Here is a 57,671-nt window from a genome sequence, read left to right as displayed (position 1 = left end):
TGAACTCGGTGCGATCGTCCGAGATGTCGACGCTCCACTCGCCCGGGCCCGACGGGTCGGGCGGGACCAGCGTGCCGTCGGCCGTGAGGCTGGCGCTCACGCCGGTGCGCGGGCTGCTGACGACGAGATCGAGCGAGTCGATCACGTCGAGCAGCGCGACGTCCTGCGAACCGTCGGAGCGATAGCCCAGGTCGGGCAGCGGATCCGAGAGCGCGAACGTCATGCTCGCGACGTCGTCCGTCACGGTGGCGTCGGCCTGGCCGTCGCCGTCCGGATCGAGCACGGCGGCGGGATCCTCGACGTCGACCTTGGCGACGCCGGATTCGGTGGTGTCTCCCGCACACGCGAACGTGCACAGGGCTGCGATGGCTAGCGTTGTCTTCTTCATCGGCGCGACCTCCAGAGTCGGTGTTCCCTCTCTTCGGCCCGTGCGCCGAGGACTCAAGTACGGCATCGGGACACTTGCGGCCCGATTCGCGACCCCCGGCCACATCGGGACGTGCGCGCCGGTTGCCCCGCGGGCCCGCGGCAACCATGAGGATCGACGGCACCATCGACCATGCCGCGCTCGCGTTCGATCCCAGGTTCCACAATGGCGTGTGCCGCCGCCGGCCCCGCGATCTCGTCGATCGCCGCTGCGCCGCGGGCTCGCCGACGGGCCCACGCGATGGGCCGATCGATGATCGCCTCCGTCGGGCTCGCGCTCGCGACGACGTCGGCCACGCCTGCGCGCGCAGCGGAGCCGGCGGTCGTCCGTGTGCCCACGTGTGACCCGAGCGATGCACGCGCGCCCATCGATCTCGGCCAGGTCCGCTACCTCGACCCCGCGTGTCGCCGCAGCGGGTGGCTGGGGCTCGACGTCGGCGGCGTGGTGCTGCCGGCGCGCCTGGGCCTGTTCGATCGCACGGTGTGGACGCTGCGCATGGGTCCCGCGTGGGCGATCCGGCTCGCGCCCTGGCTCTCGCTCGGGGGGCGCCACGGGCTGTCGTGGTACGACGCGGGCAACGTGCGCCTGCGCGTGCACGACCACCAGCTCGAGGCCGCGGCGCACCCGCTGGTCGCGAGTGGTCACGCCCGCATGCACGATCGGCTCGCGATCGGCGTCGAGACCCACACCGTGCTGCTCGCTCGCGTGGACGGGCTCGACTTCAAGCTCGGGGGTGTGCGCGACGTCGTCGCCTACGCCGGCTACGGCATCTCGCACCGGCTGTCGCGGCGGTGGTCGCTGGCGTGGCACCTGCAGCTGCGCCACGCGTGGGTGTTCGTCGACACGCAACGGCAGCTGCGCGCCGGCGTCCGCGCGAGCTTCGAGCCGCGGCCCGGACATCGCCTCGCGCTCGAGGCGTTGGCCTACGGCATCCATCGCAACCCGCGGCAGGCCGGCACGCAGATGCCCCGCACGAGCCTGCACGCGCAGATCGCCGGCGAGTACGCGTGGTTGTCGCGTCACGGCGTCGGGCCCACGCTGCGGCTGCGCTACGCGACCGGCTTCCTGGCCGGCGAGGCGCCGATCTACGAGGTCCGCGAAGAGAGCCTGTCGACCAGCTACGTCGATCTCACGATCGGTCTGCGCGCGCGCTGGTAGGCGACGCCGCGCCGGCTCGCGGCGCACCTCGTCGGCACCGACCCAGATCTCGGCGTCAGGCGCCGGGCTCGAACGGGCGACCGTCCGGGGTCGGCCGATGGAGATCGCTGCCGACCTCGTCGACCCAACCACGCGCGACGAGGTCGGCGAGGAAGCGACCTCGCGCACCTTCGCCGGGCACGTTGACCTTGCCGACGGTGCGGTTGACCTGGAAGCGACAGCCCGCCGCGCGAAGGTCCTGCAGCAGCTCGTCACCCTCGTCGCCGCGCAGCCAGTGGTAGCGCTCCACGTGGGCCAGCAGCGGCGTGAGCCCGCAGTCGACCAGCGCGCGCACGACGTCGAACAGCGGTGAGGGCACGTGCTCGCCGGTGTGGGCCTCGAACAACACGTAGCGCTCGGGTCCGAATGCGATCGCCCGGCCACCGCGGATCCGAGCCTCGAGGGTCTCGTCGAGGAAGTGCTCGGCCCCGAGCTCGAGCTCGACGTCGAGTGCGGCCGAGCGCGCCGCGTCGCGCAGGTGGGCGAACGCGCGGGTGAGCGACTCCGGCTCGTTGTCGTACTTGCCGGGATACACGTGCGACGTGCACACGATGGTGCGTGCCCCGGCCTCGCGCAGCAGCGCGAGCATGGCGAGTGACATCTCGAGGTTGCGGCTGCCGTCGTCGACGCCGGGGATCACGTGGCTGTGGCAGTCGCGCTCGCGCAGGCGGATGCCCTCGCTCGGGCGCGGGCGCTTCTTGAACCAATCGAACAAGGTACGAGCTCCTGGAACCTCGCGTAACGTCGTGGCCGGCGACGGGCCAGCCCCCTCGCGCGTGATCTCTATGGATTGCTGACGCTGGCCGCCGCCGTGGCCGCGCGCGCGGCCACGCCGGCACCGCCCTGCGCAGCCAGGCCCAGCGCCTGCGCGCCGAGCAGGAACGGCAGGATCTGCTGCATGTAGCGGCTCGCGGTCGAGAGGCCGGTGGGCGCGACGATGATGCGGTCGCCCGGACGCAGGCGGATCTGCTCGTCGACCAGCAGCGCCTCCTCGAGCTCGATGCGATAGACCACGGGCTTGGCGAAGCCGCCACGGATGACGGCGAGCTCGCGACGCGCCCGCGCAGCGGTGGGGCCACCGGCCTGGGCCAGCGCCTCGGCCAGCGTGAGGCCCGAGGGCGACATCGCGACCACGCGCGGCTGCATGACCTCGCCGAGCACGAAGACCTTGCGATCGCTGTTGTCCGGCACGAAGACCACATCGCCGGCGCGCATGAAGACGTTGCGGCTGGTGTCGCCGCGGCGGAGCAGATCGCCGAGGTCGATCGGCAGCAGCTGGCCCTGGCGCACCACGGTCGCGGTCTCGAGATCGGCCTGCTCGGCGGCACCTCCGGCCAGGGTCAGCGCCTCGAGCAGCGTGGTGTCGCCGTCGACGGCGAAGGTGCCGGGCTGTCGCACCTGTCCCAGCACGTGGAACTTCTGCGACTCGTAGCGGAGGATCTCGACCGTGACCTGCGGCTCGACCACGTAGCGCGCGACGGCTTCGCGCAGCGCGGTCTCGAACTCGGTGAGCGTCAGGCCCGCCGCCGCGATCGCGCCGACCACCGGTAGGTGGACGTGGCCATCCTTGCGGATCGTGGTGCCCGAGGTCTGACCGAGCTCGACACGGTGCGAGCTGAGCTCGGGGTGGTTCATCACGAAGATGTCGAGCACGTCGTTGTTGCCCAGGCGGTACTCGTCGCGCTCGGCCGCAAAGTCGTAGCTGACCTGCTGCACGTCCATGCCGCCGTTGGCGTCGGCGATGAAGGCGTCGAGATCGCGCAACAGCACGCCGTCCTTCTCGGTCATGCGGTGGAAGCGGAACTGATCCGCCGCGCACCCACTGGTGCCGATTGCGGACGCCAGCAGCACGCCGAGCGTGCGGACCAGGCCGCCGCGACGACGGGTTTGGGGGTTGCACATCGGTCCGCCACCGCACTTGCTGCCCTCGACGCGGGTCATTACGTCTGCGGAGGCCCCTCTCGAACTCTGAGCATCGAATCGCATGCCGACTCCGCCAGATACGTGTCCTCCCCCGCAGGGTCCCGCAAGGGGCTCGAACCGATCCATGAGCGCTTTCTCGATGCGCGCACTCGAATGGCTGCGACCGTCGCGGTGGCCGAGCGCGCCGAACCATCGTCGCGTGCTGCGTGATCTCGCGGATGCCTCGTTGATCGCCGTCAGCCTCGCGGCGGCCTACGTGGTGCGCTTCGAGTCGTTCGCCGTCGATCGCTGGCTGTCCGGTTGGTCGACGATGGTGGTGCCGATGGTGGCGCTGCGCCTCGGCACTGCGCGGCTGCTCGGGGTCCACCTGGCGAGCTGGCGGCTGTTCGGCGTCCGAGAGGCCGAGCGGCTGGCGCTGTCGGTGGGTGCCGCGTCGCTCATCATGTTGATGGCCCGCCTGATGTGGCCCGCTCTGGGGGTGCCGCTCGGCGTGCTCGGACTCGAGGGCCTCTTCACGATGGGCGCCAGCTGGGGCGTGCGCACCCTCGTCCGCGCGCTCGACGAGGCCGAGTCGCGCGCACAGATCCACGCCGCTACGGCCACGCGGAAGCGGGCGCTGCTGGTCGGGGCCGATCGCGACGGGCAGCTGGCCGCCGAGGCGCTGCGGGCCAGCCCCGCGGCGGCGCTCGAGGTGGTCGGCTTCCTCGACGACGCACCAGCGCGCACCGGTCAGCGCATCGCCGGCGTGCCGGTGCTCGGGCGCATCGACGAGGCCGCCGCGGTCGCGCGGCGAACCGGCGCCGAGCTGCTGGTGTTGACCATGCCGTCGGCCACGCGCGCGCAACGTCGCGAGGTCGTCGAGCGCTGCCGCGACACCGGACTCGCGCTGCGCACCGTGCCGGCCTACTGGGAGCTGGTCGACGGCGCGGTCGAGGTCGCGGCGGTGCGATCGATCCGCATCGAGGATCTCCTGGGCCGCGAGGTCGTGGGCAAGAACCCCGCCGCGCTGGCCGCAGCGCTGGCCGCCTACCGCGGGCGCCGCATCCTCGTGACCGGTGCGGGTGGCTCGATCGGTTCGGAGCTGTGCCGACAGCTGGCCAAGCTCGAGCCGGCCGCGCTGGTCTTGCTCGAGTACTCCGAGAACAACCTCTTCGACATCGAGGCCGAGCTGCGGCCCCAGCTCGGTGGCCGCGCGGTGCCGGCACTGGTCGACATCCGTGACGCCGAGGCGGTGGGCCGAATCTTCGCCAAGCACCAGCCCGAGGTGGTCTTCCACGCGGCCGCCTACAAGCACGTGCCGATGATGGAGCTGCATCCCTGCGATGCAGTGGCCAACAACGTCGGCGGCACGCGCACCATCGTCGAGGCCGCGCAACACCACGGGGTGGGGCGCTTCGTGATGGTCTCGACCGACAAGGCGGTCAACCCCACCAACGTGATGGGCGCGACCAAGCGGGCCGGCGAGATGATCGTGCAGTCGCGGGCCCGCACCGGCGCCACCAAGATGTGCTGCGTGCGCTTCGGCAACGTGCTCGGCTCACGGGGCTCGGTGCTGCACACGTTCCAGAAGCAGATCGAGCGCGGTGGGCCGGTCACGGTCACGCACCCCGACATCACGCGCTACTTCATGACCATCCCGGAGGCGGTGCGGCTGGTGCTGCAGGCCGGCGCCGCGGGCGGGCAGGGCGAGGTGTTCCTGCTCGACATGGGCGAGCCCGTGCGCATCGCCGACATGGCCGCGCACATGATCCGCCTGGCCGGTCGTCGCGAGGACGAGGTCGCGATCGAGTTCTGCGGGCTTCGTCCGGGCGAGAAGCTGCACGAGGAGCTGGCCCACAACGGCGAGGACGTGGTGCCGAGCGGCATGGACGGCATCAACGTGGTCGCGCCCGAGCTGCTCGACGCGCCGACCATCCTACCGTGGGTCGCGCGGCTCGAACGTGCCGCGCGCCAGCGCGACGTCGGGGCGGTGCGGCAGCTGTTGGCGCTCGGCACCGGCTACCGCCGCGAGGCCGCGCCCCAGGTCGAGCTCGACGGCGAGGGCATCCCCGAGATCGCGAAGGCCAGCTGATGCGCATCCTCTACCTCCACCAGTACTTCGTGCCGCCCGACGCCAGCGGTGGCACGCGCTCCTACGAGCAGGCCCGTCGATTGGTCGCCCGCGGCCACGAGGTCACGATGGTCACGTCGAACGCGATGATGCCGGCCCGCTGGCGCGGCCTCGATCGCGTGACCCATACCGAGCTCGACGGCATCCGACTGGTCGTGCTCCCGGTCGCGTACGAGAACCGCATGGACTACCGCGCCCGTATGGCCGCGTTCGCGCGCTTCGCCGCCGGCGCGACGCAGGTCGCGATGCGACACCGCAGCGACGTGGTGTTCGCGACCAGCACGCCGCTGACCATCGCGTTGCCGGGACTGGTGGCGAGCTTCGGCCGCCGCGTGCCGATGGTGTTCGAGGTCCGCGATCTGTGGCCCGAGCTGCCGATCGCGATGGGCGCGCTCTCGCATCCGCTCGCCAAGCTCGCAGCGCGCGGGCTCGAGTGGGCCGCCTACCACGGTGCCGCCCATGTGGTGGCGTTGTCGCCGGCGATCGCCGACGGCGTCGCGCAGCGCGGCATTCCTCGCGATCGCATCACGGTGATCCCGAACGCCTGCGACCTCGCGGCGTTCTCGGCGGCCGAGGCCGCGGCGCCGGCGATCCGCACGCGCTACCTCGGCGACTTCGACCCCGCGCGACCGCTGGTCTTGTACGGCGGGACCTTCGGCGCCATCAACGACGTCGCGTGGATGGCCGACGTCGCCGCGGCCGCCGCTGCGCGCGGCTCCGATCTCCAGTTCGCGATGGTCGGCGACGGCGCCGGCCGCGACGCGTTGCTGCAGCGCGCGCGGGCCCATGGTGTGCTCGATCGGAGCCTGCGGGTGCTGCCGCCGGTGCCCAAGCGCGAGATGCCGGGACTGCTCGGCTGCGCGACCGTGGCGAGCTCACTGTTCTTGCCGCTGCCCGAGATGCGGGCCAACAGCGCCAACAAGTTCTTCGACGCGTTGGCGGCCGCGCGCCCGTTGGCGATCAACTACGAGGGCTGGCACGCCGAGCTGGTGACGCGCAGTGAGGCCGGCATCGCGATGCCGTACCACGACGCGGCCGCCGCCGCCGGCATGCTCGACGCGTTCGCCCACGATGGCCCTCGCCTGGCGCGGGCACGACACGCCAGCGCTGCGCTCGCGCGCGCGTCGTTCGATCGCGACATGCTGGCGACCACCCTCGAAGAGGTGTTGCTGCGCGCTGCGGCCGGCTCGCCGCTGCCGTCGCGTGCACCGGTACGTAGCGCGCGAGCGGCGACGAACCCAGCACCCGGCATGGCGGCCGTGCACACGGTGCCGTCCGGGTAGGCGCGCGCGATCACTTCGGCGGCGCGGCTGCGGGGCGCTGTGCGGCTCGTCGCAGCACCGCGAGCACCGCGTCGGCCCCCGTGACCGCGTCGCTCATCGAGAGCTCGGTCGCGAGGCCGTCGTCGAGCAACGTGCCGCGGACGGCGTGGCGGTGGGTGTGACCGTCCATCACGAGGCCGAGCGTCAGGCTCAGCACGGTGCCGACCCTTGGCGCCGGCTCGCTGCCGGTGACGTCCGGTTGCTCGAGCATGTGCGCGCGCTCGAGCGCGTGGCGTAGCTCGGTGCGCTCGGCCGCCGTGAGCGTGCGCCGCTCGACGACCGGCGGCTCGGCCTGGGCGCCCTTGGCGGTCTGCTCCCAGTGCAGCTCGTCGTCGATCACGAGCGCGACGATGCGGGTGGTTCGCGCGTCCTTGCTGCGCTCCTGCTCGGTGCGCTCGATGCGGAGCTCGAAGCTCGCGCCGCTGTGACCGATGTCGGTCGGACACTGGGTGACGCAGCGCTGCGCGACGCACCGCGGCGAGACCCCGCACGCCGGCGGCGCGGACGGCAGCGGTGGCGGCGGACACTTGATGGTGCGGCATGCGGCCGCGACCTGGTGGCGACTGGCCCAAGCGTCGTAGCCGGTCGACACCGCGCGCAGCGATCGCGGGTCGCGGCAGCAGCCGCCGCGATCGAGCACGGTGTTGCCGCGACAGCCGGCGTCGTTGGTGCACGCGAGCGGATCCGGGGCGTCGTCGTTGACGAACAGCCCGTGGGCGTCGAGGTGACCGTCGGGGACCACCGCGGGCTTGGTCGGGGCGGTCACGGCGGGGTCGGGTACGTCCGACGGCGTCGCAGCTGGCGTGGGCGTCGCGGTCGCGGTGGTGGCTGCGGCCGGCGTCGCAGGCGGGTCGCGGTCACAGCCGAGCAGGAGCAGGGCGAGCACGGGCACGATCGCGGGGCGCATGCGGGGCGAGGATGACACCGCGGTGCGCAGGCGTGGAGCCCAAAACGTGGGGACGGGGCGAGCTCGATCAACCAGCCTTCGGACAGCGCAGCTCTCGACGCACCGGCTTGCCGTCACGCTCGAGCTCGAGCACCACGTGGGCATCCGAGCGCACCTCGTCGAGCAGCGCCGTATCGGGGGGGTTGCCGATGGGCTTGCCGTTCATGCGCAGCACGAGGTCTGCCGGCTGCAGCCCCATTGCGTGCGCGGTGCTGCCCTCGCGCACCGACTCGATGCGCCAGTGGGTGACGCCGGCGTGGGACTCGGGCGTGACGGACAGCTGCGCGGCGACCAGCAGCGGGTTGCCGAGCAGTGCCTCGAAGTCGGCGCGTGGCATCGTGCAGACCGAGCCGTCGCAGGTGATGTCGGCGGCTTCCTGCGGCGCCGCGATCGCTCGCGCGGCGGCGGCGGCCTCGACGGTGCCGTCGGCGATCACCTCGATCTGCTTCTCGACCTCGGCGTTGGTCTTCTCCGCCGCCTGCTCGAGCTCGTTGCCGGCCTGGGCGAGGTCGCGCTCCTGCACCGCGGCGGCGGCCTGCTCGAGGTCGAGCTGGGCGCCCTCGGTGCAACCCACGAGACCGACGAGCAGGCATGCCACCGCGCGGACGCGCAGGGCGGCGCGAACCGGTCGGGGCTCGGCGCACGCACGGGCGACCTCGACGTGATGTAGGGCGAGCACGTCGCCCTACACTTCAAGCCGTGTGCCACAGCGCGGGCCCAACGATCGCGACGCGGGGTCGCGCTGCGTGCGAGCGCAGGGCCGCGATGGGCCCTGGCGCACGTGACAGCGCGGATCCATCGATGGCGTTCGCGGAGCCTCGACGGGCGTCGCCGAGCCTCGACGGCCATCGCGGAGAATAGACGGTCGGATGCGCTACGATCACGGCGCTCGGATCTCGCGCGACGGTGTTCCACGTGCGCGGCGGTTCGGGGTTCCCCGCGTGCATCGCCGCGTCGTTCGACCTAAGCTCTCTCCACATGGACGCGCGGATGGGCAACGTCGCACGGGGGGTGCTGACGATGGTGGTGTTGTCGCTGGGGTGCGGACGCGAGAGTCCGCCGGCCAGTGACGGGGACAGTAGCTCGGCCGGGGTCGGCATCGATCCCTCGCTCGGCGAGGGTCCGCGCCTCGACATGGGCGTGGGCACGGCTGCGACGATGGTGACGGTCGCCGAGGGCGGCAGCGACGGCTGCACGCAGGTGCAGGTCTCGGTCGATCCCGTGATCCCGACGATCGTGCTGCTGGTCGATCAATCGAGCAGCATGACCGAGGACTTCAGCGGACAGCAGCGCTGGAACGCGCTGTACGACACGCTCATGGGCGCGAACGGCACGGTGATGGCGCTGCAGTCGAACGTTCGCTTCGGGCTCGCGCTCTACTCGAGCGAGGACGGCAACGACGGACCGACTTGCCCCATGCTCACCGAGGTACCTCCGGCGCTCGACAACTACGACGCGATCGATGCCGTCTACGGCCCGGCCTCGCCGATCGACGAGACCCCGACCGGTGAGTCGCACGCGCTGGTGGCGGCCGAGCTGTTGGCGTTCAACGAGCCCGGGCCGAAGGCGATCGTCGTCGCGACCGACGGCGAGCCCGACACCTGCGCCGAGCCCAACCCGCAGAATGGCCAGCCCGAGGTGATCACCAGCGTGCAGAACGCGTTCGGCGACGGTATCGAGACCTTCGTGATCAGCGTCGGCACCGAGGTCGGTCAGCAGCACCTGCAGCAGGTCGCCAACGCAGGCGTCGGCAAGCCGGTCGACGATCCCAGCCCGGCGCCGTTCTACGTGGCGCTCGACGCCGGCGATCTCGTCGATGCGTTCCACGAGATCATCGGCGGCTTCATCAGCTGCGAGCTGTCGATCGACGGCATCGTCGATCTCGCGCAGGAGTGCGAGGGCACGGTGCTGCTGGACGGCGTCGAGCTGTCGTGCCCGGTCGACTGGCACCTGCTCGACGAGTCGACGCTCGAGCTGCTCGGTGACGCCTGCACGCAGTGGAAGGACGGCGAGCACCATGCACTCGACGCCTCGTGGCCGTGCGGTGCTGTGATGATCCCCTGAGCTCGCGCGAGCCAGCGCCCGAGCGCGCTACGGATCGGCCGGCACCAACACGACGGTGCTGGTCCCCAGCGCGACGATGTCGAACAGGCAGTCGCCGACCACGTGGGCGAGCGCGACGCCCTGCGGTGCCTCGGACAGCACGATCGGCGTGGGCGCGCCGATCTTGCCGTTCTGCTGCGGGTAGACCTGGATCCGCTGGAAGCCCACGTCGGAGACCACGAGGTCGGCGTCGCCGTCGCGGTCGACATCGCCGATCGCAACGCCCATGTCGCGCAGGTTGGTCGTGCCCAGCACGCTGCCTACGGCGAGCGTCTGCGCGAAGGTGTCGTAGACCACGGCCGTCACGGTGCCGCGTCCGGCGAGCGCGACGTCGGGCACGCCGTCATCGTCGAGATCGCCCAGCTCGAGGCGGTACGCACCCGGGGTCACCGTGGTGACGGTGCTGAAGTCGGGCACGAAGGTGTCGTCGGGCGGCGCGAACGACAGCGTGCCGTCGGCGAGGATCACCACCAGTCCGGGCGCTGCGAGGTCCGGATCCACCAGTGGGCGCATGTCGACCACGCTGGCGGTGCCAGGGATCTGGAAGTCCGCGGCGCCGCCGACCCACGCGCCGTCCTGGTCCTCCAACACGGTGACCCACGCGCCGTCGCTGGCGTCGTCGAACTCGCCGGCGACGAGCAACTCGGGCGCACCGTCGCCTTGGAGATCGACGATGCGCACGGTCTCGGCGCCGAGGCCGACGTCGATCGGCTCGGTGGTCGTCGCCAACGCACCCGCGCCGTTGCCATAGAAGATCCACACCTGCGGGTCGAACCCACCGATCGCGAGATCGGCCAGGCCGTCGGCGTTGAGGTCACCCGCGTCGATCGACCACATGCCCGTGCCCGCGCTCTCGGTCAGCACGGTCGCGGGATCGAGCCCGGTGCTGCTGCCGGGGTAGACCCACACGCCGTCGTCGCCGTCGATGGTCGCGATGTCGGCGTGGCCGTCGTCGTCGAAGTCGGCGATCGCGGCGCGACCGAGCGGGTCGCCACCGGCGTTCTCGGGCTGCGCGGGGCCCCAGCACTGCTCGCCCGGCACCGAGATCTGGTCGCCGCAGTGCGCGTCGCCCATCGCTGCGCACGCACCCTCGCCGCCGGTGCTGCCGGAATCGGCACCCGTGTCGCTGCCCCCGCTGCTGCCGCTGCCGCTGCCGTCGGATGGGCCGGTGGCGCCCTCGGAGGAGCCGCTACCGTCGTCGGAGCTGGCGGTGCCGTCGACGCTCGACGACACGCCCGTCGATGGCTCCCCGGTCAGCGAGGCCGACGCGGTGGTTTCGCCCTCGTCGCCACCCTCGTCGTCGGCGTTGTCGGCCTCGGAGAAACACCCCGCCGACAGCGAGACCACGATCGCCCAGGCCCTGTGCGCCACGGTCCAGGGGGACGTGCACGTGCGCGAGTGGTTGCGCCGACGCGTCGCCGCGGGCCCGTGCGCAACGTCATCGAACTCCCCGGTGGTGCGCGTTCTCGCCATCGTCGTCGGCGACTCCAGCACGAGTGTACACTGCCCGTCACGATGCCGAAGCTGCACGCGAAACCACCGACGTGCGCCGCCGTGCTCGGCGCGTGTCTCTTGCTCGCGAGCGCGTGCGGCGGTTCGGCGTCGCCGCAGGGCGAGGACGAGGGCTCGAGCGCCGGCGAAGACGCCAGCGGCACCGAGGCCGGCACCAGCACGGCGGGCGGCGGCCCGGGTGGCAGCGAGGCCGCGGCCTCCGACGACGGCACCGACGACGGCGGCTCCGACAGCACCGGTGGTGCCATGGTGCCGCAGCCGACCATGTTGCCGACGCCGACCGGGGTGTGCCCGACGATGCTCGACGGCGACGTCGAGTTCGCGCCCGCCGGCATCGCGCCGCGGACGGTGCGGCTGTGGATCTCCGACGCCGCGCAGGACCAGGCCGGTCCGCTGGTGCTGTACTGGCACGGCACCGGCAGCCAGCCGCTCGAGGCCACCTACGGCCTCGGCAACGCGTACGTCGAGCAGGTCGTCGCGCAGGGCGGCATCGTCGCGGCGCCGACCCACGATCCCGCGGCCGGGCAGTTCCCATGGTTCCTGGTGCTCGGCAGCCAGGAGGACGACCTGATCCTCGCCGATGAGATCGTCGCGTGCGCGATCGAGCAGACCGCGGTCGACGTCTCGCGCATCCACACCATCGGGATGAGTGCGGGCGGCCTGCAGTCGGCGCAGATGAGCTGGCGTCGTTCGGGCTACATCGCGAGCGCGGTGACCTACTCGGGCGGCTTCGTCGGCAGCGCGCCGGCCGACCAGGACCCCAGCAATCCGCTGGCGGCGATGATCTTCCACGGCGGCGAGAGCGACGTGGTGATCATCAGCTTCCAACAGGCCAGCGAGAACTACCTCGCCGCGCTGACACAGGCTGGTCGCTTCGGCTTCGTCTGCGACCATGGCATGGGCCACTCGATCCCGCAGGGCGACGCGCAGGCGAGCGTGTGGACGTTCTTCCGCGATCACCCGTGGGGCACCAAGCCCTCGCCGTATGCCGGCGGCCTGCCGGACGGCTTCCCCGAGTACTGCGCGTTGTGACCGGCGCGTGCCGGGCGGTGCTGCGCGACGGCATCACATCCCGCGCGCGCATTCGCGAGCTGCGCTCGTCCGAGACGGCGCGCGAACGCGGCATGACGGACGATATCGCTGCCGCGCGAGCTTGATCACGGCGCGCCCGCGATGGGTGCGGTACGGCAGGAGCATGAGCAACGCTGCCCTGCGTGCGCCGCGATCCGCGATGCACCGCTACCACATCAGCTTCCCCGCCGTCGATCCGCACCAGCTGGATCAGGACGAGGCCTACTTCACGCTGACCGATGCGTCGGGTCGAGAACGTCGCGTGCGCTTCCACGACTACGACGCGCTGTACGAGCTGCCGGGGCTCTACGAACAGCTCTTCTACGACCGCTTGAAGTGCACCTCGCCGCAGCGGGTGGTGGCGATCCTCCGCCACGCCCTGCAATCGGAGCCGTGGCGGTTCAGCGAGCTGCGCGTGCTCGATCTCGGTGCCGGCAACGGCATGGTCGGCGAGGAGCTCCAGCACCAGGGCGTCGCGCGCATCGTCGGCTGCGACATCCTGCCGGCCGCCCGCCTCGCGGCGCTGCGCGATCGACCGGGCGTGTACGACGAGTACTACGACCTCGACCTCACCGCCGCGACCGCTCTGCAGCGCCGCGAGCTCGAGAGCTGGAACTTCAACTGCCTGGTGTCGGTGGCCGCGCTCGGCTTCGGTGACATCCCGGTGCAGGCGTTCCGCGAGGCCTACAACCTGGTCGAGGACGGTGGCTGGGTCGCCTTCAACATCAAGCAGAGCTTCTTCGACGATCGCGACACCAGCGGCTTCTCGGTGTTCATCAAGCAGCTGATCTTCTCCGGCCACCTCGAGCTTCACCACGTCGAGCGCTACCGTCATCGCCTGTCGATCGACGGCCGGCCGCTCTACTACTTCGGCATCGCGGGTCGCAAGCGCAGCGCGATCCCACCGGGCTAGTACCTCGAGGTACTAGGGGCAGCGTGGGGCGTCGAACTCGACCTCGGCGCCGCCGGAGAACAGCTCGAGATCGGTGAGGCGGCCGGACACGATCGTGTCATCGATCGCCGTGATCTCGAAGTTGCCGATGAGGCTGCCACCACCGAAGCTGCAGTCGCTGCTGCCGGGCGAGGTCTCGACGAAGCCACCGCGGTGGTCGGCGAGCGACCCGGTGGCACCGACGAACTGCTCGGCCAGCGGCAGGCGGAACCCGACCGACCACCCGCCGCAGGTCGGCAGCCCGCCGTACGGGTCCGCGCACGACTGCGGGAAGTTGCCCGACTGGATCTCGAGCGTGTCGGGGGCATCGAGGGCGTCGAGCTCGCCGCTCTCGCCACCGCTGCCGATCGACGTGTTCGCGCCGGTGTCCGAGCCACCCGTGCTCGGCAGATCACCGACGAGGATCGCCATGTCGTCCTGCATCCCGGGCATGTTGGTGTCGCCGCTGCTGGAGCTGGCGACGGTGGCGTCCGATGAGCTCGAACCCGGACGATCGTCCGTCGTCGTCACCGCCGTGGTGCTGCCGTCGTAGGCGCCGAGGTCGACCTGCACGCCGCAGGCTGCGAGCCCGCCCAGCAGCGACGCACCGAGCCCGAACCCGCGCGACATCCCCGTCATCATGCCTGAAGCCACCCGCTGTACCATGGCCGCCCGCCGGGGGGTTTCGTGGCGGGGGCCGCTAGGAGTCGCGGCCATGACGGCGTTCTGACCCATCACAATCGCTGTGTCGAGGTACTAGTCGTGCAGCGCGCCGGTGACCTCGAACCACGTCTCGAAGTTGCGGCCACAGGGGCTGCAGCGCGCGAGCACGCGGCGCAGGCGGCGGGGAACGCCGCGGTCGTCGTCGACCAGTGCGGCGCCGTGCTCGACGACGTGCACGTGGCCGCCGCAGCGCGGACACGGCGTCCGCACCACGCGGGGTTCGATCACCGCCGCAGAGTCGACCGCGATCGCGCTGTCGGGGGCACCGCCCTCGCGGGCCCGCAGCGCGCGCTGGTCGGCGGCCGCAGCCAGGCTCGGCGCCCGCAGCTGTCGGTGACGCGCCACGCCGAGCGCGACGATCCGTGCGAGCACCGCGAGCACGGCGAAGGCGAGCAGCGCGAGCACGGGATCCACGGGTGACGCTCGGACGTTGGAGCAGCGGTGGGGCGACGCGGCGAGCGACGGCTCACCCGCGCGCACCACCCACGGGGGGCGCAGATGTCGATGCCGGTGCGGCCGTGGGCATGTCGCCGTCGATCGCGAAGGCCTCGTAGCGCTCGACCACGTGCATGGCCCCGCCGGGGAAGTCGACCACCTGCTCGCGCACGTGCGGGACCCCGACGGCGTCGAGCTCGAGCACTGCGGACCCGACCCGCTGTCCGTCGACCGCGATCTCGAACCCGAGTGCGTCGTCGGAATCGTCGCGTGCGCGCGCGTGGGCGGTGGTCGTCACCCACTCGTCGACACCGCCGTCGGCGTGGTCGGGCGGGCGCGCCGACCACAGCCGCGCGATGTTGTGCAGCACGCCCATGCGCGTGAGCCCGAGGAGCACCGCGGGGCCCAGCTCCGGCGCGCACGGCAGCTCGAAGCGGCCCTTGCCCGCGGTGCCGCGCATCGTCGTGCCGTCGCACTCGAAGTGCACCTCGCCGACGGCGCCCGCGAAGGTGCCACCGGCGGCCAGCAGGATGCGACCGCTGCGATCGAGGGACAGCACGCCGCGCAGCGTGGTGTCACCGGCGGCGCCGGCTCCGTCGATGCTGGCGCTGATCTCGAACTCGACGTGCACCGCGGTCGCGTCGAGCAGCCGTGCTTCGAGGGCCTGCATGCGCGCGGCCGGGTCGAGCTGCGTCGGCGCGTTCGGCAGGGGCGCGACCACCTCGGTCGCAGCCGGGGGCGTGGGGGTGGTCGCGGCCTGGGGGCGGCACGCGCATGCACAGACGACGACCCATGCGCAACGGCTCGCGGCGCTTCGCAGGCAGGTGCGCATCGTCCCGCCCGCGATGGTCGAGCCGGCGGTGGCGGCTGTCAATCCGCCAAGCGCGTCGTGAATTCGGTGATACTGCGGCTCGCCCGTCGATGCCGCCGTCGCTCGCCATGTTGCTCGCGTTCGCCGTTGCGGGGCCCGCCGTGGCCACGGCGTCGACGCCGACGACGTCATCATCCTCGACGCCGTCGCAGCCACCCCCCGCAGCATCCGCGAGCGCGCCGTCGCAGCTGCCCCCGCCGCCATCCGCGAGCGCGCCGTCGCAGCTGCCCCCGCCACCAACCGCGAGCGTGCCGTCGCAGCTGCCCGCGGCACCACCGGCGACGCCCTCGTCACCGGCGACGACCTCGTCGCAGCTGCCCCCGCCACCGCCGGTCACCGGCCCGACCGCGGCACCCTCGTCGGCGATGCCGCCGGCGGCCGTGCCCACGACCCCGAGCGCGCCGCTCGGCGCGGCGACCGACGGCACCCTCGAGGCGCCCACCACCGCCGATGAGCCCGCGATCGAGATCGTGCCCGATCTCGGCACCGCACCCGTGCCGCCGCCCGTGGTGCTGCCGCTGCCGGCGACGCCACCGGTGGTCGACGCCGAGCAGGACCCGGGCGACGCCGAGCGATTGCGGGCCTATCTCGAGTCGTTGCTCGAGCCCAGCTCTTCGCAGCCCGAGGTCGCCAGCGCCGATCGGCCCTGGTTCGCCGTCAAGGTGCTCATCGGCCTCCTGCTGCTGCTGGTGCTCGCGTACCTCGGTGGGCACCCGGTCGTGCATCGGCTGGAGCGACGGCTCGGGGTCTCACGCGTGGTCGCGGCCGGCTTCCCGTTCCTCGCGCTGGGCCTGCTGTCGCATCGCTGGGAGGTGCTCACCGACGATGTGCTCGGGCACCTGCGTCCGATCCTCCACCTCGCCCTGGGATGGATCGGCCTCGTCATCGGCATGCGCATCGAGCTGTCGAAGCTCGCCGGGCTGCCGCGTGGCACCGTCACCATCATCGGCGTCGGCACCGGCATCCCGCTGGGCATGATCGTCGCCGGCTGCACCGCGGTGCTGATGATCGCACGGCTGCTCGCCGGCCAGCCGATGCTCGACGTGCTGATCGTCCGCGACGCGCTGTTGCTCGGCGCCGCCGGTGCGATCGCGGCCGATACCGAGACCCTGCGCTACGGCGCGCGCCGGGCCACCCGCGAGGCCCGCCGCGCGCTGGTGTTGCTGGCCAACCTCGACGAACTCGCGGCCCTGGTCGGGCTCGCGTTCCTGAACGCCTACTTCCGGCCCAGCGGTGCGAGCGTGACGTGGCAGCTGCCCCACACCGCATGGTTGTTCGTGACGTTCGGACTGGGCCTGGTGGTCGGCGTGGTGATCTACGCGATCCTGCGGCTGCCGGCGTCGCGCACCGAGTCGGTCGCGTTGCTGCTGGGTTCGGTGGCGTTCGCAGCCGGCATCGCCAGCGAGCTGTACCTCTCGCCACTGGTGGTGTGCTTCATCGTCGGCATGCTGCTCACGAATTTCCCGGGCGACTACAAGGCGCGCCTCGTCGACAATCTCGCGCGGCTCGAGATGCCGATCTACTTGGTGTTCCTGATCGTCGCCGGCGCGATGTGGCGGCCGACCACGCTCGGGTGGCTCGCGATGGTCGTGCTGCTGGTCGCGCGCTACGTCGGTCGCTGGCTCGGCGGGCGCGTGGTGTGGCGCAAGGTCGACGCCGAGCTGCCGGCCGACGCACGGCGCTCGTTGGTGTTCGCGCCGATGGGCACGTTGCCGATCGCGGTGGCCGTGAATGCGGCGCTGCTCTACCCCGACGGTGAGCTGCCGACGATCCTCACGGCGACGATCGGTGGCGCCATCCTCTGCGAGATTGCGCTGTCGCTGCTGTGGCGCAGTGACGAGCCGATCGGCGCGCAGGCCGGGCAGGCCCACCCGCGCGTGGAGGAAAGCGCGTGAGGGCGAGGGTGAGCATCCGGCGGAGCATCTGGGCCTGCGACGTGCGGTTCGCCGCCACGCCGCCGGTGGCGACGGGCGCGGGGCCATCGCCGCCCCGCGGGCGCGCGCGTGGGGGGCGTGAACCATGCGGATCTTGATCCTCTTTGCGGTCGTGGGCCTCATGGTCGCGGCGCGCAGCTTCGAGGTCACCGGCTTGTCGATCGGTTCGACGACGGCGCTCACGATCGGCTTCCTGCTGCTGGTGGCGTACCTGACGGGCTGGCTGGCCAAGGAGCTGCATCTGCCGAAGCTCACCGGCTACCTGCTCGCGGGTGTCATCGCGGGCGACTCCGTGATGGCGCTGGTGCCGGCGTCGTCGAGCGGTGACCTCAAGATCTTCACCGGCGTCGCGGTGTCGCTGATCGCGTTGACGGCCGGCACCGAGCTCGAGATGCGCAAGATGCGACCGCTGCTGCGGACCATCGGCCTGCTGTCGCTCATCGCCGGACTCGGCACCATCTTGGTGCTCGCCGCCGCGGTGCTCGTGCTGCGGCCGTGGCTGCCGTTCATGGCCGAGCTCGACACCACCGGCGCGATCGCGATGGCGGCGGTGCTCGGCGTGGTGCTGTCGGCGAACTCACCGGCGGTGGTGGTGGCGCTGCGCACCGAGATGAACGCCGACGGTCCGCTGTGCCGCACCGTGCTCGGCACGGTCGTGATGGGGGACCTGGTCGTCATCCTCGCGTTCGCCGGCGTCGGTGCCGTGGCTGCGCCGTACCTCGGCAGCGCGTCGGAACAGGGCGCGATCATGCACCTGATGTGGCACATCGGTGGTTCGCTGGTGGTCGGTGCCGCGATCGCCGTGGTGCTGTGGTCGTACTTCCGCTTCGTGGGTCAGGGCTCACCGCTGTTCGTCGTCGTGATCGCGTTCGTGGTCGCCGAGGTGGGCCAGCGGATCGGCCTCGATCCACTCTTGGTCTCGCTGTCGGCGGGCATCCTGCTGCGCAACCTCACCGGCTTCGGCGATGCGCTGCACGAGGCGATCGAGGGCTCCTCGCTGCCGGTGTACCTGGTGTTCTTCGCGGCCGCCGGCGCCTCGATCCACATCGACGTGTTGCGCCTGGTCGGGCTGCCGGCGCTGGCGCTCGCGGCCGTGCGGGCCGGCTCGTACCTGCTGACCTCGCGCGCCGCGGCCACGCTCGCGGGCGCCGAGTCGGCGGTGCGCCGCTACGTCGGCGTGGGCCTGCTGCCGCAGGCGGGCCTGGCCCTCGCGCTCGGACTCGTGATGGTGAAGGCGTTCCCGGCGGTGGGGGAGGGCGCGGGCACGCTGGTGCTCGGGGTCGTCGCGCTCAACGAGCTCGTGATGCCGGTGGCGTACCGTCGTGCGCTCGCACGCTCGGGCGAAGCGGGGCGCGCGGCGCCCGACGTGAGCGCGGCGTACCCGATCGTGCCGCCGTCGTCGTCGCTCGAGTCGATGTCGGGGCCGGTGAGCCTGGACCACGCATCGGCCTCGAACGCCGCGCTCGCCCACGCGGCCCTGGCCAGCGCGGCCACGCCCGTCCCGGCCGCCGCCGCGGCACCAGCCGAGCTCGTGCGCACCGGCGACACGCAGCCACCGGGGTGGTGAGCCCGCATGGGCGAACGATCCGCGCGTGCATTCGCGGCGACGCTGTGGCAGCTTCGCGGACGCCATGCGCCTGTTGTTCATGATCGCGGGGTTCGCCCTCGCGTGGATGATGTTCCGCCTGTGGATGCGACGCGGCCGCGTGCGCCCGCGAGAGGCGCGCGAGTTGGTGCGCGCCGGGGCCTTGCTGGTCGACGTGCGCTCACCGCAGGAGTTCGCGCAGGGCCACATCGAAGGGGCCCAGAACATGCCGCTGCCGCGCCTGTCCCAGGACCTCGAGGCCAACGGCGCGCGCGGACGTCCGATCGTGGTCTACTGCCGCAGCGGCATGCGCAGTCGTCTGGCGGCCCAGCGGTTGCGGCAGGCCGGCTTCGCGCAGGTGCACGATCTCGGGCCCGCCACTGCGTGGCCCGGCTGACCGAATCGCGCCCACGCCTCGCCGATCCCGTCGTGCGCGCGTGCGCGTGGTCGCTGCGGTATTGCCGGATGGCGGCCGTCCCGCCCTCGTCGCGTGCGGGTTGTAACGTTGACCGTTCGGCGACCGGGGCGTAGCTTCCCGGCCGTGCCGACCCCGGCCGAGTACGACCGCTCTGGACCGAGTCTGCGCCTGGTTGCAGGCTCGATCGCAGCGCTGGCGATCGTGCTCGGCGTGCTGGCGTACTGGCGCTACACCGTGTCCGAGCGCCACTTCGCCACCGCGCTCGCGCAGATGGACGCGGTCGCCCCGACCCTCGACACCGAGGGCTGCGTCACCGAGGTGCTCACGTGGCACCGCACCTGCGAGGCCAACAAGCCCCTGTGCGACGACGGCGTGCCGCGCGTGATGACGCACTGCCTGATGGGCGCCGACCGGGCCGAGTACTGCAAGGGCCTCGATCTGAGCTCGGCCAAGGCGCAGTGGGTGTTCGAGAAGTGCCGCGTGCGCGGCAACGAGTGTACGAACCGCAAGTCGTGTGCGTGCGCAGATGCCTACCGCGCCATCGACAGCTTCTGCCGCCACGAACAGAAGGGAGTCGCGCTGTGAAACCGCTGCGTCTCGCGCTCGCCACCGCGATTGCGACCTGGATCCTCCTGCTCATCGGTGGGCTCGTGAACCCGATGGGCGCGTCGATGGCGTGCCCGGACTGGTACTTCATCCCGACCTGCAACGGCGAGCTGTTGCCCGAGATGAAGGGCGGCGTGCTGTACGAGCACGGCCACCGTCTGTGGGCCTCGTGGGTCGGCATCCTCACGCTCGCGCTGGCGATCGTCACGTGGAAGAGCAAGCACGCCGACGCCACCGCCAAGCGCTACGCCGTGGTCGCCTTGCTGCTGGTCTGCGTGCAGGGGGCGCTCGGCGGCATCACCGTCAAGCTCAACCTCTCGAGCGCGGTGTCGACGCTGCACCTGTCGACCGCGATGGCGTTCTTCCTGCTGCTCATCGCGCTGGTGGTGCGGTTGCTGCCAGGCGATCGTGCGGTCGGTTCGAAGCCGAGCGAGCGCGGCCTGGTGCTCGCCGCGACCGTCGCCGTGTTCGCGCAGATCATGCTGGGTGGGCTCGTGCGCCACCTCGGTGCCGGCCTCATCTGTGGCGATGACATCATCGGATGCGGCCCGGGCGGTTGGACCAAGCAGCCGCTCGCGCACCTGCACATGACCCATCGCTTCGTGGCCTACGCCCTGGTGCCGCTGGTGCTGCTCGCCGCCCGCCACGCCGGACGCCAAGCCGCCGCCGTCGGTAACATCGCGGCCGCTCGGATCGCCAGGTGGCCAGCCGTGCTCATCGCCGTGCAGATCGGACTCGGCCTCGCGACCATCGCGAGCGGACGCAGTGCGGCGATCGTCACGTTCCACACCGGCGTGGGGGCACTGGTGCTGGCGAGCCTGTGGACCTGCTGGCTGCTGCTCGGTCGCACCGCGGCGCGCAGCGAGTCGGGGAGGGGTCGATGAGCGGCTCGCGGGATCCCCTGCGCGCGCTGTGGGCCCTCACCAAGCCCAGCGTCACACGCATGTGCGTGCTGACGACCCTCGGCGGGTTGATGCTCGCGCCCGGGCGCGTCTCGTGGGTGACCGGCGCGTGCGCGCTGTTCGGCACCGCGGCCGCGGTCGGTGGCGCCAACGCGTTCAACATGTGGTGGGAGCGCGACGCCGACGCGAAGATGTCGCGCACCCGCCGACGACCGCTGCCGGCACGCGTGCTGCCGCCCACGATCGCGCTGCGCTTCGCGTGGCTGCTCTCGGTGGTGGCGATCGCGGTGCTGTGGCTCGGTACCAACCTGCTGACGGCGCTGCTCGCCGCGGGGGCGATCGCGTCGTACGTGCTGGTCTACACCCCGCTCAAGTACCGCACGCCGGCTGCGCTGGTCATCGGGGCCATCCCTGGCGCCGCGCCGCCGCTGTTGGGCTGGACCGCGGTCACCAACTCGATCGACGCGCCCGCGCTGGTGCTCACCGCGATCCTCTTCCTGTGGCAGCTGCCCCACTTCATCGCGATCGCGCTGTACCGCGCCGACGACTACGCCAAGGCCGGCATCCGCGTGGTGCCGGTGGTGCGCGGCCCTGCGATTGCGAAGATCCAGGCGGTCGCGTGGAGCATGGTGTTGGTGCCGGTCTCGCTGCTGCTGGTGCCGATGGGCATCGCCGGTGACCACTACTTGCTGGCCGCGTTCGTGCTGGGCTCGGCGTTCCTCGGTTGGGCCTTCTCCGGGCTCGACGATCGCGCGGGTGTCCGCTGGGCCCGCGGCTACTTCTTCGCCTCGCTGGTGTACCTGCCAGCCCTCGTCATCGCGCTCGTCCTCGACGTGCGCGTCTAAGGGCCGCGCTCGGCCCGAACCGGGAACCGCCATGTCCACGACCCCGCCCGACTACCCCGCGCCGCCCCGGTTGGAGTGGCTGCGCAAGTACATCTGGGTGATCGGCGGCGTGATGGCGATCGTCACCATCACGGTCCTGCGCCCGCGCCTGCGCCACGTGCCCGACCCGCCGGCCAAGATGTTCCAGCTGCCGGCTGGCCTCGAGCTGGTCGACGAGCACGGCAAGCCGTTCTCGGTCGAGCGCATGCAGGGCAAGGTCTGGGTGGCCGGCTTCGTCTTCACCAGCTGCCCCAGCACCTGCCCGGCGGTGACCCGCGCGATGGCCGACCTGCGCGAACGCTTCGATCGCATGCAGGTCGACGTGGAGATGATCTCGTTCAGCGTCGACCCGGTGCGCGACACCCCCGCGGTGCTGCGCGAGTACGCCGAGCGCGTCGGCGTCTCGACCGAGCACTGGCACTTCGTCACCGGCGACCCCGCGACCGTGCGGGCGCTGGTGCGCGACGGCTTCAAGCTCGGCATCGGAGATCGCGAGCCCAAGGGCGACGCGGGCATGTATGACATCGCGCACTCGACCAAGCTCGCGCTGGTCGACGGCGACGGGGCCGTGCGGGGCTTCTATGACATCGAGCCCGACGCCGGACTCGACGAGATCTTCCACCGCTCGCAGCACGTCATCGCCGAGGCCATCGCGCTGCAGAAGGGGCGCACGTGAGGGCCGGGGGCATGGCGTCGTTGTTGGTGGCGTTGGCCGCCTGCGGCGAGTCGGCCCCCCGCTTCACGGCGCCCATGACCCTGGGTGGGGTCGAGGTCCCGGCCGCGGTGCTCGACGCCGGCGCACGGGTGTACGAGATGCGCTGCGCGAGCTGCCACGGCCCCGACGGCTCCGGCAACGGCAGCGCCGGCCGGGCGCTGAAGGTCCCGCCGCGTGACTTTCGCACGGCCGAGTTCCGCTACTCGTCGACGCCGGCGGGCGAGCTGCCGAGCGACGACGACCTCATGGCCACGGTCCGCGACGGCCGCATCGACAACGGCATGCCCGCGTGGAACACCCTCACGCCCGACGACCTGCACGCCGTCGTGCAGTACATCAAGACCTTCTCACCCCGGTGGGCGCAGGCGCCCTCGAGCGCGCCGTGACCGGGCAGCCGAGCCATGGGCGGGCCCCATCGGATGCCCATCGGATGCCGATCCGATGGTGGTCACGCAAGCCCTGCGAGGGTGTCGGATTCCCGGCGGTGTGGCGGTCGTCGATCTTCGAGCGTCCACCGTGTGGGAACCGTTGCGGGCGCGTGGCGCAATTGCTAGGGTCCGCGCCGGTGACGGCGGGTCCAACGCCCCGGTCGAAGCGCTCGCGAGCTGCTCGCTCGCGTGCGCAGCTCCGTGGCGTCGTCCCACTCCGATGTCTCCCCCCTCGATCGACACGCGGTCGATCGACTCCTACCGCTTCATCTGCGGCGACTCTTTGCCTACTCGCATGCACGTGCGAAGGGCAGCGAAGGTGAACTGACGTGCCGGCCACTTTTCCCCGTTGGACGAACAACGTTCCGATCGTCATCGGCCTCGTCGCACCGCTCATCGGTGCGGGGCTGATCTTCGCGGTCTGGTACTGGTTCTCGCCCTGGTACACCGACGTCGGCTATCGACCGGAGCAACCGATCCCGTACAGCCACAAGCTGCACGCCGGTGAGCTCGGCATCGACTGCCGCTATTGCCACAACACCGTCGAGAAGGCCGCCCACGCCGCGATCCCGCCGACGTCGACGTGCCTCAACTGCCACGACCTCGTGAAGACCGACAGCCCCCGGCTGGCGCTCCTGCGCGAGGCCGACGCGAACAAGATGCCGGTGCCGTGGATCCGCGTGCACCAGCTGCCGGACTACGCGTACTTCAACCACTCGCCGCACGTCGCGGCCGGCGTGGGCTGTGCGAGCTGCCACGGTCGCGTCGATCAGATGACGGTGGTCGAGATGGACAAGCCGCTGTCGATGGGCTGGTGCCTCGACTGTCACCGCGATCCGAAGCCGAACCTGCGGCCGCTCGATCAGGTCACCAACATGGCCTGGGACGCGAGCGAGACGCCCTACGATCCCGACCGCGACGCCAACCGCAAGCGCAAGGTCAATCCCCCCACGCACTGCTCGGGGTGTCACCGATGAGCACCGAAAAATTCTACGGAGCCACGTACTGGCGTTCGCTCGCGCAGCGCGAGCTCAGCCATGACCAGGCCGCCGACGGCTGGACGGAGTTCGATCCGACCCTCGCCGCCGAAGCGGCGCGCGGCCGCGGGCTACCCGTCGTCGGCGCCAAGCCGGTCCACGAGGACAACCCCGAGGAGATCACCCTCGAGCAGATGGTGCCGAACGACGGCGTCTCGCGCCGTCGCTTCTTCAGCGTCGTCGGGGCCTCGGCGGCGCTCGCCGGCGTCACCGGCTGCGTGCGCAAGCCGGTCGAGAACATCCTGACGTTCAACGATCGGCCCGAGGATCTCATCCCCGGCAAGCCGATGTTCTACGCCAGCGCGATCCAGCTCGGCGCCACGGTCGAAGGCATCGTGGTCGAGAGCCAGGACGGTCGCCCGACGAAGATCGAGGGCAACCCGAAGCACGGTGGGTCGCAGGGGGCGACCAGCGTGTGGACGCAGGCCGCGGTGCTCGACATCTATGATCCCGAGCGCACCCGCACCTCGCTCGACCGCACCACCGCCGGCACCGAGACCCCTGTCGATCTGCAGACGGCTCGCAACGCGCTCGGCAAGCTGCTCGAGGGCGCAGCGAAGTCCGGCGGCGAGGGCCTCGGTCTGGTGATGCGCTACCCGAGCTCGCCGACCCAGCGACACCAGCTCGAGCAGTTCGCCCAGCGGTTCCCGAAGGGCCGCGTGTTCGTCAGCGACGAGCTGGTGCCGTGGTCGGCGTTCGCGGCCGCCGAGCTGGTCGCCGGCGCGGGCGCGCGGGCCTGGCACACGCTGGCCAAGACCAGCATCGTGTTCGCGGCCGACAGCGACTTCCTCGGCGTCGACACCGACAGCGTTCGGCACGCACGCGAGTGGTCCAAGACCCGCCGCGTGGTCGGCCCGACCGACTTCATGTCGCGGCTGTACGTGGTCGAGCCGTCGCTGTCGGGCACCGGCGTGATGGCCGATCAGCGCCTGCGCGTGAAGGGCAGCCAGGTCGGCGAGGTCCTGCTCGCGCTGGCCCACGCGCTGTCGAAGTCGCCGGAGTTCAAGCTCCCGCCGGGCGCCAACCTCGATGGCCTGCCGCAGCCCAAGCTCGACGCGGCCCAGCAGCAGTTCGTCGACACGCTCGCCAAGGACCTCGGCTCGGCCGAGAACCGCGGCAAGAGTGCGGTGCTGGTCGGTCCGCGCCAGCCGGCGTGGGTGCACGTCATCGCGTTGCTCATCGACGTCGGCCTCGGCAACCAGCGCGTCGGCACCGTCACGCCCGAGCAGGTGCGGCCGGATCAGCCGACGCCGGGGAGCGGCAGCCTGCGCTGGCGCATCGACGGCTCCGCGCCGAAGACCGAGGATCTCGCTGCGCTCGCCGCTGCGCTCGGCAACGGCGGCATCAAGACGCTGCTGTGCCTCGAGGTCAACCCGGCCTACGAGGGCACCGGTGATCTCGGGCTCGCGAAGCTGCTGCCCAAGGCCACGATCGTGCACATGGGCCAGTACCGCGACGAGACCGCGCAGCTGGCCGCGTGGCACATCCCGACCTCGCACTTCCTCGAGGCCTGGGGCGACGTGGAGACCGTCGACGGCACGCTCAGCATCCAGCAGCCGCTCATCGATCCGCTGCACGACACCTACAGCACGACCGAGCTGCTCGGGTTCATCGCCACCGGCAAGATGATCGACGGCTACAGCCTGCTCAAGGGCTACTGGGGCGGCGCTGCAGGGGCGCAGTTCTCCGACCGCATCTGGCGGCAGTGGGTGCACGACGGCCTCGTCAGCGGCATCCCGCGCGAGCCCGGCATGCCCTCGCAGGAGGGCTGGGGCGCGGCCCTGGCCGCCGTCGGCCAGCGCGCGCCCGCCATCGGCGGACTCGAGATCGACTTCCATGTCGATCCGAAGGTGCTCGACGGTCGCATGGCCGGGAACGGCTGGCTGCAGGAGCTGCCCCACCCGATCTCGAAGCTCACGTGGGACAACGCGGTGTACCTGAGCGACGCGACCGCCAAGGAGCTCGGCGTCGGCAATCAAGACCGCGTCACGCTCACCGTCGACGGGCGCACGATCGAGGCGGCGCTGTGGATCCTGCCGGGGCAGGCCGACAACACCCTCTCGCTCAGCCTCGGCTACGGCCGTGTCGGTCACGCGGTCGCGCAGGGTGCTGGCTTCGACGCCAACCCGCTGCGCTCGGGCAAGGCGCCGTGGTTCGCCGCGGTCAACCTCGCCAAGGCCGGCGGCATGTACACCCTGGCCTCGACGCAGGACTACGGCACGATGAAGCCGCCGCCGAATCCGCTCGGCATCGACTTCCCCGAGCGTCCGATCGTGCTCGAGCACACCCGCACGCAGTTCCAGGCCGAGCCGAACTTCGTCGAGGCGGCCAACATGATGGAGCGCTCGCGGCTGCAGCACCTGTGGGACCCGCCGAAGTTCACCGGCAAGCAGCAGTGGGGCATGTCGATCGACCTCAACACCTGCACGGGCTGCAACGCCTGTGTGGTGGCGTGCCAGGCCGAGAACAACATCCCGGTGGTCGGCAAGGACATGGTGCTGCGCGCCCGCGAGATGCACTGGATGCGCATCGATCGCTACTTCCGCGGCGACGCCGACAACCCGACCGCGGTGGTGCAGCCGATGACCTGCCAGCACTGCGAGGCAGCGCCCTGCGAGACGGTGTGCCCGGTCGCCGCGACCACGCACTCGCCCGAGGGCCTCAACGACATGGCCTACAACCGCTGCATCGGCACCCGCTACTGCGGCAACAACTGCCCGTACAAGGTGCGGCGCTTCAACTACCTCGCGTTCAACCTCGATGTCCGCCCGGGTTCGATGTGGACCAACGACCCGGACGGCGCGTGGCTGCGACAGCTGCAGAAAAACCCCGATGTCTCGATCCGCTTCCGCGGCGTGATGGAGAAATGCACCTACTGCGTGCAGCGCATCAACGAGGCCAAGATCGAGGCCCACGTCGCCGGCCGCGACCTGGTCGAGGACGGTCGCATCCTGACCGCCTGCCAGCAGGTGTGCCCGACCGAGGCCATCGTCTTCGGTGACATCCGCGACCCCGACAGCAAGGTCAGCAAGGCCAAGCGATCGCCGCGCGACTACCAGGTGTTGCGCGACCTCAACAACCACCCGCGCACGAGCTACCTCGCGCGCATCCGCAATCCCCACCCGGACGCCGAGCCCAAGGCCGCGGCGCCCGCGGGCGCGCACCACGAGGGGGGACACGGGACATGAGCCACTACGTCCAAAGCCAACACGAGCACGATCAGGACCCGCTCGAAGGTCGCACCGCGCTCATCCAGGGCGGGCCGTCGTTCCACGAGGTGACCGAGATGGTCGCCGCGCCGATCGACAACCCGAACAAGGCCTGGTGGATCTTCTTCATGTTCTCGCTCGGCCTGCTCGGGGTGTTCGGCATCTCGATTGCGTGGCTGCTGTGGGAAGGCGTCGGCATCTGGGGTCACAACAACCCCGTGATGTGGGCGTGGCCTATCGTCACCTTCGTGTTCTGGGTCGGCATCGGCCACGCAGGCACGCTGATCTCCGCGATCCTCTTCCTGTTCCGACAGAAGTGGCGCACGTCGATCAACCGGTACGCCGAGGCGATGACGATCTTCGCCGTCATCTGCGCGCTGATGTTCCCGACCATCCACGTCGGTCGCGTGTGGCTGCTCTACTGGGCGCTGCCGCTGCCGAACCAGATGGAGATGTGGCCGAACTTCCGCAGCCCGCTGCTGTGGGACGTGTTCGCGGTCTCCACCTACTTCACGGTCTCGCTGCTGTTCTGGTACGTGGGCCTCATCCCCGACCTCGCGACCATGCGCGACCGCGCCAAGACCCGCATCCGGCAGGTCGTGTACGGCATCTTCGCGCTGGGCTGGCGCGGCTCCCATCGCCACTGGGTGAACTACGAGTCGGCCTACCTGCTGCTGGCCGCGATGGCCACGCCGCTGGTGCTCTCGGTGCACTCCATCGTGTCGTTCGACTTCGCGGTCAGCCAGCTGCCGGGCTGGCACACCACGATCTTCCCGCCGTACTTCGTCGCGGGCGCCATCTTCTCCGGATTCGGCATGGTGCTGACCCTGCTCGTGCCGCTGCGCAAGTGGTTCAAGCTCGAGCAGATCATCACCATCAAGCACCTCGAGAACATGGCGAAGATCATCCTGCTGACGGGCTGCATCGTCGGCTACGCCTACGGGCTGGAGTTCTTCATCGCGTGGTACTCGGGCAACCCGCTCGAGACCTTCGCGTTCGTGAATCGCGCGTTCGGCGATTACTCCTGGGCCTACTGGATCATGATGAGCTGCAACGTCATCACGCCGCAGGTCATCTGGTTCAAGAAGATCCGTCGCAGTCCGCTGGCGCTGTTCATCCTGTCGATCTTCGTGAACATCGGCATGTGGTTCGAGCGCTTCGTCATCGTGGTGACCTCGCTGCACCACGACTTCCTGCCCTCGTCGTGGGACTACTTCACCCCGACGGTTTGGGACTGGAGCACGTTCGTCGGTAGCTTCGGCCTGTTCTTCACGCTGTTCTGCCTGTTCGCGCGCTACATGCCGGCGATCGCCATCGCGGAGGTCAAGGGCGTGATGCCGCAGGCCAGCCCGCACTACGCCGGCCACCACCGGGCCAAGCCCGCCGACGCCGTGTCGGCGCGCCCGGCCGGTTCACACGGCCGCAGCGGCGTGATGGACTCCGTCCACGACGACGACGACGACGACGACAGCGGCGCCAGCAAGTCGGCGAAGGTCGTCGTCGGCGGCGGACTCGGTGCGGTTGCGCCGGCCCGCGACGGCGAGGGCATCGCCGACGTACCGACCAAGGTCGAGCCAGCCCCGGTCGCGGCGACGCCGGAACCGAAGCCAGAACCGAAGCCAGAACCGAAGCCGGAAGCCAAGGTCACCGTCCCCGACGTCCCGACCGTCGAGCCCGTCAAGGCCGAGGCGCCGAAGATCGACGTCCCCGAGGTGCCCAAGGTCGAGCCCGCCAAGGCCGAGGCCCCCGCGCCCGCCGTCGCGCCCACGGCCACGACCGCCAAGCCCGACGAGGCGAAGGCCGACGCCGACAAGCCGCAGGAGAAGGTCGACACCGACTTCCTCTTCGCGCCGCCCAAGCCCAAAGACGGTGACGCCGGCGGCGATGCCGGGAGCAAGGAGTAAGTCATGGCGAAGCGACCCAAGACCTATGGCTTGCTCGCCGAGTACGAGAACTCGGCCGACCTCTACCACGCGTGCGAGAAGGTCCGTGACGCCGGCTATGCCGCGTGGGACGCCCACACGCCGTTCCCCGTGCACGGCCTCGAGAAGGCCATGGGCGTGCGGCCCTCGATCATCCCGTGGATCGTCTGCGTCATGGGCTTCACCGGGGCCGGTCTCGGCTTCCTGCTGCAGTACTGGACCAGCACGATCGCGTACCCGCTCATCATCGCGGCCAAGCCGTACAACAGCTACCCGGCGTTCGTGCCCGTGACCTTCGAGCTCGGCATCTTGCTGGGTTCGTTCGGTGCGGTGTTCGGCATGTTCGGCCTCAACCGGCTGCCGCAGCTCTACCACTCGCTGTTCAACTCGAGCCGCTTCGGGCGGTTCTCGGACGATCGCTTCTTCATCTCCATCGAAGCCCGCGACCCCAAGTACGACGCCGAGCGCACGCGCAAGCTGCTCGAGTCGACCGGTGCGACCGCGGTCGAGGAAGTCGAGGACTGACGCATGACCACCAAGCGACGAGTCTCGCGACTGCAGTCCGGATCGGCCCTGGCGATGACGCTGGGTCTCGCCCTCGCGGCGACGGCGGGCTGCCGTGGCACCCGCTCGGAGGACCCCCCGGTTCACCTGCAGCAGAACATGGACTTCCAGGAGCGCGGCGAGCCCCAGGAGTACAGTGCCTTCTTCGCCGACGGCCGCGTCATGCGGACGCCGCCGGCGGGCACCGTGGCGGTCGGCTTCCTGAAGGACGACGACCACCTCTACCGCGGCCGCAACCTCGACGGCACGCTGTCGGACGCGCTGCCGCCGTCGATGAAGCTCGACGACAAGCTGCTGGCCCGCGGCGAGCAGCGCTACAACATCTACTGCGCGCCCTGCCACGGCGAGACCGGCCACGGTGATGGTCAGGCCACGCGCCGCGGTGGTGGCTTCGCGGTGGCGCCGGCCAACCTCCACCTCGCGCGGCTGCAGCCCGAGCCGCTCGGCTACTTCTTCCACGTCGCCAGCAACGGCAAGGGCAAGATGCGCCCGTACAAGGGTCAGATCTCGGTCGAGGACCGCTGGGCGATCGCCGCCTGGGTCCGCACGCTGCAGGTCAGCCATCGCGCCAAGGCCAGCGACATCCCGGCCGGTGCGGCCGCGGGCGCCGCAGCAGCGCCCACCGGCGCCGCAGCAGCGCCCACCGGCGCCGCAGAACAGAAGGGAGCGACCCCATGAGCGCCCACGATCGACACGGTCCGCTCGTTCGCCACGAGCAGGTCCACATCTCCGAGGACTCGCCGTGGCGCCGCCTGCCCGGGATCTTCGCCGTGGTCGGCGTCGCCGGCCTCGCGCTCGGCTTCGTCATGTCGGGCAAGGATCCGGCGAAGTTCTACTCGTCGTACCTGACCGCGGTCATGTGGGGCCTGTCGCTGGGCCTCGGCGGCCTGTGGTTCGTGCTCGTGCAGCACGCCGCACGCGCTGGTTGGTCGATCGCGGTGCGCCGCATCGCCGAGTGCATGATGCTCGCGCTGCCGGCGATGGCGCTGTTGCTGCTGCCCGTGGTCTTCACGGGCGCGCACGAGCTCTACCACTGGACGCACACCGAGCACCCCGATCCGGTGCTCGCCGCCAAGGCCTCGTACCTGAACGAGGGCGCCTTCCGCATGCGGACGGTGGTCTACATCGCGCTGTGGTCGCTGCTCGCGGTGGGCTTCTGGCGGTGGTCGACCAAGCAGGACACCGCGGCAGACCCGGCCCCCTACGGCCACAAGATGCGCTTCTGGGCGCCCATCGGCCTGCTGGTGTTCGGCGTCACGCTGACCTTCGGTGCCTTCGACTGGCTGATGTCGCTGGACCCGCACTGGTTCTCGACCATCTTCGGCATCTACTACTTCGCCGGCTGCGTCACGATCACGGCGTCGACGATCGCGCTGACGGTCATCCTTCTGCATCGCGCGGGCTACCTGCGCGGCGTGGTCACGGCCGAGCACTTCCACGACCTCGGCAAGCTCATGTTCGCCTTCTCGGTGTTCTGGGGCTACATCGGCTTCAGCCAGTTCTTCCTGATCTGGTACGCGAGCATCCCCGAGGAGACCGAGTGGTACTCGTACCGCGGCCACGGTGACTGGCTGACGCTGAGCCTGATCCTCGTGTTCGTGCGCTTCGTGTTGCCGTTCGTCGGCATCATGTCGCGCAAGATCAAGCGCAACCCCCGGACGCTCGCGTTCTGGTGCGTCTGGATCATCGTCGCCGAGTTCGTCGACATGTACTGGCTGGTCCAGCCCGCGCTGGCCCATCAGTCGAAGCACTCGACCGAGCACATCCGACCCGACCTGTTCGACATCTCCACGCTGGCGGGGGTCGCTGGGGTCTTCCTGGCGGTGTTCACCTGGGCGCTGACGCACAAGGCGTTGGTGCCGCTCAAGGATCCGCGGCTCGAGGAGTCGCTGAACCACGAGAACTTCTGACGCGAGGCTTTGGACTCCCATGTCGGACACACACGATCACGACCACGAGCACCACGATCACGGCGGCGGTCACGAAATCGACCGCATGCCGAACTCGCGGCTGTTCAACCTGCTGTTCGGGCTCTCCGCGTTGACGCTGCTGGCCGGTGTCGGCGTGGTGCAGCTCTTCAACATGCAGGTGCGCGCGCTCGAGGACCATCGCGGGGCCGAGCCGGGCTTCCGCATCGCCGAGTACAACGCGCAGATGCAGCGCGAGAAGAACGGCTTCGGCAAGGTCGAGGTCCGCGAGCTCGACGACGCCAATACCGTCTCCACGCGCTACTACATGCCGCTGGCGAACGCGCGCCGCATGGTGCTCGACGACCCGAAGCAGCTCGAGGCCTCGAAGGCGAAGCCGCCGGGCTGGAAGACCGCCGACGATCAGGCGCCGCAGGTGGTGCCCGCGGCGCCGCCCGAGGGCGTGAAGCCGGGCGGCCCCGCGCCCCGCGGCGCGGTGCCGACCGACGGTGCGAAGCCGGCCGAGGGTGCCAAGCCCGAGGACGGTGCGAAGCCGGCCGACGGTGCCAAGCCCGAGGACGGCGCCAAGCCCGAGGACGGTGCCAAGCCCGAGGACGGCGCCAAGCCCAAGGGCGACGCGCAGCCTGTGCCCGAGAAGCCCGCGCGGCCGGCCAAGCCGCGCAAGCCCGCCGACGCCCCCGCCGAGCCCGCCGCACCGGCCGAGCCCGCGCCCGCGCCCGGCGGCATGAACTGAGCTCGCCGCGCTCGAAGCACGCCCACCGATGACCATCCCCGTCATGCTCCGCTCGCGACTCGCCGCCGCCGCCCTGGCCGCGGCGACCAGCGGCGTGGTCGCGGCGCCGGCGTGGGCGGACGATGGTGGCCCGGCCTTCGCCAACGAGAAGCCGCTGTCGCCCGAGATGCGTGCGATCGACGTCGACGAGCATCGCGGCGAGCGGCTCGATCCGGAGCTGCGCTTCCGCGATCCGAGCGGCGCGACCGTGCGCCTGGGCGACCTGTTCGACGGCCGCCGGCCGGTGCTCCTCACCATCAATTACTTCCGTTGCCGCGTGGTCTGCAGCGTCCAGCTCGCGGGCCTCGCCGACGCGCTCGCCGAGCTCGACTGGACCCCCGGCGACGAGCACTTCCGGGTCGTCGCGATCAGCCTCGATCCCGACGAGTCCGAGCAGGACGCCGCGCACAAGCGCGAGCAGATCCTCGATCAGCTCGGTCGCGGCCCGGACGTCGACTGGCAGTTCCTGCGCGGCGATGCCTTGTCGATCCAGGCACTGACCGCCCAGCTCGGCATCTCCTACGCCTACGACGCCGAGCAGGACCAGTTCGCGCACCCCGCGGTCGCGATGTTCCTGATGCCGGACGGCACCATCGGACAGTACCTGTACGGCCTCACCTACCAGAGTCGCGACATCAAGTTCGCGCTGATGGAGTCGGGGCAGGGCAAGATCGGCTCGCCCATGGAGAAGCTCTACCTGAGCTGCTTCACGTACGATCACACCATCGGTCGCTACGGGCCATGGGCCTTCGGGTTCATGCGCATCGGCGCGATTGTCACGTTCTCGATCCTCGCGACCACGCTCGCGATCTTCTGGCGGAGGGAGCGACGCAAGCGTCGCGTCCCGACGCAGCACGACGAACACCGCGCGGAGGCGGTATCGTGATGTTCAGCATGTTCCTCGCCCCCGAAACCAAGGAAGCCGCCACCGCCGCCGCCAACGCGGCTGCCACGGCTGCCCCTGCTGCCGTCCAAAAGCTGCCGCCGCTGGAGACCGCGCACAACTGGGCGCTGCCGACCGAGGCGTCCACGTTCGCGGCCGGTACGGACAACCTGTACCTCTTCATCGTCGCGCTCGACGTGTTCTTCTTCGCGCTCGTCATCGGCGCGATGGTCTACTTCATGTGGAAGTACCGCCGTCGCAGCGAGGATCAGAAGACCAGCTCGATCACGCACAACGGCAAGATCGAGTTCCTCTGGAGCGCGATCCCGGCGGTGCTGCTGGTGGTCATCTTCGCGTGGGCCGAGATCGACTACCTCAAGCAGTCGACGCCGCCCACCGACGCCATCAACGTGCGCGTGGTCGGGCGACAGTGGTTCTGGACCGTCGACTACCCCGACAGCCCCGGCGCCACCCTGACCTCGAGCGTCGACGAGCCGCAGCTGACGCTGCTGGTGCCCAAGGGCCGTCCGGTGCGCCTGACGATGACCTCCGAGGACGTGCTGCACTCCTTCTACATCCCCGCCTTCCGCGTGAAGAAGGACGTCGTCCCGGGCCGCTACACCACGTTGTGGTTCGAGGCCACCCGCGTCGGCGACTTCAACATCTTCTGCGCCGAGTACTGTGGCGACCGCCACTCGTCGATGACGGGCGTCGTGCGGGTGCTCGAGCCCGAGATGTTCGAGGCCGCGCTGAAGGATGCCTCGAAGCTCGAGGCCAACCCCGGCGAGGGCCCGGTGCAGTTCGGTCAGCGCATCTACAACCGCCGCGGTTGCAACGCCTGCCACACCCTCGACGGCAACGCCGCGACGGGTCCGACGTGGAAGGCGATGTACGGCCGCGAGGAGACCCTCACCAACGGTGAGAAGGTCAAGGTCGACGACGACTACATCAAGGAGTCGATCCTCCGTCCGCAGGCGAAGATCGTCGCGGGCTTCACCGGCGCGAACATGCCGAGCTACCAGGGGCAGCTCGACGAGAAGCAGATCGCCGCCCTCATCGAGTTCATCAAGGCGCAGAAGTAGCGCGCGAAAGAGCACCGCCATGGCAAGCGCACAACACTCCGAGCACGCCCGCGAGCCCTCGTTCTACGAGGCGCACAAGGGTTGGAAGTCCTGGTTCATCACGCTCGACCACAAGCGTCTGGGCATGATGTACCTGGTCGGGACGATGATCTTCTTCCTCGTCGGCGGCATCGCGGCGCTGACGCTGCGCACCGAGCTGCTGACGCCCGAGCAAGACCTCGTCAGCGCGACCACGTTCAACAAGCTGTTCACCGTGCACGGCGCGGTGATGGTGTTCCTGGTCATCATCCCCTCGGTGCCCGGCGCGCTGGGCAACTTCTTGCTGCCGCTGATGCTGGGCGCCAAGGACGTCGCGTTCCCGCGGCTGAACCTGTTGTCGTTCTGGATCTACAGCCTCGGCGCCTGCTTCTTCCTCTACACGCTCTTCGCGGGCGGCCTCGACACCGGCTGGACCTTCTACACGCCGTACTCGACGACCACCGGCACGGCGATGGTGTCCGCCACCGCGGGCGCCTTCATCCTCGGCTTCTCGTCGATTCTGACCGGCGTGAACTTCCTGGTGACGGTGCACAAGATGCGGGCGCCGGGCATGACCTGGAACCGGCTGCCGCTGTTCGTGTGGGCCATCTACTCGACCGCGGTCATCCAGATCCTCGCGACCCCGGTGCTCGCCATCACGCTGCTGCTGCTGATCGTCGAGCGCACGCTCAACATCGGCATCTTCGACCCGGCGATGGGCGGCGACCCGGTGCTGTACCAGCACTTCTTCTGGTTCTACAGCCATCCGGCGGTCTACATCATGATCCTGCCGGGCTTCGGCATCGTCAGCGAGCTGATCGCGGTCCACTCCCGCAAGCACATCTTCGGCTACAAGGCCATCGCGCTGTCGTCGGTCGCGATCGCGATCATCTCGTTCCTGGTGTGGGGCCACCACATGTTCGTGTCGGGCCAGTCCGAGCTCGCCGGCGTGGTGTTCTCGTTCCTGACCTTCGCGGTCGCAGTGCCGACCGCCATCAAGGTGTTCTCGTGGGTGGCGACGCTCTACAAGGGCAGCATCGCGTTCAACGCCGCGATGATCTACGCGCTCGCGTTCCTGTTCACGTTCACCATCGGCGGCCTGACCGGCATCTTCCTCGGCGCGCTGTCGGTCGACGTGCACTTGCACGACACCTACTTCGTGGTGGCGCACTTCCACTACGTCATGATGGGCGGCACGATCATCGCGTTCATCGGTGGCATCCACCACTGGTGGGGCAAGATGACCGGCCGGATGTACAACGAGGCGCACGCCCGCTGGGGCGCGCTGCTGGTGTTCATCGGCTTCAACATGACGTTCTTCAACCAGTTCATCATCGGCCAGCAGGGCATGCCGCGCCGCTACGCGACCTACGTGCCGCAGTTCCAGCAGCAGCACGTCATGTCGACGATCGGCGCGTACATCCTCGGGCTCGGCCTGCTGTGGACGGCCATCTACCTGCTGCGCTCGCTCAAGACCGGCGCGCAGGCCCCGGACAACCCGTGGGGCGGTGCCTCGCTCGAGTGGCTCACCCAGAGCCCGCCGATCGAGCACAACTTCCACGGCCAGCCGCGGGCCGACACCGACCCGTACAACTTCCCGCAGATCGACCGCTCGGGCGGCATGGACGCGCACTAGCGCTCCGGAGGCACTCATGAGCACTTCGCATGCACACGGGCCCAAGCCGCCCCACGCGTTCTTCCAGCACCACTACAACACGGTCGAGCAGCAGGCTGGTGCCGCCAAGCTCGGCATGTGGGCGTTCCTCGCGACCGAGATCCTGATGTTCAGTGGGCTGTTCCTGGCCTACTTCATCGTGCGCGGGTTCTATCCGGAGATGGTGCTCGGCAGCCACGAGCTGCTGTCGAAGACCATGGGTGGCATCAACACGGTCGTGCTGCTCTTCTCGAGCTTCACGATGGCGATGGCGGTGCGGTCGGCCCAGGTCGGCAACACCAAGGCGATCGTCAACTACCTGTACATGACCATCGCGTGCGCGCTGATCTTCATGGTGGTCAAGTACTTCGAGTACACCGGCAAGTTCGCGCACGGCATCTTCCCCGGCAAGTACTTCGACTACGAGCGCGCGGCCGCCTACGCCGCCGAGCACGGCCACGAGCTGGTCGGGCTGCCGCACATCTTCTTCGGGGTCTACTTCACGATGACGGGCCTGCACGGCGTGCACGTGCTCGCCGGCGTGATCGTGCTGGTGTGGATCCTCCAGCGGGCAAAGAAGGGCCACTTCGGGCCGCAGTACTTCACCCCCGTCGAGAACGTGGGGCTGTACTGGCACATCGTCGACCTGGTGTGGATCTTCCTGTTCCCACTGCTCTACCTCGTGAAGTGATCGCGACAGGACCAAGGCCATGAGCACGAAGACCTTTCTCAACGGCAAGCCCATCGACGACGTCGTCGAGGTCCACGAGCACGTCTCGCCGCAGATGACCTACGTGAAGGTCCTGTTGGGGCTGTTCGCCCTGACCGGTCTCACCTACGCGGTCTCGTTCGCCGACCTCGGGTCGGCGAGCCTGTATGTCGCGATGGCGGTGGCGTTCGCGAAGGCGACGCTGGTGTGCATGTTCTTCATGCACCTCAAGTACGACGATCGCTTCCACGTGTTCGTGTTCCTGAGCACGGTGATCTTCGTCGGCATCTTCTTCTTGTTCACGCTGTTCGACCTCAACAGTCGCCAGCGGCTCAACGAGGAGCAGGGCACGTTCTTCCGCATCCAGCAGGGCGACAAGTGGAGCGACTCCCAGCGCACCAATCACGACGCCTACGAGGCCAAGCGCGCCGCAGAGGCGAAGGCGGCAGCGGAGGGCAAGGCCGCGCCGGAGGGCAAGGCCGCGGACGCGGGCAAGGCGCCCGCACAGCACTGATGCGTTTCGGCGCGGCTGTCATTCGTTACAGCTGCGCGTGAAACTGCCACCAAGGGGTGCCTTCGCGCCCGCGTAGACGACGGCTGGGGGCTGCAGCCCCACCGGCGTCTCGTCGGGCCTTCGTCCGCACGGGCCGCGCGGTGCGGGGGTGTCGGGCCTATGGCAAGCTTCCCCTCGGGAAGCCTTTCGACCGTGCAACTCGTGCAGCTGCGTACCGGCGTGGAACGGACCGAAGCGCCGCCGACTCCGGTGGTGCCGGCCGCCGTGCTGGCGCACGGCTGCACGACGCTGCCCCTGGTCGACCGCATCGATCGCCGGATCGGCTACCTCCGGGTGTCGCTGACCGACCGCTGCAATTATCGCTGCACGTACTGCATGCCGGACCGGCCGGGCGACTACGGCCCGCGTGCCGAGCTGCTCACGCTCGAGGAGGTCGCGGCGGTCGTCGCTGCGTTCGCGGCCGCGGGGGTCGAGCGGGTCCGCCTGACCGGCGGCGAGCCGTTGCTGCGTCGGGGCCTGGTGGAGCTGGTCGCAAACCTGTCGCGGCTGTCGGGGCCCCAGGGCGCTCTGAAGGTGGTGCTCACCACCAACGGCGAGCACCTCGCGTCGCTCGCGGGCCCGCTCGCGCAGGCGGGGCTGCACGCGATCACCGTCAGCGTCGATTCGCTGATCGAGTCGCGCTTCGCCGCAATCACGCGCCGCGGTCGCCTGCCGCGGGTGATCGCGGGCATCGATGCCGCGCTCGCGTCGGGCTTGCCGGTCAAGCTCAACACCGTCGCCGTCCGCGGCTTCAACGACGACGAGCTCGGCGAGCTCGCAATGTGGGCGTGGCGCCGCGGCGCAACCCCGCGCTTCATCGAGCTGATGCCGATGGCCTCGGGTGAGCTGTTCGTGCCCGGCGAGCTGATGCCCGCCCACGACATCCGCGAGGCCATCGCGGCCGCGATCGGGTCGCCGCTGCGCCCGAGCGACGCGCCCAGCATCCGCGGGCTCGGGCCCGCGCGCTACCACGCGGTCGAGCGGGGCGAGTTCGCCGGGGCCGTGCTCGGCACCATCGGCGCGATGACCGAGAACTTCTGCGCCAGCTGCAATCGACTGCGGCTGAGCGCGAGCGGGGCCCTGCACGGGTGCCTCGCCCACGACGACGCCGGCGATCTGCGCTCGGCGCTGCGACACTCGAACGACCCGCAGGCGCTGCACGACGTCGTGCAGCGCGTGATCGGAACCAAGCGCGACGGGCATGGGTTCCATGCCGATGGCTCCGGCGGGCCGCGCAAGAGCATGATGAGCATCGGAGGTTGACCATGGCGCTCGGCATCGGAACCAAAATCGGCATCGGCGTGGTCCTCGCGGGCGCGCTGGGCTACCTGGTGTTCTCGGACACCGGCGAGGGCGTGCTCGAGTACCTCTACGTCGACAAGCTCATGGCGGCGCCGGAGAAGTACGAGAACCGTACGATCAAGGTGCACGGCATCGTGGTCGCGGGCTCGATCCAGCGCAAGAAGGGCACCACCGGCGATCTCAAGTTCGTGATCGAACACGACGGCGCCAAGCTGCCGGTCCACTACACCAACATCCCGCCCGACACCTTCCAAGAAGAGGGTGAGGTGGTGGTGACGGGCAAGCTGGTCGACGACGTGTTCGAGTCCGACGAGATGTCGGCCAAGTGTCCCTCGAAGTACGAGGAAGAAGAGGGCAAGGCCGCGCTCGGGGCCCAAGCCAACAAGACCGGCGCGCCGCCCCAGCGACGCGCACCGGAAGGGGAGTAGCCCACCATGCCCATCTCGACCCTCGGCACCATCGCGTGCCTGGTGTTGTTCCTGCTGGCGGTCGCGACCGTGGTGCTCGCGGTCAGCGGTGCCTCGCGTCGCTCCGAGCGCCTCGTCGAAGGCGCGGTGCAGGGCATCCACGGCATCTTCGGCGTGGCCTTGTTCGCGTCGATGCTGCTCGAGTATGCCTTCCTCGCCGGCGACACCAGCATCCAGTACGTGCAGCACAACAGCCACCCGGCGATGCCGCTGCTCTACAAGATCACGGCGTTCTGGGGCTCGCTCGATGGCAGCCTGCTGTTCTGGGTGCTGCTGCTGAGCCTGTTCGCGTCGATGGCGGTGCGGGCCAATCGCCTGCGCCATCGCACGCTCATCCCCCACGCGGTGGCGATCCTCGCCACCATCCTGGCGTTCTTCGCCGCGCTGTTGGTGTTCATGAAGAACCCCTTCGATGCGTGGTTGCTGGCCGAGCAGGCGCCGGTCGAGGGCAAGGGGCTGAACCCGCTGCTGCAGAATCCGTACATGGTCTGCCACCCGCCGAGCCTGTACCTCGGCATGGTCTCGCTGGCGGTGCCGTACGCGTTCGGCATGGCCGCGCTCATCACCGGGCAGGTCGACGAGGCCTGGCAGCGCAGCGTGCGACGATGGACGCTGTTCTCGTGGCTGTTCCTCAGCGTCGGGCTGGTGCTCGGCGGCCTGTGGGCCTACGAGGAGCTGGGCTGGGGCGGCTACTGGGCCTGGGATCCGGTCGAGAACGCGGGCCTGCTGCCGTGGTTCACGTGCACCGCGTTCCTGCACTCGATCATGGTCCAAGAGCGCCGCGGCATGCTCAAGACGTGGAACCTGCTGCTGGTGATCGTCACGTTCTTCCTGACCATCTTCGGCACGTTCCTGACCCGCAGCGGCGTGGTCCAGAGCGTCCACGCCTTCGGTGAGGACCCGGCGCTCGCGTGGACCTTCGGCGGCTTCATGCTGGTGATCCTGGTGGGCTCGTTCGGCCTGCTGTTCCGCCGGCGCGCGCTGCTGCGCTCGCGTCACGAGCTCGAGAGCGTGCTCAGCCGCGAGTTCGCGTTCCTGGTCAACAACTGGATGTTCCTGGTGTGCGCGCTGTTCGTGGCGGGCGCGACCATGTACCCGACGTTCACGCAGTGGTCGGGTCAGCTGGCCGAGAAGTACGAGTGGTACCGCGAGATGATGTTCTCGCTGCACGTCTACGACCGCGCGGTATGGGACGAGTTCCTGCTGCGCGGCGGTGGGCCGCTGCCGTGGAACCGCGTCACCATCGGTCCGGCGTTCTTCAACCACTACATGGCGCCGCTCGGGCTGGGTCTGCTGTTCCTGACCGGCTTCGGGCCGCTGGTGGCGTGGCGCAAGACCACCGGCGCGTCGCTGGTGGAGCAGTTCCGTGGGCCGCTGGCGGCCGGTGTGGTCGCCACGCTGGTGGCCGCGTTCGCGATCCCGCTGGTGCGCAGCGAAGGTGGCTTCGAGATCCTCTCGCCCGAGGGCCTGGCCTGCTTCGGCCTGTGTGGTTTCACCGGCTGGACCATCATCCAAGAGTTCTACCGTGGGGTCGCCGTGCGTCGCCGCGCGCGGCCGCAGGGCGTCGTCGATGCACTGATCGGCCTCGTGACGCGCGCGCGCCGGCGCTACGGCGGCTACATCGTGCACCTGGGCGTGGTGCTGATGTTCCTCGGCTGGGCCGGCAACTCCTACAAGCTCGAGCGCAAGCTCGGCATCTACCCCGGCGACACCATCGCGCTCGGCGACTACGAGATCGAGTATGTCGGCGCGCGGGCGACCGCCGACTGGCAGAAGGAGATGCTCACGGTCGAGATGGTCGTGCGCAAGGGCGACGGCCAGGCCGGGGTGCTGACGCCGGCGAAGTGGTGGTACTTCCAGCTGCCCGATCAGCCCACCACCGAGGTCTCTCGGCTGATGCGGCCGGGCGGCGACGTCTATGCGTCCATCGCCGACGTCGACATGACCAGCGGCTGGGCGCGCGTGAACCTCTACTACAACCCGTTGGTGAACTGGGTGTGGCTGGGCTTCGCGGTGATGCTCGCGGGCGGCATCGTGTGCATCGGCTCCAAGCGCGAGGAAGCCGAAGGCAGTGGCTGACGTGGGCACGACGACGCAGGGTCAGGTGTCACCGGCACCGGGGCCGTCACCGCGGATGCGTGCGGGCATGCTGTGGGCGGGCGGGCTGGCGGCCGGTGGCGTGGTGATGTTCTTGTTCCTGCGCGTCGCCGCGAACGCTCGGCTCGACGGCGCCACCACCTCGCTCGTGCTCACCGCCTTCGCGCTGGTGCTGTGCCTGTACTCGCTCTACCGGCTGGTGCAGGCGCTGGCGAAGCCGAGCCTCGAGCTCGCGGTGGAGGTCGAGGGCGAGCTCGGGCTCGCCTCCGATCGGGCGCTGCGCGAGGAGAAGCGACGCCTGTTGCGGGCGATCAACGAGCTGCGCTTCGACCACGAGATGGGCAAGCTCTCCCAGGCCGACTACGAGCGCGTGCGCGACACGTACACGCTGCAGGCGGTCGAGGTCATGCGCCAGCTCGAGGGCGAGCCGGCGCTGCATCCCGCCCTCGCGGAGCAGCTCGGCGTCGCGGCCAAGCGCGTCGCGCAATCGGAGATCTCGACCGTGCAGGTGGCGCGCGACGAGCTCGAGGCTGCGGCAGCGGACCCGGCCGCCCTGCCCACGCCCGCCGTCGCGACCGCGCCGGCGGCGGAGGCGTCGCCGGCGATCGCGGACACGCCCGAGCCCGAGCCCGCTGCGGACGAGGCGGTCGCCGGGGTCGACGCGCGCGCGTGTGCGGCCTGCGAGGGTCGCAACGACGTCGACGCCAAGTTCTGCAAGCACTGCGGCAAGGAGCTGGCGGCATGACGCGGCGCAGCATCTCGATCTTCGTACGCGCGGCGTTCGTCGCCGCGCTCTTCGGCAGCACGCCGTCCCACGCTGGCCCCGCGATCGATCCGCGGGCGATGTCGGGCATCCCGCGCGCCGATCCGCAGCTGTCGGCGGGCAGCGTGACCGTGCGCGTGCTCGACGGTGGCTTCGATGCCCCGGCGACCGACACCGAGGTGACCCTCGATCTCACCGGACCCGACGGCAGCAAGGCCACGCGCACCGCCACCACCGACGCGCAGGGGCGCGCGAGCTTCGACGATCTGCAGGCGTTCGTCGGTGGCAGCGCGATCGCAAAGGCGACCCGGGGCGGCACCGCGTTGGTCTCGCAATCGATGGAGCTGCTGGCCGAGGCCGGCACGCGCGTGATGCTGGTGGGCGAGGGCGCCGCCAAGGCCGGCGCCGGCGGTGCCCAGGGCGGCGCGCCGCCACGCCACGGCGAGGCCGGTGGGCCCGAGGTGCCGATGCCCGGCACTGCGTTCCCGCTCGAGGGCACACCCGCGGGTGAGCTGGTGGTCGGCACCTTCGACCTCGACGCCCGCAAGCCGCTGGGCAACGTCGAGGTCACCCTCGAGATCACGCTCTCCGACGGCAAGGTCACCACGCGCAAGGCGACCAGCGACGAGCGCGGCAAGGCTTCGTTCTCGAAGCTGCTGCCGCCCGACCTCGCGGCCGACGCGAAGCTGAGCGTGCGCGCGTCGATCCCCGGTGCGCAGGGGGAGCAGCGCTCGGCGAGCTTCGCGATGGATCCGAAGGTCGGCATGGCAGTCGTGCTCGCCAAGGGCCAGTTCAAGGCCGCCGCTGCGGAGGCGGGGCCGCAGGGCCCCGCCCAGCTGCCCGGTCCGCGCGTGGTCCCGACGCTGCCGCAGGGCACCGTGCGGGTGCGCTTGGTCGACGGCCACGACGCGCCGGTACCGAACCAAGCGGTCGTCGTCATCAAGAAGGACCAGACCGGCAGCGACGTGCGCTACGACGGCAAGACCGGCCGCGATGGCGTGGCCGAGATCGCGGTCGACGTGCAGTCCGACGCGTTCTATCTGGCCGAGGCGCGCTACCAGGGCGGGCCTTACCAGAGCGACTTCTTCCAGGTCGACAAGAAGGGCGGCGTCGCCGTCGACATGCGCGTGTGGGCGGTGACCTCGGACGCCAGCCGCGTGCGCTCGGTGGTGCAGTTCGATGTCGACGGCCTCGAGAACGACCTCGCCCGCGTGGTCCAGCTGCAGGACGTGATGGTCATGGGCGACGAGGCCTACTGGCCCGCCGGCGGCATGAAGATCACGCCTGCCGAGGGTGCGAAGTCCCTCACGGTGCTGCCGATCTCGCGCGACACCCTCGCGCACGACGAGAAGGCGCCGTTCGTCTCGTTGGTCGGGCCGATCCCGCCGGGCCAGCTGACACGACTGGCAATCGCGTACGTGATCGATCACGACGGCACCGCGCGCATCGAGTTCGAGACCCCGCTGGACTCGCTCGAGACCAGCGTGCTCGTCGGGCCCGCGCAGACCCTGCAGGCCACCGGCGCGCAGAAGTCGGAGCACGCCTCGCCGATCCCCGAGAAGACGGTGTGGACGATGGGCCCGCGTCCGCCCGGTGCCAAGCTCGAGTTCGCGGTCGGCGGGCTGCCGGTGCGCAGTCCCATCTACCGCCGGATCGGCCTGTTCGGCGCGATCGCGCTGGTGTTGGCCGCGGTGGTCGCGGTGCTCGGTCGTCGCCGCATCGACGGCGCCACGCGCCTGCGGGTGCAGCGGGACGAGCTGCTGGCGCTGCTCGAGACGGTGCCAGCGAGCGAGACTGCACGACGCGGGCGGATCATCGCGAGCCTCGATCGCGTGTATCGCCAGCTCGACGCGCTCGCGTCCCACGCGGCGAGCAGCGGGCGCGAAGGCCCACGCGAGGGATAGCGTCACGTGGCGATCGCTCCGCTCATCCTGCGCGAGCTCGGCAAGCGCTTCGGTCGCCTCGCGGTCCTGCGGGCGATCGATCTGCGCGTCGAGCCGGGCGAGGTGGTCGCGCTGCTGGGCGCCAACGGCTGCGGCAAGACCACGCTGTTGTCGATCGCCTCGGGGCTGGCGGCGCCGTCGTCGGGTCTGCGGGCCTACGGCACCGAGGCGGTCACGGAGCTCGATCGCGACGCTCGCATGCGGCTGGCGTTCGTGGCCCACACCACCCAGCTGTACGCGCGGCTGAGCGCACGCGAGAACCTCGAGCTGCCCGCGTCGCTGCGGGGTGAGCCGCTGACCAAGGCCGCCGGCGATGCGCTGCTCGAGCGCGTCGGGCTGGCCGCGGCGGCCGAGCGCGCCGCGGGGACCTTCTCGCGCGGCATGCAGCAGCGGCTCGCGATCGCCCGCGCGTTGCTGTCGCGACCCGAGCTGCTGCTGCTCGACGAGCCCTTCACCGCGCTCGACTTCGCCGGCCGTGGCGTGCTCACCGAGGTGCTCGCCAGCGAGCGCGCCCGTGGGGCCGCGATCTTGCTCAGCTCCCACGACCTCGACGCGGTCGCCGACGTCAGCGACCGCGCGGTGCTGCTGGCCGACGGCCACATCCGTGCCCACGCCGCGCGGGCGGTCGGTGAGTCGCGCGACGACTTCGCCGCCCGCGTCCGCGGGCTCGGCAGCGGCGGTCGCAACGAGCCGGTCGCACGGGGGCACGTCGATGCCTGATCGACGCGCCGTCGGTGATGCGCTCGCGCTCGACGACGCCGGCGCGGGCCCCGAGCACGCGGCGCCGCATGCGGGCGGCCGTGCTACAAATCCCGTCGTGGTGCCCCGCCAAGCCTGGCTGCTGGCCAAGAACGACCTGCGCCAGGAGCTGCGGGATCTCGAGCTGGTGCTCACCGCGGGCTTCTTCACGGTGGTGGTGCTGGTGATGTTCGCGCTGGCGTTCGCGGCCCTGCCGGCGAGTGCCCACGTGCTCGCGGTGCCGGGCATGCTGTGGCTGGCGATCGCGTTCGTCGGCGCGCTCACGCTGACGCGCATCTTCGATCGCGAGCGCGAGGCCGACACCCTGCGTGCGGTGCTGACGTGGCCGGTCGAGCGGGTCTCGATCTACTTCGGCAAGCTGCTGGTGTCGTGGCTGGTGGTGGCGGGCTGCGGCGTGCTGCTGATGCCCGCGCTTGCGCTGCTGTTCCCCGCCGCCGGCGTGTTCCTCGAGCGGCCGCTCGAGTCGGCGGCCCTGCTGGCGCTGGGCGTGCTGGCCTACTGCGCGGTCGGGACCCTGTTCGCCGCCGGGCTCGCGACCGCCAGCGGCAAGAACGTGCTGCTCAGCGTCATCCTCTACCCGCTGACCTCGCCGGCGCTGATCTTCGCCTTGGTGGCCACGCGCGCGCTGCTCGAGGGCCACGCGCAGTTCACCACCTACCTCGGACAGCTGGCCGCGAGCGACGTGGTCGTGATGCTGATCGGCAGCTGGCTGTTCGAGCCGGTGCTGGTCGGCAGCCAGCGACCGCTGACGGACTCGAACGGCGCGCGCGCACGTGCGCGAAGGGAGCGACCATGACCACCACGACCTCCACGCCCGGCCCGGTGTCACGCCTGCTGCCCACGCTGCTGTTTGCGGTCGCAGCCGTGGTCACGCCCTACAGCGTGCAGCGGGTGTTCCTGCACACGCCGATCGAGAAGCAGATGGGCACGGTGCAGAAGATCTTCTACTTCCACGTGCCGCTGGCGTGGATCATGATGCTGCTGGCGCTGACGTGCGGCATCGCGGCGGCGATCCAGCTGCGCCGACGCTCGCGCACCGCCGAGGCGCTGTCGATCGCCGCCGGCGAGCTGGTGCTGATGACCGGCCTGGGCGTGCTCATCACCGGGCCGATCTGGGGCCACGCGACGTGGGGACGCGCGTGGACCTGGGATGCGCGGCAGATCTCGACCGGCCTGCTGTGGCTGGTGTTCGCGGCGTTCGTGTTGCTGCGCCGCTATGGCGCGGCGGGCTCGGATCGCCTGGCCGCCGCGCTCGCGGTGTTCGGCGCCGTCGACGTGCCGATCATCTACTACGCGGTGAAGATCTGGAAGACGCAGCACCCCACCACCGACGTGGTCGGTTCGCTGCCGCCGCAGATGTGGGCGTCGCTGTGGCCAGCCTTCGGGGCCCTGTCCGCGGTGTCGCTGGCGTTGTTGCTGGTGCGACTGCGGCAGGAGCAGACCGCGGCCGCGCTCGACGACGCGTGGATTGCCTATGACGAACACGGCAGCGCCGATGCGCGCGCCGAAGGAGCCTGACGACCATGACGATCCTCATCGCGCAGCAGATGGCCCCGGCCGACGACGGCTACGAGCCGGTCAGTGGTCTCGATCAGCAGACCGTGCAGTGCGTGCGCGCCTGCGAGGCCCAGGCCGCGGCCAAGACTGCGTCCGACTACGAGCACGTGGTGTGGGCGTACGGCGTCATCTGGGCGCTGTTCGCCGGCTTCGGTGTTCTGCTGTGGCGGCGCGCGCAGGCCCAGCGGGCCGATCTCGCCGAGCTGCAGCGACGACTCGCCCGCACCAAGGACGCTTGAGGCCGTCATGACGCTCGCGCACTTCGTGTACATCCCCGGCGTGCTGCTGGTCGGCATCGTGCTCGGGTGGGTCATGGGCGGTCGCGCGGTGCAGACCGCCCGGGCCGACCGCGAGGCCAGGGATCGCGCGCGCGCGGCCCGACGCGCGGCCGAGCGCGAGCAGCCCCGCGACGGCTGACGCTCCGCGCCCCCAAGCCACGCGGGCGCCGTGGTATGACCGCGGCATGTTCGACCTGCGGATCACCGACGAGCAGACCGCGTACATCGACACCGCCCGCAAGTTCGCCGCCGAGCACATCATCCCGGTGGCGGGGCACCACGACGAGCTCGGCGAGATGCCGCTGCCGGTGTTCCGCGCGGCGTTCGACACCGGCCTGGTGAACGTCGAGATCCCCGAGGCCTACGGCGGCCTCGGCCTGCACACGCTCGAGGGGTGCCTCATCGCCGAAGAGCTCGCGTATGGCTGCGCCGGCGTGGCCACCAGCATCATGTGCAATCACCTCGGCGCGCTGCCGCTGCTCATCGCCGGCACCGAGGCGCAGAAGCAGCATTGGCTGGGCGCGCTCACCGGCGAGTTCCAGTTCGTCAGCTACTGCTGCAGCGAGCCCGAGGCCGGCTCCGACGTGGCGGCCATGCGTACACGCCTGACCGCCAAGGGTGACCGCTGGCTGCTGTCGGGCCAGAAGCGCTGGATCACCAACGGCGGCTACGCCAAGTTCTTCACCGGCTTCGCGACCATCGATCCCGCGGCGCGCCACAAGGGCATCACCGCGTTCGTGATCCCGCGCGATCTGCCGGGGGTCTCGATCGGGCGCAAGGAGAACAAGCTCGGGCAGCGCTGCTCCAACACGGTCGACGTGATCTTCGAGGACGTCGAGCTCGGGCCCGAGCACCTGCTGGGCCAGCCCGGCGGCGGCTTCGCGGTCGCGATGGAGACCTTCGACAAGTCGCGCCCGATGATCGCAGCGCAGTGCGCCGGCATCATCCGTCGGGCGATGGACGAGTCGATCGCCTACGCGCGCGAGCGCAAGACCTTCGGCGTTCCGATCGCGCAGCACCAGGCGATCCAGTTCATGATCGCGGAGATGGCGATGTCCTACGAGACGGTGCGCCTGCTCTACATGAAGGCGGCGTGGGAGGTCGATCAGGGCATCCGCCGCACCAACACCTCGTCGATCGCCAAGTCCATGGGCGCCGATCTGGCGATGAAGTGCACCACCGACGCGGTGCAGGTCTTCGGCGGCTACGGCTACACCAAGGAGTACCCGGTCGAGAAGCTCATGCGCGACGCCAAGCTCATGCAGATCTACGAGGGCACCTCGCAGGTCCAGCGCATGGTCATCGCGAAGAACCTGTTGATGCGGCAGGGCTGACGTGCGCGCGAACCTGCCGATCGGTGTGTTCGACTCGGGGGTCGGCGGGCTCACGGTGCTGCGCGCCCTGAAGGCCGCGTTGCCCCACGAGTCGTTCCTCTACCTCGGCGACACCGCGCGGCTGCCCTACGGCAGCAAGAGCCCCGACACGGTCGCTCGCTATGCGTTGCAGGCCGCGGCGGTGCTGGTCGAGCGCGGCATCAAGCTGTTGGTGGTCGCGTGCAACACCGCGACCGCGATGGCGCTGCCGCAGCTGCAGGCCGCGCTGCCGAAGTTCGGCGTCGCCGGGGTCATCGGCGTGGTCGAGCCCGGCGCGCAGGCGGCCTGTGCCGCCAGCAAGACCCGCCGCATCGCGGTGATCGGCACCGAGGGCACCATCCGTGGCGGTGCCTATACCCGGGCCATCACGGCGATCGATCCCCACGTCGAGGTGGTCGGCCGGGCCTGTCCGCTGTTCGTCGCGCTCGCCGAGGAGGGCTGGGTGCAGGGGCCGATTCCCACCGCGGTCGCCCACGCCTATCTCGACACGTTGGTGACCCACGTCGACACGCTGGTGCTGGGCTGCACCCACTTCCCGGTGCTGGCGGAGGCCATCGCGGAGGTGGTGGGGCCCGGCGTCCGCATCGTCGATTCGGCCGCGACCACGGCGGTCGCGGTCGCGTCCCGGCTGCAGCAACGCGATCTGTTGGCCCCCGCCGACGCGCCCGCAACCACCACCATGCTGGCGACCGACGGTCGCGAGCGCTTCGCACGGGTCGGGGCCGGGTTCCTCGGTGTGCCGCTGTTGCCGGACGCGGTGGAGATCATCGACCTCTGATGCCCGCGCGAGGTCCCCGTCTGTGCCGCCGCGCCGGGCGCTGACGGTGATACGATGGCGCGGCCTTGATGAAACGAGCCGTCGCCGCCCTGCTCGCGGGAGCCATCGCGATGCCGTTGTCCGCATCGCCGGTCCGCGCCGCGCAACGTGTGTCGGCCCTGGCCGAGCCCACCGCCGAAGACCTCTACGAGCGCGGCAAGAAGGCCTACCGCCTCACGCGGTACGCCGAGGCCATCAAGCTGTGGGAGCAGTCGTACGAGCTGTCGAGCAACCGCTTGCTGCTCTACAACATCGCGCTGGCGTGGCGCGAGCAGTACTCGGTGAGCCGCAACATCACGGATCTCGAAGAGGCCATCCGCCGGCTCGACGCCTTCCTCAAGGAGGCCCAGAGCGACGACGAGCTGGCCGACGCGCAGGCCCGCATGAAGGAGTTCGAGTCCGCCTACGCCGATGCCAAGGCCCAGCAGGACGACGCGGCCAAGCGCGCGGCGGTCGAGCAGGCCCGGCGCGACGCCGAGGAGAAGAAGGCCCGCAAGCTTCGTCTGGCCGGCGTGGTGACGATGGGGGCCGGCGGCGCGCTGCTGGTCACGGGCACGGCGATGGGGGCGGTGTTCGCCTTCAAGAGCGCGCAGATCGGCACCGATCTCGAGAGCGAGAAGGACACCGTCACCACGCTGCTGCCGGCCGGCGCGAGCGTGACCGCCAAGACCTGCTTCAACAAGCCCAACGCCGCCCACGCGCTCGAGCACAACCGGCTGGTCGCGAAGAATGGCGGCGTCGAGAACGACGCCTCTCGGGCCGAGCTCGCCGCGTTGCCGGCCGACTGCACCGGCAGCAGCGATCTCATCAACGCGCTGGCCAACATCGGTCAGCTGCGCATCAACGGCGATCGCGCCAACACCCTCACGACCGTCAGCTTCGCGGTGTTCGGCTCGCTCGGGCTGGCGGCGATCATCGCCGGCGCGGTGGTGTACTCGCAGGGCCGGCGCAGCAAGAAGGCCGCCACGGCCCATCGCTGGCAGCTTGCGCCCATGCTGGGCAACCGCAGCGGGTACGGCCTCGCGCTCTCGGGGCGGTTCTAGTCGCAGTCGCGTGCGGGACCCCCTGCGCGCGAGCACCACGAAGATCGAGGCCGTCGGTCAAGCGAAAGCAGCCGCGGCCGCGACGGTCCGATCCCGTGCGGTTGCTCAAGGGTCCGCGGGGCGGCTCGAGGCCGACCCGTGCCCGGGATCGCTGCCTGTAAGGCCGGCTGCCGCACGTCGTTGCCGAACCCATGGCCGTGGGTGCGTCGTCCATCACGCCACCGGCGCGAACGGCCTTGCGCGCGATCTGCCGGTGGTCGGCAGCCGTCCCACGGCCGTGCGCACGGCGAAACCTTCGTGTTATACCCGCCGCCGCATCAGGGCCCGACAAGCCGCATTTGACCGCGTGCGCGGTCACCCGCCCAACGACCTCCGGTCCGCGGGCAACGGCTTCCGTCCGACGATGCAGGAGCCCACGCAAGTGATCCGCGCCCGTTCGCTTCGAAGGTTTTCACTACCGCTCTCGCTTCGCGTGGGCTGTCTCGCCGCGGGCCTCGTCGCTCCGCTGTCGGTGATGTTGGCACCCGAGACGGCGCTTGCCGCCGAGGAAGGCGCCATCAACGGCGTCGTCACGAATGCCAAGACGCGCGAGAAGCTGAAGGGCGCCCTCGTGGTCCTGCAGTGCACGTGCTTGCAGGGCTCGCGCGAGACGACCACCAACGACAGCGGTCTGTACGCGTTCAAGGAGCTGCCGCCGGGCACGTACACGATCCAGGTGCTCGTCGGTCAGGCCGACGTGTCGAAGGTCGCGACGCTGCCGCGCGCCGCGAAGTTCCGCGCGAACTTCTCGGTCGATCCGGCCAACGAGTTCCGTCGCGTCGTCCGCGTGAAGTCGACCCCGGTCAAGCAGGGCACCGCCGTTGGCCGCGAGGTCAACATGGAGGAGTTCCGCAACATCCCGATCGGCAACGCGACCAACCGCGACTTCACGGCGGTGGTCGAGTCGTCGGCGACTGCGTCGGTCGACTCCGCCGGCATCTCGCTCGCGGGCACTACCGGTGCCGAGAGCAAGTACACCGTCGAGGGCGCCAACGTGAACAACCCGCGGTTCGGTACCGTGGGCGCTTCGATCGTCCAGGAGTTCATCCAGGAGGTCGAGATCCAAGAGGCCGGCTACGAGGCCGAGTACGGCGACGCCTCGGGCGGCCAGGTCGCTGCCCGCCGCGTGTCGGGTACCAACAAGCTCCGCGGCGTCGCGCGCTTCACCTACACCCCGCGTCTGGCCAAACCGCGCTTCATCATCGGCACGGACAACGCCCTGCGCGCGATCGAGGTGCCCGACTACGCCATGCAGGGCGTGGTCGGCATGAACGGCCCCATCATCAAGGATCGGTTGTTCTGGTCGGGCGGCATCGCCTCCACCGGCGGCCGCGCGTCGCTGATCCAGTCGTTCCACCACCGCGTCGACAAGGACGGCTCGGGTGGCTACGAGGAGTGCCCCTACGAGAACGGCGCGTTCGACTGCGTCGCCGGCGGTGACTACATCGCGAGCGAGAAGTTCGCCGAGCAGAAGTTCAAGACCGGCAACGTCGACTTGCAGCTCTTCGGCGGCCTCGACTGGGCCATCAGCCCCAAGCACAAGATCGGCTTCTCGATCTTCACCAACCCCGGCTTCACGCGTCGCACCTACCGACGCCCAGTCGGCGACAGCCTCGACCCGAGCTCGTTCGGCACCTCGCCCTCCGCCGATCCCCTGGGCGGCGGCTCGCGCGTCGCCAACGGCGTCGTCAACGAGCACTTCGGCTGGGACCGCGACAACGCGACCACGGCGGTGGTCAACTACAACGGTCGTGTCGCCGAGGACAAGCTCGAGATCGACGCCAACTTCAGCTACTCGCAGTTCCGCTTCGTCGAGGGTTGGAAGATCGACAACCCCGACATCGTGAACCGCACCGCCACGCAGGAGCAGGACAGTCAGGGCACCAACCTGTTCTCGCTGCTCGACCGCGACAACCGCCTCGACCTCGTGCCGGGCGTCGAGGACGCCTGCAACAACGCCAACCTGCCGGGTCTGACCTGCCCCGTGCGTCAGTGGCTCTCGGGCGGTCTCGGCCAGTACAGCCAAGGCACCACCCGCCGCGTCAACGGCAACTTCTCGCTGACGCACTTCTTCAACGCCGCGGGCGCGCACCAGCTCAAGTACGGCGCGCAGATCGAGCACATCCAGGACAAGACCGACAACCGCTACTCGGGTCGGAACGACGGCGACTTCTACAACAACTGCGCGGCCGGCCAGTCGGGCGGCGGCGAGTACTGCTACGACAAGGCCAGCGACAGCTACGACATCGACTTCGCGAACCGCGTCAACAACCACCGCTTCATCTTCGTCGACACCGACAACCCGGACGCCCGCACGGCCGTCGGCTTCGGTCGCGTGCGCGAGGAGCAGGGCCAGCTGCGCGCCATCGCCACGCCGCTGGGCGCCGGCATCCGCGTCGATGGCTACCGCGCCAACGTCTCGACCCAGAACTACGGCTTCTTCCTGCAGGACAAGTGGGCGATCCTCTCCAACTTGTTCGTCACCGCCGGCGTTCGGTGGGAGATGCAGGACATGCGCGACATCCTCGGTCGTCGCGCGGTGTTCATCTGGGACAACGTCGCCCCGCGCGTCGGCATCAACTACGACTGGACGGACGAAGGTCGCAGCCGCCTGTTCGCCAGCTACGGTTGGTTCTACCAGCCGCTGCCGCTGCAGCTGAACGCCCGCGTGTTCGGCGGTCTCGTCAACGTCCAGCGCACCTACCGGAACTCGGACTGCGTCGGCCAGTCGACCACCATCGACGGCACCGCACGCGACCGCTACCGCGACGGCCAGCCCACCGAGTACTGCACCGACTTCAACGGCTCGACCAGCCAGCTGACCCAGGGCGCCGTCGTCCCGCGCCTCAAGGGCCAATACAACCAGCAGTTCCAGATGGGCTACGAGCAGGAGGTCATCGAGGACCTGACGCTCGGCGTCCGCTGGCTGCACACCGACCTCGGTCGCGCCGTCGAGGACATCTCGACCAACGGTGGCCTCAACTTCATCATCGCCAACCCCGGTGTCGACGTCTCGGGCGACGACCTCAAGCGTCAGCAGGACCGCTGCAACCAGCTGCAGAGCCAGCTCGACGGCACCGAGATGGACGACCCCGGTCGCAGCCAGGTCGCCCGCGACCTGCAGCGCTGCCAGTTCCTGGCCGACGCGTTCGGCAAGGTCGGCTCGCTGTTCAGCCGCCCGCGTCGCAACTTCGACGCCTTCACCTTCGAGGTGAAGAAGCGCTTCGCGAAGAACTGGCTGCTCCTCGGTAGCTACACCTACAGCCGCTTGGTCGGTAACTACGACGGCTTCGTCGACCCGATCACCGGCGCCATCAACATCGGCGCGAGCACGCAGTACGACATCCCCGAGCTGGTGCGAAACAGCTTCGGCCCGCTGTCGTTCAACACCCCGCACCGCTTCAAGGTCGACGGCTTCTACTCGTTCGACTTGCAGGAGGCCGGCCGCCTGACCCTCGGCACCAGCGTGCGCTACCAGTCGGGCTACCCGATCTCGCTGCGCGCCGGCAGCAACCGCTACCCGGGCCTGTACCCCATCTACGTGGTGCCCCGCGGTGCCGGTGGTCGGGTCGAGGCCAACTACAACTGGAACCTGAGCCTCAGCTACGCGTACCCGCTCCCGGGTGACCTCGAGATCGAGTTCGCGGTCCGCTGGCTCAACGTCACCAACGCCAAGGCCGCGCTGCGCGTCGACGAGGTCTACTCGTTCGACGACACCCGCCCGGTTGCCGGTGGTGATCTCTCCGACGTGAAGCACACCAAGATCCAGAACGCCGGCAACCCGACCGAGTTCTTCCAGCGCGTGGTGCTGTCGCCGCAGGGCAACTTCGGCGTGCAGGCACGCTTCCAGAACCCGACCGCGGCGCAGTTCGAGCTCCAGCTGCGCTTCTAGGACGGGCGGGTCCACGCTACGGCGAGCTGTCCCCCATGCGGGATGGCTCGCCGTAAGTCGTTTGGCGGGGGCCTGTTGCCTCCGACGTGAGTGCAACACTTGGAGTTCGTGCGTGGTGGAGCATGCTCGCCACGCTCGCGTCGATTGGCGCGGCTGCGACCGCCGAGGCGGCCGATGACGCGCGCATCGTCGGCGCCGTCACCAACCAGAAGACCCACGAGCCCATCAAGGGCGCGCTGGTCATCGTCGAGTGCACCTGCCTGCAGGCCAGCATCGAGCGGTACACCAACGACCAGGGCTTCTACAGCGTCGAGGGCCTGCCGGCGGGTCCCTACCGGGTGACGGTGCTGCACGACGACGCCAGCGTGGAGAAGAAATTCCCGCTGCCGCGGGCCGCGAGGTTCAAGGCCAACTTCGCGATCGATCCCGCCGATCGCTTCAAGCGAACCGTCATCGTGAAGCCGATGGTCGATCCGTCGAGCCAGGCCAGTGGCGGCAAGTTCGACATGGTCCACTGGGGCAAGACCCCGGTCAGCGCGAACCGTGACTTCACCGATGTCGTCGAGGTCGCACCGACGGGCACACGGGTGCCGGGCGGGGTCGCGCTCGCCGGTGGCACGCCGGCGGAGGTGAAGTTCTCGCTCGGCAGCACCTCGCTCAACAGCCCGCGCTTCAGCACGGTCGCGTCGGGCCTCGTGCAGGACTTCCTCGAGGAGGTCGAGGTGCTCGAGGCCGGCTACGACGCGGAGTATGGCGACGCGTCGACCGGTCAGGTGCGTGCGCGCCGGGTCTCGGGCGGCAACCGATTTCGCGGCCAGGCCCGCTTCACCTTCACACCGCGACTGGCCAAGCCGCGCTTCATCGTCGCCACCGACAACGCCGTGCGCGCGATCGAGGTGCCCGACTACCAGATGACCGGCGTGCTGCGCATGTCGGGTCCGATCGTGAAGGACAAGCTGTTCTGGTCTGGCGGCATCCTCATGACCGGCGGGCGCGGCTCGCTCATCCAGAGCTTCCACCACCGCGTCGACAAGGACGGCTCGGGCGGCTACGAGGACTGCCCCCAGGAGAACGGCGCGTTCGACTGCGTCGCCGGTGGCGACTACATCGCGACCGAGAAGTTCGCGGAGGAGAAGTTCAAGACCGGCATCGCGACGCCGCAGTTCTTCGGCGGGCTGGACTGGGTCATCACGCCCAAGCACCGCCTCGAGTTCACCGTGACCGGTCAGCCGAGCTTCCAGCGCCGGGCATTTCGTCGGGCGCCCAACGCCAACTACGACCCGGCATCGTTCGGCACCACCTTCAGCACCGACCCCCTCGGCGGCGGGTCGCTGGTCGCCAACGGCGTCGTCGACGGCACCTTCGGCTGGGATCGCGGCAACGCGACCACGGTCGGCGGCGAGTACCACGGGCGCGTCGCCAACGACACGCTCGAGATCGACGGCGCGGTCGGCTACGGCGAATTCATGAGCCAGCAGGCGTGGAAGCTCGATCACCCCGAGCTGCGCGACCAGCCCATCACGCAACAGACCGACACCCAGGGCGCGAGCCTGTTCAAGCTCCTCGACCAGGAGAACCGCCTCGACCTCATCGGGCAGCAGAAGCTCGACCAAGCCTGCAACTCGGCCGACCTGCCGGGCCTGACGTGCCCGGTGCGGCAGTGGCTGTCGGGTGGCATCGGGCCCTACGGCAGCTCGCGCCAGCGTCGCGTCGAGGGCTCGCTCTCGCTGACCCACTTCTTCTCGGCCGCTGGTGCTCACCAGCTCAAGTACGGCGGCAAGGTCGAGCACCTGGTCTCGCGCGACGTCGAGCAGTACTCGGGCCGCAACGACAACGACTTCTACGGCGGTTGCGCCGGTCAGGGCTTCGAAGGCGACGGCGGTGAGTGGTGCTACGACCGCAGCCGCGACAGGTACGAGATCACCAACGCAGAGCGCGTCGACAACCACCGTCTGATCCGCGTCAACACCGACAACCCCGAGAATCGCTACTCCCGCGGCTACGGCCGCATCCGCGAGGAGCAGGGCGAGCTGCGGGCGTTGGCCTCGCCGATCGGCGCGGGCGTGCGCGTCGATGCCTACCGCGCGCGGGTCTCGACGCAGAACTACGCGGTGTATCTGCAGGACAAGTGGTCGATCCTGCCCAATCTCTACCTCAGCGCGGGCGTGCGTTGGGAGCTGCAGGACATGCGCGACGTGTTGGGACGGCGGGCGGTGTTCGTCTGGGACAACGTCGCGCCGCGCGTGGGCATCAGCTACGACTGGACCGAGGAGGGGCGCAGTCGGCTCTACGCCAGCTACGGGTGGTTCTACCAGCCGCTCCCGTTGCAGCTGAACTCGCGGGTGTTCGGTGGTCTGGTGCAGGTCGGACGGACCTATCGCAACTCGGACTGCCTCGGGCGCAGCAGCAGCGACGGCCATCCCCGCGAGGTCGACGGCCAACCGACCGAGTACTGCACCGACTTCAACGACTTCACGACCGGCCTCACGCCGGGCGCCGTCGTCCCGCGACTCAAGGGCCAGTACAACCAGCAGTTCCAGATCGGCTACGAGCAGGAGGTGATCGAGGACCTCACGCTCGGTGTGCGCTGGCTTCACAACGGCCTGGGGCGCGCGGTCGAGGACATCTCGCCCGACGGCGGCAACAACTTCATCATTGCCAACCCCGGCGTTGCCGTGTCGGCCGAGGACATCGCAGCCCAGAACAGTCACTGCGACGAGCTCGATCAGCAGCTGCAGGGCCTCACGAACGACGACGAGGCGCGGCCGCAGGTCGCCCGCGACCTGCAGCGCTGCAAGTTCCTGGTCGACGCGTACGGCAAGGTCGGGACCCTCTTCACGCGACCGCGGCGCAACTACGACGCGTTCACGTTCGAGGTCCGAAAGCGCTTCGCGAAGAACTGGATGGTCAACGCCAGCTACACCTACAGCCGCCTGATCGGCAACTACGATGGCTTCGTCGATCCGCTGACCGGCGCGATCAACCTCGGCGCCAGCTCGCAGTACGACCTGCCGGAGCTGGTTCGGAACAGCTTCGGCGCGCTGTCGACCAATACTCCGCATCGCTTTCGCGTCGACGGCTACTACAGCTTCGACCTGCAGGAGGCCGGCCGGCTCACGCTCGGGACCAGCTTCCGCTATCAATCGGGCTACCCGATCTCGCTCAAGGGCTCGAACGGGCGCTACGGCCCGACCGCGGTCTACGTGCTGCCCCGTGGCGCGGGCGGCAGCGTGCCCGGCAACTACAGCTGGAACCTCAACATCGGCTACGGCTACCCCATCGGCAAGGACGTCGAGCTGGAGGTCGCGGTGCGGTGGTTCAACGTGACCAACGCGAAGGCGCCGCTGCGGGTCGACGAGAACTACTCCTTCAGCAACACCCGCGCGGTGCCCGGGGGTGACCTCGGCGACGTGAAGCACACCAAGGTCCAGAGCGCGGGGCAGCCCACGCAGTTCTTCCAGCGCGAGATCATCGCGCGGCAGGGCAACTATGGCGTCCAGACCGCGTTCCAGAACCCCACGGCCGCACAGATCGACGTCATCGTGAGGTTCTAGTACCTCGACACAGGGCGGTGTCATGGCCCGTCACAATCGCTGTGTCGAGGTACTAGCGGTCTCGCCGGGTTCGCGCGGCACCGGCGAGGGCGGGTCCTCAGCCGCCGTGCGACTCGACGAACGCCTTGGCCTTCGCGTCGTCGGGGTAGTTCTGCAGGATGCGTCGATAGTGCTCGAGCGCGGCCGACTCGTTGCCGCGCGCCAGCTCGAGCTCGGCCGCCAGCAGCCGCGCTCGTCGGTCGCCAGGCGACTTGCGGAGCGCACGTTCACACAGCGCGCGCGCCGAGGCGTCGCGGCCGAGCGCGTGGTGGGCCTCGGCCATGCACACCGTGACCGCGACCGCGTTGGGGTTCAGATCGAAGGCTTGCTTGAGCTTCTCGAAGCCGGCGTCGGCGTTGCCCGAGCGCACCAGC

General features: G+C 70.1%; 51 protein-coding genes (2 of these 51 running past the window's edge). 41 read left to right on the top strand and 10 right to left on the bottom strand.

Annotated features, from left to right (window positions below):
- Positions 1–388 carry the 5' portion of a hypothetical protein gene (locus IPH07_16140; GenBank protein ID MBK6918924.1) on the bottom strand. The gene continues 137 nt to the left of window position 1, outside the view, so only the first 388 of its 525 coding nucleotides appear in the window; it begins with the start codon at positions 386–388; the stop codon falls past the left edge of the window.
- Between the two features lie 291 nt (positions 389–679).
- Between IPH07_16140 and IPH07_16135 the strand changes: the two genes are divergently transcribed.
- Positions 680–1,585, top strand: a complete 906-nt coding sequence (locus IPH07_16135) for a hypothetical protein (GenBank protein MBK6918923.1) — start codon at positions 680–682, stop codon at positions 1,583–1,585.
- A 55-nt stretch (positions 1,586–1,640) separates the two neighbouring features.
- Here the strand turns inward: IPH07_16135 and IPH07_16130 are convergent, their stop codons facing one another.
- Positions 1,641–2,339 (bottom strand): hypothetical protein, encoded by a 699-nt coding sequence (locus tag IPH07_16130; protein MBK6918922.1) that lies wholly within the window; start codon positions 2,337–2,339, stop codon positions 1,641–1,643.
- Positions 2,340–2,407: 68 nt separating this feature from the next.
- Positions 2,408–3,526 carry a polysaccharide biosynthesis/export family protein gene (locus IPH07_16125; protein ID MBK6918921.1) on the bottom strand — a complete coding sequence of 373 codons (1,119 nt, stop codon included), beginning with the start codon at positions 3,524–3,526 and terminating at the stop codon, positions 2,408–2,410.
- Between the two features lie 145 nt (positions 3,527–3,671).
- Here IPH07_16125 and IPH07_16120 point away from each other — a divergent pair, with 145 nt between their 5' ends.
- Positions 3,672–5,618: a polysaccharide biosynthesis protein gene (locus IPH07_16120; GenBank protein ID MBK6918920.1), complete on the top strand. Its 1,947-nt coding sequence runs from the start codon at positions 3,672–3,674 to the stop codon at positions 5,616–5,618.
- Entirely contained in the window at positions 5,618–6,940 is a 1,323-nt protein-coding gene (locus IPH07_16115; GenBank protein ID MBK6918919.1) for a glycosyltransferase family 4 protein, read from the top strand. Before IPH07_16120 ends, IPH07_16115 begins: the two co-directional genes overlap by 1 nt.
- Positions 6,941–6,950: 10 nt before the next feature.
- Here IPH07_16115 and IPH07_16110 read toward each other — a convergent pair whose 3' ends face one another.
- Complete coding sequence (locus IPH07_16110; GenBank protein ID MBK6918918.1) at positions 6,951–7,886, bottom strand: hypothetical protein; 936 nt, start codon at positions 7,884–7,886, stop codon at positions 6,951–6,953.
- Positions 7,887–7,953: 67 nt separating this feature from the next.
- Positions 7,954–8,604, bottom strand: coding sequence for a PDZ domain-containing protein (locus IPH07_16105; GenBank protein MBK6918917.1), 651 nt, complete (start codon positions 8,602–8,604; stop codon positions 7,954–7,956).
- Between the two features lie 299 nt (positions 8,605–8,903).
- On the opposite strand from IPH07_16105, the gene IPH07_16100 reads away from it, so the two are divergent.
- Positions 8,904–9,989 (top strand): VWA domain-containing protein, encoded by a 1,086-nt coding sequence (locus IPH07_16100; GenBank protein MBK6918916.1) that lies wholly within the window; start codon positions 8,904–8,906, stop codon positions 9,987–9,989.
- A gap of 27 nt (positions 9,990–10,016) precedes the next feature.
- Here the strand turns inward: IPH07_16100 and IPH07_16095 are convergent, their stop codons facing one another.
- Positions 10,017–11,399, bottom strand: a complete 1,383-nt coding sequence (locus tag IPH07_16095; GenBank protein MBK6918915.1) for a VCBS repeat-containing protein — start codon at positions 11,397–11,399, stop codon at positions 10,017–10,019.
- 144 nt (positions 11,400–11,543) lie between these two features.
- On the opposite strand from IPH07_16095, the gene IPH07_16090 reads away from it, so the two are divergent.
- Positions 11,544–12,572, top strand: coding sequence for a hypothetical protein (locus IPH07_16090; GenBank protein MBK6918914.1), 1,029 nt, complete (start codon positions 11,544–11,546; stop codon positions 12,570–12,572).
- Between the two features lie 199 nt (positions 12,573–12,771).
- Entirely contained in the window at positions 12,772–13,524 is a 753-nt protein-coding gene (locus IPH07_16085; GenBank protein MBK6918913.1) for a class I SAM-dependent methyltransferase, read from the top strand.
- A gap of 12 nt (positions 13,525–13,536) precedes the next feature.
- Here IPH07_16085 and IPH07_16080 read toward each other — a convergent pair whose 3' ends face one another.
- The 3 genes from IPH07_16080 to IPH07_16070 all read right to left on the bottom strand — a co-directional run bounded on the left by IPH07_16080 (position 13,537) and on the right by IPH07_16070 (position 15,421).
- The gene (locus tag IPH07_16080; protein ID MBK6918912.1) at positions 13,537–14,172 is read right to left on the bottom strand and encodes a hypothetical protein; all 636 of its coding nucleotides are present in this window, start codon (positions 14,170–14,172) and stop codon (positions 13,537–13,539) included.
- Between the two features lie 126 nt (positions 14,173–14,298).
- On the bottom strand, positions 14,299–14,679 hold the full coding sequence (locus IPH07_16075) for a hypothetical protein (GenBank protein ID MBK6918911.1): 381 nt from the start codon (positions 14,677–14,679) through the stop codon (positions 14,299–14,301).
- 52 nt (positions 14,680–14,731) lie between these two features.
- Positions 14,732–15,421, bottom strand: coding sequence for a hypothetical protein (locus IPH07_16070; GenBank protein MBK6918910.1), 690 nt, complete (start codon positions 15,419–15,421; stop codon positions 14,732–14,734).
- A 398-nt stretch (positions 15,422–15,819) separates the two neighbouring features.
- Here IPH07_16070 and IPH07_16065 point away from each other — a divergent pair, with 398 nt between their 5' ends.
- From IPH07_16065 to IPH07_15895, 35 genes are all read left to right on the top strand, one after another.
- Positions 15,820–17,466: a hypothetical protein gene (locus IPH07_16065; protein ID MBK6918909.1), complete on the top strand. Its 1,647-nt coding sequence runs from the start codon at positions 15,820–15,822 to the stop codon at positions 17,464–17,466.
- A 160-nt stretch (positions 17,467–17,626) separates the two neighbouring features.
- A complete protein-coding gene (locus IPH07_16060; protein ID MBK6918908.1) occupies positions 17,627–19,072 on the top strand; it encodes a cation:proton antiporter in 1,446 nt (481 codons plus the stop codon).
- A gap of 124 nt (positions 19,073–19,196) precedes the next feature.
- The gene (locus IPH07_16055; protein ID MBK6918907.1) at positions 19,197–19,487 is read left to right on the top strand and encodes a rhodanese-like domain-containing protein; all 291 of its coding nucleotides are present in this window, start codon (positions 19,197–19,199) and stop codon (positions 19,485–19,487) included.
- 144 nt (positions 19,488–19,631) lie between these two features.
- Positions 19,632–20,093 (top strand): hypothetical protein, encoded by a 462-nt coding sequence (locus tag IPH07_16050; GenBank protein ID MBK6918906.1) that lies wholly within the window; start codon positions 19,632–19,634, stop codon positions 20,091–20,093.
- Positions 20,090–20,998 (top strand): COX15/CtaA family protein, encoded by a 909-nt coding sequence (locus IPH07_16045; protein ID MBK6918905.1) that lies wholly within the window; start codon positions 20,090–20,092, stop codon positions 20,996–20,998. Before IPH07_16050 ends, IPH07_16045 begins: the two co-directional genes overlap by 4 nt.
- On the top strand, positions 20,995–21,861 hold the full coding sequence (gene cyoE, locus IPH07_16040) for a protoheme IX farnesyltransferase (protein MBK6918904.1): 867 nt from the start codon (positions 20,995–20,997) through the stop codon (positions 21,859–21,861). Before IPH07_16045 ends, cyoE begins: the two co-directional genes overlap by 4 nt.
- A 31-nt stretch (positions 21,862–21,892) precedes the next feature.
- On the top strand, positions 21,893–22,576 hold the full coding sequence (locus tag IPH07_16035) for an SCO family protein (GenBank protein MBK6918903.1): 684 nt from the start codon (positions 21,893–21,895) through the stop codon (positions 22,574–22,576).
- Between the two features lie 11 nt (positions 22,577–22,587).
- Positions 22,588–23,001: a cytochrome c gene (locus tag IPH07_16030; protein ID MBK6918902.1), complete on the top strand. Its 414-nt coding sequence runs from the start codon at positions 22,588–22,590 to the stop codon at positions 22,999–23,001.
- A gap of 371 nt (positions 23,002–23,372) precedes the next feature.
- Positions 23,373–24,020: a cytochrome c3 family protein gene (locus IPH07_16025; protein MBK6918901.1), complete on the top strand. Its 648-nt coding sequence runs from the start codon at positions 23,373–23,375 to the stop codon at positions 24,018–24,020.
- Positions 24,017–27,268 carry a 4Fe-4S dicluster domain-containing protein gene (locus IPH07_16020; protein ID MBK6918900.1) on the top strand — a complete coding sequence of 1,084 codons (3,252 nt, stop codon included), beginning with the start codon at positions 24,017–24,019 and terminating at the stop codon, positions 27,266–27,268. The genes IPH07_16025 and IPH07_16020 overlap by 4 nt, the downstream gene beginning before the upstream one ends.
- A complete protein-coding gene (nrfD, locus tag IPH07_16015) occupies positions 27,265–29,193 on the top strand; it encodes a polysulfide reductase NrfD (GenBank protein ID MBK6918899.1) in 1,929 nt (642 codons plus the stop codon). The genes IPH07_16020 and nrfD overlap by 4 nt, the downstream gene beginning before the upstream one ends.
- Before the next feature lie 3 nt (positions 29,194–29,196).
- Positions 29,197–29,736: a DUF3341 domain-containing protein gene (locus IPH07_16010; protein ID MBK6918898.1), complete on the top strand. Its 540-nt coding sequence runs from the start codon at positions 29,197–29,199 to the stop codon at positions 29,734–29,736.
- A gap of 3 nt (positions 29,737–29,739) precedes the next feature.
- Positions 29,740–30,453, top strand: a complete 714-nt coding sequence (locus tag IPH07_16005) for a cytochrome c (GenBank protein MBK6918897.1) — start codon at positions 29,740–29,742, stop codon at positions 30,451–30,453.
- Positions 30,450–31,685 carry a hypothetical protein gene (locus IPH07_16000; protein MBK6918896.1) on the top strand — a complete coding sequence of 412 codons (1,236 nt, stop codon included), beginning with the start codon at positions 30,450–30,452 and terminating at the stop codon, positions 31,683–31,685. Before IPH07_16005 ends, IPH07_16000 begins: the two co-directional genes overlap by 4 nt.
- A gap of 19 nt (positions 31,686–31,704) precedes the next feature.
- The gene (locus tag IPH07_15995; protein MBK6918895.1) at positions 31,705–32,436 is read left to right on the top strand and encodes a hypothetical protein; all 732 of its coding nucleotides are present in this window, start codon (positions 31,705–31,707) and stop codon (positions 32,434–32,436) included.
- 28 nt (positions 32,437–32,464) lie between these two features.
- Entirely contained in the window at positions 32,465–33,361 is an 897-nt protein-coding gene (locus IPH07_15990; protein ID MBK6918894.1) for an SCO family protein, read from the top strand.
- Entirely contained in the window at positions 33,361–34,440 is a 1,080-nt protein-coding gene (coxB, locus tag IPH07_15985; GenBank protein ID MBK6918893.1) for a cytochrome c oxidase subunit II, read from the top strand. The genes IPH07_15990 and coxB overlap by 1 nt, the downstream gene beginning before the upstream one ends.
- Positions 34,441–34,459: 19 nt before the next feature.
- Positions 34,460–36,094 carry a cytochrome c oxidase subunit I gene (gene ctaD / locus IPH07_15980; protein ID MBK6918892.1) on the top strand — a complete coding sequence of 545 codons (1,635 nt, stop codon included), beginning with the start codon at positions 34,460–34,462 and terminating at the stop codon, positions 36,092–36,094.
- 16 nt (positions 36,095–36,110) lie between these two features.
- Positions 36,111–36,803: a cytochrome c oxidase subunit 3 family protein gene (locus tag IPH07_15975; protein ID MBK6918891.1), complete on the top strand. Its 693-nt coding sequence runs from the start codon at positions 36,111–36,113 to the stop codon at positions 36,801–36,803.
- Between the two features lie 19 nt (positions 36,804–36,822).
- A complete protein-coding gene (locus IPH07_15970; protein ID MBK6918890.1) occupies positions 36,823–37,335 on the top strand; it encodes a cytochrome C oxidase subunit IV family protein in 513 nt (170 codons plus the stop codon).
- 219 nt (positions 37,336–37,554) lie between these two features.
- Positions 37,555–38,637: a GTP 3',8-cyclase MoaA gene (gene moaA / locus IPH07_15965; protein MBK6918889.1), complete on the top strand. Its 1,083-nt coding sequence runs from the start codon at positions 37,555–37,557 to the stop codon at positions 38,635–38,637.
- Positions 38,638–38,639: 2 nt separating this feature from the next.
- Entirely contained in the window at positions 38,640–39,104 is a 465-nt protein-coding gene (locus IPH07_15960) for a cytochrome c maturation protein CcmE (GenBank protein ID MBK6918888.1), read from the top strand.
- A 6-nt stretch (positions 39,105–39,110) separates the two neighbouring features.
- Positions 39,111–41,222, top strand: a complete 2,112-nt coding sequence (locus tag IPH07_15955; protein MBK6918887.1) for a heme lyase CcmF/NrfE family subunit — start codon at positions 39,111–39,113, stop codon at positions 41,220–41,222.
- A 1-nt stretch (position 41,223) separates the two neighbouring features.
- Entirely contained in the window at positions 41,224–41,985 is a 762-nt protein-coding gene (locus IPH07_15950) for a zinc ribbon domain-containing protein (GenBank protein MBK6918886.1), read from the top strand.
- A complete protein-coding gene (locus tag IPH07_15945) occupies positions 41,982–43,907 on the top strand; it encodes a hypothetical protein (protein MBK6918885.1) in 1,926 nt (641 codons plus the stop codon). Before IPH07_15950 ends, IPH07_15945 begins: the two co-directional genes overlap by 4 nt.
- A 6-nt stretch (positions 43,908–43,913) precedes the next feature.
- A complete protein-coding gene (locus IPH07_15940; GenBank protein MBK6918884.1) occupies positions 43,914–44,666 on the top strand; it encodes an ABC transporter ATP-binding protein in 753 nt (250 codons plus the stop codon).
- Positions 44,659–45,501 (top strand): heme exporter protein CcmB, encoded by an 843-nt coding sequence (locus tag IPH07_15935; protein ID MBK6918883.1) that lies wholly within the window; start codon positions 44,659–44,661, stop codon positions 45,499–45,501. Before IPH07_15940 ends, IPH07_15935 begins: the two co-directional genes overlap by 8 nt.
- Positions 45,498–46,223, top strand: a complete 726-nt coding sequence (gene ccsA, locus IPH07_15930) for a cytochrome c biogenesis protein CcsA (protein MBK6918882.1) — start codon at positions 45,498–45,500, stop codon at positions 46,221–46,223. The genes IPH07_15935 and ccsA overlap by 4 nt, the downstream gene beginning before the upstream one ends.
- A 5-nt stretch (positions 46,224–46,228) precedes the next feature.
- Positions 46,229–46,501, top strand: a complete 273-nt coding sequence (locus IPH07_15925; protein MBK6918881.1) for a hypothetical protein — start codon at positions 46,229–46,231, stop codon at positions 46,499–46,501.
- A gap of 7 nt (positions 46,502–46,508) precedes the next feature.
- Entirely contained in the window at positions 46,509–46,679 is a 171-nt protein-coding gene (locus IPH07_15920; protein ID MBK6918880.1) for a hypothetical protein, read from the top strand.
- 46 nt (positions 46,680–46,725) lie between these two features.
- Positions 46,726–47,874 (top strand): acyl-CoA dehydrogenase family protein, encoded by a 1,149-nt coding sequence (locus IPH07_15915; protein ID MBK6918879.1) that lies wholly within the window; start codon positions 46,726–46,728, stop codon positions 47,872–47,874.
- A gap of 1 nt (position 47,875) precedes the next feature.
- Positions 47,876–48,691, top strand: coding sequence for a glutamate racemase (locus IPH07_15910; GenBank protein MBK6918878.1), 816 nt, complete (start codon positions 47,876–47,878; stop codon positions 48,689–48,691).
- A gap of 68 nt (positions 48,692–48,759) precedes the next feature.
- A complete protein-coding gene (locus IPH07_15905; GenBank protein MBK6918877.1) occupies positions 48,760–49,773 on the top strand; it encodes a hypothetical protein in 1,014 nt (337 codons plus the stop codon).
- A 514-nt stretch (positions 49,774–50,287) separates the two neighbouring features.
- A complete protein-coding gene (locus IPH07_15900; GenBank protein ID MBK6918876.1) occupies positions 50,288–53,704 on the top strand; it encodes a TonB-dependent receptor in 3,417 nt (1,138 codons plus the stop codon).
- A 122-nt stretch (positions 53,705–53,826) separates the two neighbouring features.
- Positions 53,827–57,258 carry a TonB-dependent receptor gene (locus tag IPH07_15895; protein MBK6918875.1) on the top strand — a complete coding sequence of 1,144 codons (3,432 nt, stop codon included), beginning with the start codon at positions 53,827–53,829 and terminating at the stop codon, positions 57,256–57,258.
- Positions 57,259–57,355: 97 nt separating this feature from the next.
- On the opposite strand, the gene IPH07_15890 is transcribed toward IPH07_15895, so the two are convergent.
- A protein-coding gene (locus IPH07_15890) for a tetratricopeptide repeat protein (GenBank protein MBK6918874.1) crosses the window boundary here: on the bottom strand, positions 57,356–57,671 show its final stretch. It continues 1,049 nt past the right edge of the window; only the last 316 of its 1,365 coding nucleotides appear in the window; its start codon lies off the right edge, out of view; the stop codon is at positions 57,356–57,358.

It is taken from the genome of Deltaproteobacteria bacterium, assembly GCA_016709225.1.
GTDB classification, from domain to species: domain Bacteria; phylum Myxococcota_A; class Polyangia; order Nannocystales; family Nannocystaceae; genus Xiheibacterium; species Xiheibacterium phototrophicum.
This window is presented reverse-complemented; position numbering and strand designations above follow the sequence as displayed.

Bases quoted from the DNA above. Each gene is read 5' to 3' on its own strand.
- IPH07_16135 (MBK6918923.1), top strand. From the start codon at position 680: ATGATCGCCTCCGTCGGGCTCGCGCTCGCGACGACGTCGGCCACGCCT.
- IPH07_16125 (MBK6918921.1), bottom strand. From the start codon at position 3,526: ATGTGCAACCCCCAAACCCGTCGTCGCGGCGGCCTGGTCCGCACGCTC.
- IPH07_16120 (MBK6918920.1), top strand. From the start codon at position 3,672: ATGAGCGCTTTCTCGATGCGCGCACTCGAATGGCTGCGACCGTCGCGG.
- IPH07_16115 (MBK6918919.1), top strand. From the start codon at position 5,618: ATGCGCATCCTCTACCTCCACCAGTACTTCGTGCCGCCCGACGCCAGC.
- IPH07_16110 (MBK6918918.1), bottom strand. From the start codon at position 7,886: ATGCGCCCCGCGATCGTGCCCGTGCTCGCCCTGCTCCTGCTCGGCTGT.
- IPH07_16100 (MBK6918916.1), top strand. From the start codon at position 8,904: ATGGACGCGCGGATGGGCAACGTCGCACGGGGGGTGCTGACGATGGTG.
- IPH07_16090 (MBK6918914.1), top strand. From the start codon at position 11,544: ATGCCGAAGCTGCACGCGAAACCACCGACGTGCGCCGCCGTGCTCGGC.
- IPH07_16085 (MBK6918913.1), top strand. From the start codon at position 12,772: ATGCACCGCTACCACATCAGCTTCCCCGCCGTCGATCCGCACCAGCTG.
- IPH07_16080 (MBK6918912.1), bottom strand. From the start codon at position 14,172: ATGTCGCGCGGGTTCGGGCTCGGTGCGTCGCTGCTGGGCGGGCTCGCA.
- IPH07_16060 (MBK6918908.1), top strand. From the start codon at position 17,627: ATGGTCGCGGCGCGCAGCTTCGAGGTCACCGGCTTGTCGATCGGTTCG.
- IPH07_16055 (MBK6918907.1), top strand. From the start codon at position 19,197: ATGCGACGCGGCCGCGTGCGCCCGCGAGAGGCGCGCGAGTTGGTGCGC.
- cyoE (MBK6918904.1), top strand. From the start codon at position 20,995: ATGAGCGGCTCGCGGGATCCCCTGCGCGCGCTGTGGGCCCTCACCAAG.
- IPH07_16035 (MBK6918903.1), top strand. From the start codon at position 21,893: ATGTCCACGACCCCGCCCGACTACCCCGCGCCGCCCCGGTTGGAGTGG.
- IPH07_16030 (MBK6918902.1), top strand. From the start codon at position 22,588: ATGGCGTCGTTGTTGGTGGCGTTGGCCGCCTGCGGCGAGTCGGCCCCC.
- IPH07_16020 (MBK6918900.1), top strand. From the start codon at position 24,017: ATGAGCACCGAAAAATTCTACGGAGCCACGTACTGGCGTTCGCTCGCG.
- nrfD (MBK6918899.1), top strand. From the start codon at position 27,265: ATGAGCCACTACGTCCAAAGCCAACACGAGCACGATCAGGACCCGCTC.
- IPH07_16010 (MBK6918898.1), top strand. From the start codon at position 29,197: ATGGCGAAGCGACCCAAGACCTATGGCTTGCTCGCCGAGTACGAGAAC.
- IPH07_16005 (MBK6918897.1), top strand. From the start codon at position 29,740: ATGACCACCAAGCGACGAGTCTCGCGACTGCAGTCCGGATCGGCCCTG.
- IPH07_16000 (MBK6918896.1), top strand. From the start codon at position 30,450: ATGAGCGCCCACGATCGACACGGTCCGCTCGTTCGCCACGAGCAGGTC.
- IPH07_15995 (MBK6918895.1), top strand. From the start codon at position 31,705: ATGTCGGACACACACGATCACGACCACGAGCACCACGATCACGGCGGC.
- IPH07_15990 (MBK6918894.1), top strand. From the start codon at position 32,465: ATGACCATCCCCGTCATGCTCCGCTCGCGACTCGCCGCCGCCGCCCTG.
- coxB (MBK6918893.1), top strand. From the start codon at position 33,361: ATGTTCAGCATGTTCCTCGCCCCCGAAACCAAGGAAGCCGCCACCGCC.
- ctaD (MBK6918892.1), top strand. From the start codon at position 34,460: ATGGCAAGCGCACAACACTCCGAGCACGCCCGCGAGCCCTCGTTCTAC.
- IPH07_15975 (MBK6918891.1), top strand. From the start codon at position 36,111: ATGAGCACTTCGCATGCACACGGGCCCAAGCCGCCCCACGCGTTCTTC.
- IPH07_15970 (MBK6918890.1), top strand. From the start codon at position 36,823: ATGAGCACGAAGACCTTTCTCAACGGCAAGCCCATCGACGACGTCGTC.
- IPH07_15960 (MBK6918888.1), top strand. From the start codon at position 38,640: ATGGCGCTCGGCATCGGAACCAAAATCGGCATCGGCGTGGTCCTCGCG.
- IPH07_15955 (MBK6918887.1), top strand. From the start codon at position 39,111: ATGCCCATCTCGACCCTCGGCACCATCGCGTGCCTGGTGTTGTTCCTG.
- IPH07_15945 (MBK6918885.1), top strand. From the start codon at position 41,982: ATGACGCGGCGCAGCATCTCGATCTTCGTACGCGCGGCGTTCGTCGCC.
- IPH07_15935 (MBK6918883.1), top strand. From the start codon at position 44,659: ATGCCTGATCGACGCGCCGTCGGTGATGCGCTCGCGCTCGACGACGCC.
- ccsA (MBK6918882.1), top strand. From the start codon at position 45,498: ATGACCACCACGACCTCCACGCCCGGCCCGGTGTCACGCCTGCTGCCC.
- IPH07_15925 (MBK6918881.1), top strand. From the start codon at position 46,229: ATGACGATCCTCATCGCGCAGCAGATGGCCCCGGCCGACGACGGCTAC.
- IPH07_15920 (MBK6918880.1), top strand. From the start codon at position 46,509: ATGACGCTCGCGCACTTCGTGTACATCCCCGGCGTGCTGCTGGTCGGC.
- IPH07_15915 (MBK6918879.1), top strand. From the start codon at position 46,726: ATGTTCGACCTGCGGATCACCGACGAGCAGACCGCGTACATCGACACC.
- IPH07_15905 (MBK6918877.1), top strand. From the start codon at position 48,760: ATGAAACGAGCCGTCGCCGCCCTGCTCGCGGGAGCCATCGCGATGCCG.
- IPH07_15900 (MBK6918876.1), top strand. From the start codon at position 50,288: ATGTTGGCACCCGAGACGGCGCTTGCCGCCGAGGAAGGCGCCATCAAC.
- IPH07_15895 (MBK6918875.1), top strand. From the start codon at position 53,827: ATGCTCGCCACGCTCGCGTCGATTGGCGCGGCTGCGACCGCCGAGGCG.